5 protein-coding genes (1 of these 5 cut by a window edge) are annotated in these 57,671 nt (G+C 74.2%); all 5 read left to right on the forward strand.

Features of this window, described 5'->3' with window-relative positions; all coding sequences use genetic code 11:
- The first annotated feature begins 14 nt into the window (after nucleotides 1-14).
- Tightly spaced (at most 2 nt apart), the 5 genes in view from ACZ3YO_RS22860 to ACZ3YO_RS22880 form a layout consistent with a single transcriptional unit that may run on beyond the window.
- A complete protein-coding gene (locus ACZ3YO_RS22860) occupies nucleotides 15-17,654 on the forward strand; it encodes an SDR family NAD(P)-dependent oxidoreductase (protein WP_465572192.1) in 17,640 nt (5,879 codons plus the stop codon).
- Nucleotides 17,655-17,656: 2 nt separating this feature from the next.
- Complete coding sequence (locus ACZ3YO_RS22865; protein WP_465572195.1) at nucleotides 17,657-31,579, forward strand: SDR family NAD(P)-dependent oxidoreductase; 13,923 nt, start codon at nucleotides 17,657-17,659, stop codon at nucleotides 31,577-31,579.
- Nucleotides 31,576-40,218: an SDR family NAD(P)-dependent oxidoreductase gene (locus ACZ3YO_RS22870; protein WP_465572197.1), complete on the forward strand. Its 8,643-nt coding sequence runs from the start codon at nucleotides 31,576-31,578 to the stop codon at nucleotides 40,216-40,218. Before ACZ3YO_RS22865 ends, ACZ3YO_RS22870 begins: the two co-directional genes overlap by 4 nt.
- Nucleotides 40,211-49,723 (forward strand): SDR family NAD(P)-dependent oxidoreductase, encoded by a 9,513-nt coding sequence (locus ACZ3YO_RS22875; RefSeq protein ID WP_465572200.1) that lies wholly within the window; start codon nucleotides 40,211-40,213, stop codon nucleotides 49,721-49,723. Before ACZ3YO_RS22870 ends, ACZ3YO_RS22875 begins: the two co-directional genes overlap by 8 nt.
- Nucleotide 49,724: 1 nt before the next feature.
- Nucleotides 49,725-57,671, forward strand: the 5' portion of a protein-coding gene (locus tag ACZ3YO_RS22880; RefSeq protein WP_465572202.1) for an SDR family NAD(P)-dependent oxidoreductase. Its footprint extends 1,446 nt past the window's final position; the window shows 7,947 of its 9,393 coding nt (coding positions 1-7,947); the start codon lies at nucleotides 49,725-49,727; the stop codon falls past the right edge of the window.

The following is a 57,671-nucleotide window of genomic DNA, read 5'->3' on the forward strand; positions in this document are numbered from 1 at the left end:
CGATCCCGGGGACGTTGTTCTTCGAGTACCGGACGATCGACGAGTTGGCGGGGTACTTCTCGGAGAACCAGGCGGAGCGGCTGCGCGAGCTGCTGGGCCTCGGGGAGTCCGCCGCCGCGGCGCCGGCCGCCCCGGTGGTCTCCGCGCAGCCGGTGCCGGCCGTGCCGGAGCCGGTGGTGGTTGCGGGTGGTGGTTCGGAGGAGTTGCTGGGGCGGACGGTCGAGTATCTGAAGGACCGGTTGTCGCAGGTGTTCCGGATTCCTAAGGGGCGGATCGACGCTGCTGCGGAGTTGGGTGAGTACGGGATCGAGTCGATCCAGATCATGGAGTTGATGCGGCTTCTGGGGAAGGACTTCGAGTCGATCCCGGGGACGTTGTTCTTCGAGTACCGGACGATCGACGAGTTGGCGGGGTACTTCTCGGAGAACCAGGCGGAGCGGCTGCGCGAGCTGCTGGACATCGGGCAGACCGCCGCGGCCCCGGCCGCCCCCGCTCAGCCGCTCCGGACCCAGCCGGCTCCGGCCGTCTCCGTCACCCCGGCGGCCACCGCCGCGCCGGCCGTGCAGGAGCGCCCGCAGGCCGCCGGACGGTCGCGCGACGTGGCGATCATCGGCGTCAGCGGCCGCTACCCGAAGGCCTGGGACCTCGACGAGTTCTGGAAGGTCCTGGAGCGCGGCGAGGACTGCATCGAGGAGATCCCGCCGCACCGCTGGGACAAGGACGAGCACTACGCCGCCGAGAAGACGCCCGGCAAGAGCAGCAGCAAGTGGGGCGGGTTCATCGACGGCGCCGAGAACTTCGACGCCCTGTTCTTCAACATGTCGCCGAACCAGGCCGCGCTGACCGACCCGCAGAGCCGGCTGTTCCTCCAGTCCGCCTGGGAGGCGATGGAGGACGCCGGGTACACGCGCAAGACCCTGAGCCCCGACAAGGCGCGCAAGGTCGGCGTCTACCTCGGCATGATGTGGAACGAGTACCAGCTGCTCAGCGGCCAGGAGGTGGTCCTCTCCGACCGTGCCGCGGCCTCCAACGCCGTCTCCTACTTCTTCAACCTGCACGGGCAGAGCCTGACCGTCGACACCGCCTGCTCGTCCTCGCTCTACGCGATCGCCATGGCCGTCGAGAGCATCCGCAACGGCACCGCCTCGCTGGCGTTCGCCGGCGGGGCCAACCTCTCGCTGCACCCCAACAAGTACGTGTCGCTCAGCCAGATGAACTTCTTCGCCAAGGACGGGCGCTGCCGCTCCTTCGGCGACGGCGGCACCGGCTACGTGCCCGGCGAGGGCGTGGGCTGCGTCCTGCTCAAGCCGCTGGACCAGGCCGTCGCCGACGGCGATCACATCCACGGCGTGATCCGCGGCGTCGCCACCGTCCACGGCGGCAAGACCAACGGGATGACGGTGCCCAACCCGCTGGCCCAGGCGGAGATGGTCACGGCCGCCCTGGCCGACGCCGGCCTCTCGGCGGAGGACATCAGCTACATCGAGGGCCACGGGACGGGCACCTCGCTCGGCGACCCGATCGAGATCACCGGTCTGACCCGGGCCTTCCGCAAGCACACCGCGAAGAAGCAGTACTGCCCGATCGGGTCGGTCAAGTCGAACATCGGCCACCTGGAGGGCGCGGCCGGCGTCGTCGCCGTCACCAAGGTGCTGCTGCAGATGCGGCACGGGATGCTCGCGCCGTCCCTGCACTCCGAGAAGCTGAACCCCTACATCGACTTCGCGAACACGCCGTTCTACGTTCAGCAGGAGCTGGAGCCGTGGACCCGCCCCACGCGGACGGTCGACGGCGTGACGCGCGAGCTGCCCCGGATCGCCGGCGTCTCCTCCTTCGGTGCCCACGGCGCCATCGCCCACGTGATCATCGAGGAGTACGTCCCCGCGGAGGAGCCGCGCACCGGGCGCACCGCGCAGCCGCAGATCATCGCCCTCTCCGCCAAGGACGGCGACCGCCTGCGGGAGAAGGCCCGGGCGCTCCTGGCGTGGCTGTCGGAGCAGGGCCGCGACGCCGTTCTGCCGGACATCGCGTACACGCTCCAGGTCGGCCGGGAGGCCATGGAGGAGCGGCTCGCCCTGGTGGTCGACGGCCACGACGCGCTGCGCGAGAAGCTCCGGGCCTTCCTGGACGGCGGGCAGGACGTCGAGGACGTCTTCCACGCCGGCGTGCGGCAGCACAAGGACACCGTCGCCCTCCTGGAGGCCGACGAGGAGATGCAGGAGGTGGTGGCGCGGTGGCTGGAGCGGGGCCGGGGCGAGAAGCTGGCCGAGCTCTGGGTCAAGGGCCTGGCCCTCGACTGGGACGCCCTCGCCCGAGGCGCCGAGGTGCGCCGCATCCCGCTGCCCACGTACCCGTTCGCGCAGGAGCGGCACTGGCTGGACGCGCCCAGGCCGCTGTCCCTCGGCCGGGCACCGGCCGGGCCGGTCGCCGCTGAGCCGGCCGCCGTCGCGCCGGTTGCCGTGGCGCCGGCCGTTGCGGCGTCGACCGTCGCCGCCCCGGCCCCCGTGTCCGGGGAGCGGACCAGGCCGCTCGCCTTCGTGGAGGGCTGGGAGCCGCAGGCCCTGGACGGGGCGGCGGCGCGCAAGGTCGGCGGGATCGTCTTCCTCTGCACCGGCGCGGAGCGCCAGGCCGAGATCGCCCGGGCCGTGCGGGCGCTCGACCCCACCCTGCCGGTCGCCTTCGTCGGCTTCGGCGACACCTGCCGCAAGGTCTCGCCGGACTCCCACGACGTCAGGCGCGGTGAGCCCGAGGACTACCGGGAGGCGTTCCGCGACCTCGCGGCGAACCGGCCCGGCATCGACGCGGTCGTCGACCTCCGGGCGCTGGAGCCCGGTTCGGACCCGGAGGACTTCGGCGACGTCGTCCTGACCCTCCAGGCCGTGGCCGCGGCCAAGCTCCCCGCGCGGCGCCTCGTGCTCGCGGGGGAGTACCGCGACGGCGTCGAGCGCGCCCTGCTGGAGGCGAACCTCGGCTTCGAGCGCTCGCTGGGCCTCGTGATGCCGCAGCTGTCCGTCGCGGCCGTGCTCCAGGACGCCGCCGACCCGCAGCGGCCCGCCACCGCGGCCGCGTGGACGGAGCGGCTGCTCGCCGAACTGCGCACGGAGAAGGCCGTCAGCGCGCTCTACCGCGCGGGCGGACGCTTCGTCAGCCGGGTCCGGCCCGTCGCCCTCGCCGAGCGCCCCGGCGTCCTGCGGCACGGCGGCACCTACCTGGTCACCGGCGGGGCCGGAGGCCTCGGCATGATCGTGGCCCGCCACCTCGCCGAGAACTACGCGGCGAACCTCGTGCTGACCGGCCGTTCCGCACTGGACGCGGCGCGGCAGGAGAAGCTCGACGGCCTGACCTCCGCCGGGGCCCGGGCCGTGTACGTGCAGGCGGACGTGGCCGACGCGCAGGACATGAAGCGCGTCGTGGCGCAGGCCCGCGAGCGCTTCGGAGCGCTGAACGGCGTCGTCCACGCGGCCGGCGTCCAGGGCGAGGGCAGCGTCCTCCAGAAGGAGCTGAGCGCCTTCGAGGGGATCCTGGAGCCCAAGATCCGCGGCACGCTGGCGCTGGACGAGGCGCTGGCGGGCGAGGACGTCGACTTCGTCTGCTACTTCTCCTCGACCTCGGCCGTCATCGGCGACTTCGGCACCTGCGACTACGCGGTCGGCAACCGCTTCCAGATGGCCTACGCCGCCCACCGCGACGCGCGGGTGAGGGCCGGGCAGCTCTCCGGGCGGACGGTGGTCGTCAACTGGCCGCTGTGGCGCGAGGGAGGGATGGGCTTCGACCAGGACACCACCACGATGCTGCTGCGGTCGAGCGGCCAGGACTTCCTGGAGACGCGGGACGGCATCGCGCTGTTCGAGCAGCTGCTGGCCCAGGACGCCTCCCAGCACATGATCCTGGTGGGCCGGCCGAGCCGGGTGGTCCGCTTCCTCGGCCTGACGCAGCCGCAGCCGGCCGCCGCCCCGACCCGGCCGGCCGTACCCGCCGCGCCGGCGGTGAGCCCCGAGGAGGGTCTGGACCGGGACCTCAGGGAGATCATCAGCGGGGCCGTCAACATCGCCCTCGACAAGATCTACGAGGACGACAACCTCTCCGACTACGGCTTCGACTCGGTCAGCCTGGCCGAGCTGGCGGCCCGGCTCGGCGCGCACTACGGCGTCGAGGTCTCGCCCTCGCTCTTCTACAGCCACTCCACGCTGCGCAAGCTCAGGGGCTGGTACGCGGCCGAGCACAAGGAAGTCCTCGCCGCGTTCTACGGCGGCGGCGCGGGCGACGCCGCGCCCGTCGTCGAGGTGGCCGAGCCCGACTGGTTCCGGGAGGCGCTGGACCAGGCCGCACCCGAGGCCGCCCCGGACCGGCCCGCTGCCGTCGCCACCGTCGCCACCGGTGAGGCGGCCGAGGCCATCGCCGCCGTCGAGGCCGCCACGGGCCAGTCCCCGTACGGCGGGCAGCGGACGGCCGGCACCCTGCCGGAGCCCGCCGCCCGGGCACCGTTCGGGCGGGGCGGGGACGACGACGCCATCGCCGTCATCGGCATGAGCGGCCGGTTCCCCGGCGCCGACGACGTCGACCGGCTCTGGTCCGTCCTCGCCGAGGGCCGCGACACCGTGACCCCGGTCGGCCGCGAGCGCCTCGCCCTCTGGGGCGAGCCCGAGGACAGCCCGTTCGGCGCCTTCCGGGTCGGCCAGCTGTCCGGGCCGGACGAGTTCGACCCGCTCTTCTTCGAGCTCTCCCCCAAGGAGGCGCAGAGCCTCGACCCGCGCCAGCGGCTGCTCCTCCAGGAGTCGTGGCGGGCGCTGGAGGACGCGGGCTGGAAGCCGGCGGCCACCCGCCGGGTCGGCATGTTCGTCGGCGTCGAGCAGGGCGACTACGGCGACCTCGCCCGCGGCACCGACAGCATCACCGCCAACCACGACGGCATCCTCGCCGCACGGCTCTCCTACTTCCTGGACCTCAACGGCCCGGTGATGGCCCTCAACACGGCCTGCTCATCCGGCCTCGTGGCGGCCCACCAGGCCTGTGCGAGCATCCGCAACGGCGAGTGCGAGACCGCCCTCGCCGCCGGGGTCAGCCTGATCACGACCCCGCAGCTGCTGACCGGCACCCAGCAGGCCGGCATGCTCTCGGAGGACGGCGTCTGCCACGCCTTCGACAAGCGCGCCAACGGCATGGTGCTCAGCGAGGCCGTCGCCGTCGTCGTCCTGAAGAAGCTCTCCGCGGCCGTCGCCGACGGGGACCGGATCCACGCCGTCATCCGCGCCAGCGGAATCAACTACGACGGCCGGTCGAACGGCATCACCGCCCCCAACGGGGACGCCCAGACCGAGCTGCTGCGCTCCACCTACCGGCAGTACGGGGTCGACCCGGCGGACATCGAGTACGTCGTCGCGCACGGGACGGGCACCCGGCTCGGGGACCCGGTCGAGATCAACGCGCTCAACGACGCCTTCAAGGGGTTCACCGACAAGCAGCAGTACTGCGCCCTGACCTCGGTCAAGTCGAACGTCGGGCACACGCTCGCGGCCTCCGGCCTCGTCAGCCTCATCGGGCTCGTCCAGGCCATGCGCCACGAGACGATCCCGGCGAGCCTGCACTGCGAGCAGGAGAGCGAGTACATCGCCTGGAAGGACAGCCCGTTCTTCGTCAACAAGGCGAACCGGGCCTGGCCCGAGCGCCCCGGGCGCAGGCGCGTCGCGGCCGTCAGCTCGTTCGGGATGAGCGGGACCAACGCACACATGGTTGTGGAGAGTTATCCGGTGCAGAACGACGACGAGGCCGCGACGATGCCCGCCCACCTGCTGGCCCTGTCGGCCAAGTCCGAGGAGTCGCTGCGCCAGCGGGTCGCCGACCTGATCGACTTCCTGGAGGACGCCACCCGCCCGCAGGGCCTGCGCGAGGTCGGCGCGACCCTGCTCGACGGCCGGCCGCACTTCCGGCACCGCTGCGCCGTGGTGGCCCGCGACGCCGCCGAGGCCGTGCGCCTGCTGCGGCGGTGGAGCCGGGACGGGCAGGCGCCGGACGTCTTCACCGCACGGGTGCCCAAGGGCTTCGCGCCGAAGGAGGAGGTGCGCGAGGCCGGTAACCGGCTGCTGGAGCAGGCGGCCCTGCTGCACCACGACGCCGCGCTGCACACCGACGCGCTGCGCGCCGCCGCCAAGGCCTACTGCCAGGGGAACGACCTCGAATGGCTGCGGCTGTTCGGCGGCCGCCGCCCGGCCCCGGTCTCGCTGCCCGGCTACCCCTTCGCCCGGAAGCAGCTGTGGCAGGACGTCGCGCCGCAGGCGCCGGGCGTGCCCGGCCACCCGCTGCTGCGCGCCGCCGAGCCCGGCCGGCCGGCCGGCACGACCCTCACCGGCCGGGAGTTCTTCCTGCGCGACCACGTCGTGGCCGGGGAGAAGGTCCTCCCCGGTGTGGCCCACCTGGAGCTGGCCCGGGCCGCCCACGCCGCCGACCGGGCGGACGGGGGCGGGCGGACCGGCGGCGTCTCGATCCGGGACGTCGTCTGGATGCGGCCGGTCAAGGTCGGTGACACCCCGTCGGACGTGCGGGTCGAGCTCGAACCGGACGCCGCGGGCGTGCGCTACCGGATCCTCGCCCCGGTCGCCGGCGCGCAGCCGGCCGTGCACAGCCAGGGCCGCATCGTCGTCGCCGACACCCCGCGCCCGGACCCGCTGGACCTGGCCCGGTTGCGGGCCGAGTGCGGATCCTTCGAGATCGCCGCCGCCGAGGCCTACGCCTCGTACCGGCGCAGGGGGATCGCCTACGGGCCGGCCTTCCAGGGCCTGGTGCGGATCCTCGTCGGTGAGGGGCAGGCGCTCGCCGAGCTGGCGCTGCCGCAGGAGGCGGAGCACGGCCTCGACCGCCTCGTGCTGCACCCCAGCCTGCTCGACGCCGCGCTGCAGGCCTCCGTCGGCCTGCTGGACGCCACCGACGGCGCCCACCTGCCCTACGCGCTGGAGGAGTTGGAGATCCTCGGGCCCTGCACGCCGACCATGTGGGCCTGGCTGCGGCGCAGCGGCCGGCCGGCCGCGCAGGGCGGCGACAAGCTCGACATCGACCTGTGCGACGCGCAGGGCAACGTGAGCGTGCGGATCAGGGCGTTCAGCACCCGCCCCGTCAGGCGCGACACCCAGGCGGTGCCCGCCGAGGCCCCGGCCGCGGGGCGGCTGACGCTGCTCAAGCCGGGCTGGGAGCAGGCCGAGCCGCCGTTCCCGCCGGCCGCGCAGCGTGGCCCCGGCGGCCGGATCCTGCTCGTCGGCGACCAGCCGGACGCGCTGGGCTCGGTCCTCACCGGGCACGAGGGCGTCGAGGTCCTGCTGCTGCGGGCCGGCGACACCGTCGAGGGCCTGCGGGCCCGCCTGGCACGCGGCGGCGCGGCCTACGACCAGGTGGTCTGGGTGGCCGGCGGCGGCACGCCGGTGGGGCCGGAGAGCGACGCCCTGGTCGAGCGGCAGGAGGAGGGCGCGTACGCCGGCTTCCGGCTCGCCAAGGCACTGCTGGCGCTCGGTTACGAGAAGCGGGCCCTGGAGTGGACCGCCGTGACCGTCCGCAGCCAGTTCGTCGACGACGCCGACGAGGTCGACCCGACCCACGCCGGCGTCCACGGCCTGCTGGGCTCGCTGGCGAAGGAGAACCCGCGGTGGCGGGTGCGCCTCGCCGACGTCGAGGAGCTGCGCGAGTCCGTCCTGCGCGAGGCGCTCGACCTCCCGGCCGAACCGGTGGCCGCCACCTGGGCGCACCGCGGCGGGCGGTGGTTCCGCCAGACCCTGGTACCCGTGCCGGCCGACGCGGCCGCCCGGGAGGACGCCACGGCGTACAAGCACGGCGGCGTCTACGTGGTCATCGGCGGCGCCGGCGGCCTCGGGGCGGCCTGGACCGAGCACGTCGTGCGCGACTACCGGGCGCAGGTGGTCTGGATCGGCCGCCGCCCCGAGGACGAGGCGATCCGGGCCCGGATCGCCGAGCTGGGCCGGCTCGGCCCCGCGCCCTGGTACCTCCAGGCCGACGCCACCGACCGGGACTCCCTCGCGGCCGCCGTCGCCCGGGTCAAGGCGCGCTTCCCGCAGATCAACGGCGTCGTCCACTCCGCCATCGCCCTGCTCGACCAGAGCGTGGCGCGGATGACCGAGGACCGGTTCCGGGCCGCCGTGCAGGCCAAGGTGGACGTCAGCGTCCGGATGGCCCAGGTGTTCGCCGGAGAGCCGCTGGACTTCGTGCTGTTCTTCTCCTCGCTCAACTCCTTCCAGCGCTCCGCCGGGCAGAGCAACTACGTCTGCGGCTGCGTCTTCAAGGACGCCTTCGCCCGGCTCCTTCAGCAGACCTGGCCCGCCACCGTGAAGGTGATGAACTGGGGCTACTGGGGCAGCGTCGGCGTCGTCGCCGCCGACGCCTACCAGCGGCGGATGGAGCTGGACGGCATCGGCTCCATCGAGCCCGCCGAGGGCATGGCGGCCCTGGACGTCCTGCTCTCGGGCCCGTTCGACCAGCTCGCCGTCGAGAAGACCACGACCCCGAAGCGGGCCGGGCACCGGGCGGCCGGTACCGCCGGCACGGTGCGGACCGCGGACGAGCGCCGGCTGCAGCGCGTCCTCGCCGACTCCGGCAGCGCCCGGGGCTTCGACGACGAGCTGCTCTGCGAGCTCCTCTTCACGCAGCTGCGGGCCCTGGGGCTGAAGGCGGCGGGCGGCAGCGTCGCCGAGCTCCGGGCCGCCCTGAAGCCGGGCGGCGGCTACGACCGCTGGCTCGACGAGAGCCTGCGCATCCTGGCCGGCCACGGCTACCTGGCGTACGACGGGCACGGCGCCGGGCACTACACGCCGACCGCCAAGGCACCGGCCGACGGTGACGCCGTGTGGCGGCGCTGGGAGGCGCTGTGCCGGGAGAGCAACGGCGCCAGCGCCTACGTCAACCTGCTGGACCCGGCGCTGCGCGCGTTCCCGGAGGTCCTCACCGGCCGCCGGCCCGCGACCGACGTCATCTTCCCCGCCTCGTCCATGGCGCTGGTCGAGGGCGTCTACCGGCACTGCGACAGTGCCGACGCCCTGAACGAGATCATGGCGGACGAGGTGGCGGCCCGGGTCGCGGCCCTGCTCGACCGGGACCCGGCCCGCAAGGTGCGGATCTTCGAGATCGGCTCCGGCACCGGCGGCACCAGCGAGAAGGTGCTGCGCCGGCTCGCCCCGTACCGCGACGGCGTCGCCGAGTACCGCTACACCGACCTCTCCCGGTACTTCCTGCTCAAGGGGCAGAAGGAGTTCGGCGCCGAGCACCCCTACATGCGGTTCGACCTTTTCGACGTGGAGCGCGAGCCCGCGGCGCAGGGCGTGACCGAGGGCGGTTACGACATCGTCCTCGCCACCAACGTCCTGCACGCCACCCGCGACGTGCGGGCGGCCGTCCGGCACGCCAAGGCGCTGCTGGGCGCCGACGGCGAGCTCGTGCTCAACGAGATGGCCGCGCGCACGCTGTTCCTGCACCTGACCTTCGGTCTGCTCGACGGCTGGTGGCTCTACCAGGACGCCGAGCTGCGGATCGAGGGCTGCCCCGGCCTGGCGCCCGCGACCTGGCGGACGGTGCTGGAGGAGGAGGGGTTCGGCCCCGTCGCGTTCCCGGCCGCCGCGGTGCACGACGCCGGGCACCAGATCGTCGTGGCCCGGGCCGGTGCCGTCGCGGCCGTGCAGGCCGGGGCCGCCTTCGTGGCCGGTTCTGCCGACCTGGTCGGGCCCGCTGCCGCGGCCGCCGCGGTGACCGCCGGCGTGCCGGTCACGGTGACCGCCGCCGTGCCGGGCGAGGGCGAGGTGCGGGCGCAGGTGCAGCGCACGATCGTCGACCGGATCCAGACCTCCCTCGGGCTGGCCGCGAGCGAGATCCACGAGGAGGACGCGTTCGCCGACTACGGCGTGGACTCCATCCTCGGCGTGCAGCTGATCCAGGACCTCAACGAGGTGCTGGGCGGCGTGCTGGTGACCACCGACCTCTTCGACCACGGCTCGGTGCGCCGGCTGGCGGCGTACGTCGCCGACACCTTCCCGGAGCAGGCGCGGGCGCTGGTGGCCCCGGTGGCGGCCCCGGCCGAAGCTCCGGCGGTGGTTCCGGCCGAGGTCCCGGCCGTGATCCCGGCCGTGATCCCGGCCGTGATCCCGGCCGTTGCGGCCGCCGTTCCGGCCGGGGCCCGGGAGGCCGGTGCCTTCGACGCCGCGGCTGCCGAGGCACGCGTCCGGGAGGTGATCGTCACGCAGATCGAGCACTCCCTCGGCCTGGACCGCCGGGAGATCTCCGAGGAGGACGCGTTCGCCGACTACGGCGTCGACTCCATCCTCGGGGTCGGGCTGACGCAGGATCTGAACACCGCCCTCGGCATCACGCTGGCGGCCACCGACCTGTTCGACCACAGCTCGGTGCGGGCGCTGGCGCGCTACGTGGTGGAGTACCACCGCGACGAGCCGGCCGCCGCCTTCGTCGGGGAGCCCGCGCCGGCCGTGCCGGCCGCCTCGACCCGCGCCGCCGTCGCCCCGGCGCCGGTCGTCGCCACCGCCGTCCTTCCCGCGCCGGTGCCCTCGGCCACAGTCGCCCCCGTCACCGCCCCCGCGCCGGAAGCCCCCGTGGCCGTCGCTCCCGCCGCTGCGGCGGACCCGTCCACCGAGCCGATCGCGATCATCGGCCTGAGCGGCAGGTTCGGTACCGCCAAGGACGTCCACCAGCTCTGGCGGCACCTCGCCGAGGGCCGCAGTCTGGTCGGCGAGATCGACCGCTGGGACCTCTCGACCTACGTGTCCCCCGGCGCCGGCCACCCCCGGTACGCCTCGCTCATGGACGACATCGACCTCTTCGACCCGATGTTCTTCCAGATATCCGGCCTTGAGGCCACCTACATGGACCCGCAGCAGCGCCTCACGCTGGAGGAGTCCTGGAAGGCCCTGGAGGACGCCGGCTACGCCGGTGAGGCGGTCCGCGGCCGGGCCTGCGGGGTCTACATCGGCACCCAGGTCAGCGACTACCTGACCGCGCCCGCCGAGGACGCCCCGGCCCAGGCCATGTGGGGCAACGCCGAGGCGATCATCCCGGCGCGGATCTCCTACTACCTCGACCTCCAGGGCCCCGCCATCGCCGTCGACACGGCGTGCTCCGGCTCGCTGGTCGCCATCCACCTCGCGTGCCAGGCGCTGCGCGCCGGTGAGGTGGAGCTGGCGCTGGCCGGCGGGGTCTCGGTGCAGTGCGCACCCGACTACTACCTGGCGGCCCACAAGGCCGGCATGCTCTCCGACACCGGGCAGTGCCACACCTTCGACGAGCGGGCGGACGGCTTCGTCCCCGGCGAGGGCGTCGGCATGGTCGTGCTCAAGCGCCTGCGGGACGCCCTCGCCGACGGCGACCACATCCACGGGGTGGTGCGCGCCTCCGGCCTGAACCAGGACGGCACCTCCAACGGCATCACCGCGCCGAGCGCCAGGTCGCAGGAGCGGCTGGAGCGTACGGTCTACGACACCTTCGGGATCGACCCGGCCGGCATCCAGCTGGTCGAGGCCCACGGCACCGGCACCAAGCTCGGCGACCCGATCGAGTTCCAGGCGTTGAGCCGGGCGTTCCGCCACTACACCGAGAAGCAGGAGTACTGCGCGATCGGCTCGGTGAAGACCAACATCGGGCACGCGGCACCGGCCAGCGGCGTCGCCGGCCTCGCCAAGATCCTGCTCGCCATGCACCACCGCGAGCTGCCGCGCTCCCTCCACTTCGAGCAGGGCAACGCCCACATCGCCTTCCGGGGCAGCCCGTTCTACGTGAACACCGTCCACCGCGACTGGACGGCCGGGCCGGGCCGCCCGCGGCTGGCCGCGCTCAGCTCGTTCGGCTTCAGCGGCACCAACGCGCACCTGGTGATCGAGGAGGCCCCCGAGCGGCCGCGCACCGTGCCGGCCGCCGCAGGCCAGCTGGTGGTGCTCTCCGCGCTCTCGCGCGACCAACTGCGCACCCAGGCAGCGCAGTTGCTGGACCACCTGGACGGCAACCCGGGCGTCGGGCTGGGCGACATCGCCCTGACCCTGCTCCTGGGCCGGCGGCACTGCCCGGTCCGCCTGGCCTGCGTCGCCCGGGACACCGCCGAGCTGGTGGCGCGGCTGCGCGAGTGGCTCGCGGACGGCCGCGAGGAGCACGTGCGCGTCGCCGACCTCGCGGACCACGCGCCGCGCCCGCAGACCTCCCTGGAGCAGTTCGGCAACAGCTGCATCCGCCAGTGCGCCGAGGGCGCGGCCGGGACGGCCCGGACGGAGCAGCTGGAGGCCGTGCGCGACCTGTACCTCCAGGGCTACGAGCTGGAGTACGCGCGGCTCTTCGCCACCGGCGCGCACCTGCGCGTCCCGCTGCCGACCTACCCCTTCCTGCGGCAGCGCTACTGGCTGCCCGAGGAGGCCCGGACGCAGCGTCCGGCCCTGCCCGCCGCCCCTGCTGTCGCCGCCCCCGCAGCGGCCCTGCCCGCTGCCCGCACGGCCGGCCCGGAGGACGGCGACCACCTGTCGCTGGCGCCGCTCTGGGTCCGCGAGCCGGCCCCCGAGCCGGCCGCCGGCCCGGCCACCGTCCCGGCCCTGGACGGCAACGTCGTGGTCGTCGGGGGAGACGCCGCGGAGCACGCCGCCATCGCCGCCCTCTGTGCCACGCCGCACTTCCTCACCACCGGCGACACGCAGAGCATCGAGGCGCTCACCGCGGCGCTGCGGCGCGTCGGCACCGTCCGGCACCTCGTCTGGATCTCGCCGGCCGACGGCAGCGCCGAGGCCACCGCGCTGCTGCGGCGCACCGACGCCGGCGTGGTGACGTTCTTCCGCCTGACCAAGGCCCTGTTCGCACTGGGCTACGGCAGCGAGGAGCTGAGCTGGACGGTGGTGACCCGGCAGACGCAGTCCGTGCTGCAGGGCGAGACGGTCCACCCCGCCGACGCGGCCGTGCTCGGCCTGGCCGGCGTGATGGCCAGGGAGCTGCCCGACTGGGGCGTGAAGTCCTTCGACCTCGGCGCGACCGAGCCGGCCCCCATGGCCGCCCTGCTCGGCGCTCCCGCGCGGACGGTGCGGGCGCTGCGTGGCGGGCAGTGGTTCCGCCGCAGCCTGGCCCGGGTGGAGCTCCCGGCGCCGGCCCGGACCCCGTACAAGGAGGGCGGCGTCTACGTCGTCCTCGGCGGGGCCGGCGGGATCGGCGAACTCTGGAGCGAGGACGTCATCCGGCGCTTCGGCGCCCAGGTGGTCTGGATCGGCCGCCGGGAGAAGGACGACGCCATCCAGCAGAAGATCGACCGGCTGGCGGCCCTGGGCCGCGCGCCCTGGTACGTCCCGGCGGACGCGGCCGACCCGGAGTCGCTGCGGGCCGCGTACGCGAAGGTCAGGGAGCGGTTCGGCACCGTCCACGGCGTGGTCCAGTCGGTCTTCGGCCTGGTGGACCAGAGCCTGCCCAACACCAGCGAGGAGCAGTTCCGCCGGGGCCTGAGCGCCAAGGTCGACGCCAGCGTGCGGATGGCGGAGGTGTTCGACGCCGAGGGCCTCGACTTCCTGCTGTACTTCTCCTCGATCGCGTCGATCAACCAGACCATGGGCTACTGCAGTTACGTGGCCGGCAACGCCTTCGAGGACGCCCTCGCCGACCGCCTGTCGGCCGGGCGCGGCTACGCCGTCAAGGTCGTCAACTGGGGCTACTGGGGCGCCGTCGGGAGCGGGCTCGACGTCCCGCAGCACGTCCGGGAGCGGATCTACCAGCAGGAGGGCCTGGGCGACATCGACCCGGCGCTCGCCATGGACGCGGTCGAGCGGCTGCTGGCCGCCCCGCTCGGCCAGCTGGTCTACGTCAACACCCGCAAGCCGGAGCGGTTCGAGGCCTACGCGGACCACGAGTCCGTCCGGGTGCTGAGCCCGGCGGCCGCCCAGGCCGGCCCGATCACTCCCGAACTCCCGTCGCGACAGGGCGCGTTGCGGACGGTGGAGACGCAGGCGAAGGACAAGCTCCGGGAGCTGGACGCGCTGCTGGCCAAGCTGCTCTGGTGCGAGCTGCACGGCCGTGGCTGGTTCGCCGGCGGGGCCTTCGACGCGGCCGCCTTCCAGCGGGCCAACGGGATCACCGGCAAGTACGACCGCTGGCTCCAGGAGACCCTCGAACTCTTCGTGCGGCAGGGCTGGCTCGTGGAGACCGGCGCCGGCTACCGCGCCGGCGCCGTGAGCCCGCTCGACCCGGCCGCCACCGCGGCCGAGTGGGAGCGCAACAAGCGGGCGTGGCTCGCCGACCCGGAGCTGCGCGCCTCGGTGGACCTGGTGGACAAGACCCTCCGGGCACTGACCGCCATCCTCACCGGGGAGACCTCCGCGGTCGACGTCATCTTCCCCGGATCCTCCCTGGACCTCGTGGAGGGCATCTACAAGCGGAACATGATCGCCGACTACTTCAACGACGTCGTCGGCGACTGCACCGTCGCCCTGGTCGAGCGCCGGCTGGCGGAGGACCCGGGTGCGAAGTTCCGCATCCTGGAGGTCGGCGCCGGCACCGGCGGCACCACCGCCACGATCATGCGCCGGCTGCGCCCGTACGCGGAGCACATCGGGGAGTACTGCTACACCGACCTCTCCCGGGCCTTCCTCATCCACGGCAGGCAGCAGTGGGGAGCGGAGAACCCGTTCCTGCGCTGCGAGCTCTACGACGCCGGCCGCCCAGTGGCGGAGCAGGGGTTCGAGGAGGGCGGGTACGACCTCGTCATCGCGACCAACGTGCTCCACGCGACCAAGGACATCCGCGTGTCGCTGCGCAACAGCAAGGCCCTGCTGCGGCCCGGCGGCGCCGTCGTCGTGAACGAGATCGACGGCTACACCGTGTTCGGCATGCTGACCTTCGCGCTCCTGGACGGCTGGTGGCTGTACGACGACCCGGAGCTGCGGGACGCCGGCGGCCCGGGGCTGGAGCCCCGGATGTGGCAGTCCGTCCTGGAGTGGGAGGGCTTCGCGGCCGTCGAGTTCCCGGCGCGGGACGCGCACCCGCTCGGCCAGCAGGTCGTCGTCGCCTTCAGCGACGGCGTGATCCGCCAGGCCGACGGCGGCCGGCCGCCGGTGGTGGCACCCGCCGTGGCGCAGCCTGCGCCCCAGCCGGTCGCGCCGCAGTCCGTCGCGCCGCAGCCCGTGCCGGCCGTCGCGCCGCAGCCCGTGCAGGCGGACCCGGCGGCGTTCCAGGGCGCGATGCGGACCTACCTGACGGAGCTGGTCGCGCGCACCCTGCTCATCCCGGCGGAGTCCATCGACGCCCGGGAGGCGCTGTCCGCCTACGGCATCGACTCCATCCTCATCCTCCAGCTCCTCAACAACCTCAAGAAAGACCTGGGGGAGGTCAGCAGCACGCTCTTCTTCGAGTACCGCACGATCGAGGCGCTCACCGAGCACTTCGCCGGCCGTCAGGACGAGGCCCTGGAGCGGGCGGTCGGCCTCGCACCCGCCCCCGCCCCCGCGGCGGTGCCGGCGGCCCCGGCCGTGGTGACCGTCGAACCCGCGCAGGAGGCCCCGGCCGCCCCGGTGGTGCAGGCCGTCCGGACGGCCCCGGTGGTGGCGGCCGAGCCGTCGCGCCCCGCACCCGCCGCCGCGCCCGCCCGCACCGGTGACATCGCCATCGTCGGGATGAGCGCCCGGTTCCCGCAGGCCGAGACGCTGGACGCGTACTGGGAGAACCTGCGGTCCGGCCGGAACTCCGTCACCGAGATCCCCGCCGACCGGTGGCCTCTCGACGGGTTCTACGAGCCCGACAAGGAGAAGGCCGCCGCGGAGGGCAAGAGCTACAGCAAGTGGGGCGGCTTCCTCGACGGCTTCGCCGACTTCGACCCGCTGTTCTTCGAGATGACGCCCAACGAGGCTCTGGAGATCGACCCGCAGGAGCGGCTCTTCCTCCAGGAGACCTGGAAGGCCTTCGAGGACGCGGGCTACACGCGGGCGCGCATCGAGGAGGAGTTCGACGGCCGGGTCGGTGTCTTCGTGGGCATCACGCGCGCCGGGCACAACCTCTACGGGCCCGAGCGGTGGCGCCGCGGCGACACGGCCTACCCGTACACCTCCTTCGGGTCGGCGGCCAACCGCGTCTCGTTCAAGCTGAACCTGAACGGCCCGAGCATGCCCGTCGACACCCTCTGCTCGTCCTCGCTGACGGCACTTCACGAGGCGTGCGAGCACCTGCTCCGCGGCGACTGCGAGCTGGCCGTGACCGGCGGCGTGAACCTCTACCTGCACCCGTCGAGCTACCTCAACCTGTGCAACCTCCAGATGCTCTCGGACGAGGAGAAGTGCCGCAGCTTCGGGCTCGGCGGCAACGGCTTCGTCCCCGGAGAGGGCGTCGGCGCGATCGTGCTCAAGCGACTGGAGGACGCCGAGCGGGACGGTGACCACATCCACGCCGTCATCCGCGGCACCGGCATCAACCACGGCGGGACGACCAACGGTTACACCGTGCCGAACCCGGTGGCGCAGGGCAAGGTCGTGCGCCAGGCGCTCGACCGGGCCGGCGTCGACGCGCGCACCATCAGCTACGTCGAGGCCCACGGCACCGGGACGGCGCTCGGCGACCCGATCGAGATCAACGGCCTGACCAGGGCGTTCTCCGGCGACACCCGGGACGTCCGGTACTGCGCGATCGGCTCGGCCAAGAGCAACATCGGCCACGCCGAGGCCGCGGCGGGCATCGCGGGCGTGCTCAAGGTCGTGCTCCAGCTGCAGCACGGCGAGCTGGCTCCAAGCCTGCACGCCGAGGAGCTGAACCCGCACATCGACTTCGATTCCACGCCCTTCGTGGTCCAGCGGGACCAGGCGGAGTGGAAGCGCCCGGTCGTCACCGTGGACGGCGTCACCGCCGAGGTGCCGCGCCGCGCCGGTGTCTCCTCGTTCGGGGCGGGCGGCGCCAACGCCCATGTGGTGATCGAGGAGTACGTCCCGAAGGCGCCGGCCGCCATGGGCGCTCCGGCCGACGGGCCCGCCGTCGTCGTCCTCTCCGCCAAGGACGAGGACCGGCTGCGGGAGCAGGCCGCCGCCCTGCTGCGCTGGCTGCCGACCGGGGAGCGGCGCGGGGTGTCCGTCACCGACGTCGCCCACACGCTGCAACTCGGCCGCGAGGCCATGCCCGAGCGGCTGGGGACGGTCGTCGGTTCGCTCGGCGAGCTGCGGGAGCGGCTCCAGGGCTTCCTGAGCCACCCGGAGCGGACCGAGGGGCTGCACCGCGGCCGGGTGAAGCGCCACGACCGCGCGCTCTCCGCGCTCACCGCCGACGAGGACATGGGCGCGATCCTCGAAGTCTGGATCGCCAAGGGGAAGTTCGCGAAGGTGCTCGACCTCTGGGTGAACGGCTTCGAGCTCGACTGGCGCAGCCTCCACCCGGGGCGCACGGCCCGGGTCGTCCCGCTGCCCACCTACCCCTTCGCCCGCGAGCGGTACTGGATAGCGGAGAAGCCGATCGACGGTGCCGGGACGGGCGATCCCGGGACGGACGCCGCGGGGACGGGCGGTCCCGAGGGTGCGACCGGCGCGGCCGAGGCCGGCCTGCCGGGGGCGCTGCTCGACGACGTCCTCGACAGCTACCTGAACGACTCCCTCGGCATGGAAGCCGCCGCAGAGCACATCCGCCGGTCGTTCGACGACGCCGGCCGCACCACGGACAACGGGGGTCGCTGACCATGGACAGGCAACTCGAGCAGCTGCTGCTGGATCTCAAGGCCGAGCGCGTCTCCAAGGAGTACGTCAAGGAGTTCCTGAGGCGCCGCCAGGAGGAGGCCGGCCAGGACCAGGCGGTCCACGGCCAGGCGGTCCGGGAGCAGGCGGCCCAGGACCAGGCGGTCCGGGAGCAGCCGGTCCGGGAGCAGGCGGGCGCGGAGCTGGTCCGGTTCCACCCGGTCTGGCAGCCGGCGGACGGCACCCCGGCGACCGGGCGCGAGCCCGGCCACCTCGTGCTGCTCGCCGGCCCGCGCGGCCTGGCAACGGCCCTGGAGGAGTCGGACACCACCGCCGTGGTGCGCCTCCTGGAGAGCCCCGCCACCGGCGTCGCGGAGCGTTACACCGACCTCGCGGGCCAGGTGCTCGACGCCCTCCGCCGGCTCCTCGCCCTCCCGTCGCTGCCCCGGACGCTGGTGCAGCTCGTCTGTCCGTGGAACGGCGAGGACGCCCTCGGCGCCGGCCTGCTGGGCCTGCTGAAGAGCGCGGCCCTGGAGAACCCCCGGCTCGTGCCCCAGCTCGTCCTGGTCGACGCCGCCGCGCCGGCCGCCGCCACCGCCGCGCAGCTCCTCGCCGTCCGGGACCGCCCGGACGAGCGCGCCGTGCGGCTGCACGACGGCGGCCGCTCCGTCCTGGCCTGGCAGGAGCTGCCGGCCCCGGAGCGGCCCGCGCTGCCCTGGAAGGAGGGCGGCACCTACGTCATCACCGGCGGCCTCGGCGGCCTCGGGCTGATCTTCGCCCGGGACGTCCTGCGTTCCGTCCGCAGTGCCACCGTCCACCTCACCGGCCGCTCCCCGCTCGACGCGGGCCGGCGGCAGCTGCTGGAGTCGCTGCGGCGCCCGCGGGCACAGGTGCACTACACCCCGCTCGACGCCGCCGACGCCGCGGGCGTGGAGGCGTTCCTGGCCGGGGTGCGGCAGGAGCACGGCGCGATCAACGGCATCATCCACAGTGCCGGCGTCCTGCGGGACGGCTTCGTCCTCCGCAAGAGCGAGGACGACCTGCGCGCCGTTCTCGCCCCGAAGGTGGCCGGGACGGTCAACCTCGACGCGGCCAGCCAGGGCGACGCGCTGGACTTCTTCGCCCTGTTCTCCTCCGCGGCCGCCGTCACCGGCAACGTCGGCCAGGCCGACTACGCGGCCGCCAACGCCTTCCTGGACGCCTTCGCCCGGCACCGCGCCGGGCTGGTCGCCGAGGGCCTGCGCTCGGGCCGCAGCGTCTCGCTCAACTGGCCGCTGTGGGCCGAGGGCGGCATGGCGCCGGACGCGGAGACGGAGCGCGCCCTGCTGGAACAGGTCGGCATGTATCCGCTGCGGACCGAGTCCGGTGTGCTGGTCCTGCACGAGAGCCTCTCCCTGACGCACCACCAGGTGATGGCGGTCGAGGGTGACGGGGCGCGCATCCGCGGGGCCCTGTTGGGGCAGCCGACGGCCTCGCCGGCGGCCGGCCCCGCCCCGGCCGCCGCCGAACCCGCAGGCGCGCCCACGGCCGCACCGGTGACCGTCGCGGCCGTCGACGAGGGGGCGCTGCGCGACAAGGTCGTGCAGCGGCTCCGGCAGGTGCTCGGCGGCGTGATCGGCCTCCCGGCGGCGAAGATCGACGCCGAGGCCCCGCTGGAGAGCTACGGGATCGACTCCATCGTCGTCACCCGGCTCAACCGGAAGTTCGCCGAGACCTTCGCGGGGCTCCCGAAGACGGTCCTCTACGAGTTCAACTCGCTGGACGCCCTCGCGGACTACTTCCTCCGCGAGCACCGGGGGACGTGCCTCACCTGGACCGGGCTCGCCGCACCGGCGGCCGCCGCAAAGCCGGCCGCGGCCGCAGAGGCCGCCGCCGCCGCAAAGCCCGCCGCGGCCCCGGCCGTCGCCGCGGAGCCCGTCGCTGTCGCGCAGCCCGCCCCCGTGCCCGAGGCCCCGTCCGCCGCCGCGCCCGAAGCCCCGTCCGCCCCCGCGCCCGAGGCCCCGGCCACCGCCGACGCCATCGCGATCGTCGGCATGAGCGGCCGCTTCCCGCAGGCGGCGAACCTGGACGAGTACTGGCAGAACCTCGCCGCCGGGCGGGACTGCGTCACGGAGATCCCCGCCGACCGCTGGGGGCTGGAGGGCTTCTACCACCCCGACCGCGACGAGGCGGTCGCGCTCGGCCGCAGCTACAGCAAGTGGGGCGGCTTCCTCGACGGCTTCGCCGACTTCGACCCGCTCTTCTTCGGCATCTCGCCGCAGGAAGCCATGAACACGGACCCGCAGGAGCGCCTGTTCCTCCAGGAGTCCTGGAACGCGCTGGAGGACGCCGGCTACACCCGCCGTCGCCTGGCCGACGCGCACCGCGGGCGGGTCGGCGTCTTCGCCGGCGTCTCCAAGACCGGGTTCGACCTCTACGGGCCCGCGCTCCGGGAGCAGAACGAGAACCTCCACCCGCTGACCTCGTTCGCCTCCGTCGCCAACCGCGTCTCCTACCTGCTCGACCTCCGGGGCCCGAGCCTGCCCGTCGACACCATGTGCTCGTCCTCGCTGAGCGCCGTCCACGAGGCGATGGAGCATCTGCGGCGCGGCGAGTGCGACCTGGCGCTCGCGGGCGGGGTCAACCTCTACCTGCACCCGTCGAACTACACCCTGATGTCCGGCAAGCGGATGCTGTCGCACGACGGGAAGTGCCGCAGCTTCGGCGCCGGCGGCAACGGCTTCGTGCCCGGCGAGGGCGCGGCCGTGGTGCTGCTCAAGCGGCTGGCGGACGCCGAGCGGGACGGTGACGTCATCCACGCCGTGCTGCGCGGCAGCAGCATCAACCACGGCGGCCGGACCAACGGCTACACCGTGCCCAACCCGGGCGCGCAGGCCGAGGTGGTGCGTGAGGCGCTGGACCGCGCCGGGGTCTCGGCCGGCGACGTCAGCTACGTGGAGGCGCACGGCACCGGGACGGAGCTCGGCGACCCGATCGAACTCGACGGGCTCACCCGGGCGTTCGCGAAGGACACCGACGCCCGGCAGTACTGCGCCGTCGGCTCGGCCAAGAGCAACATCGGCCACCTGGAGGCCGCGGCCGGCATCGCCGGGCTGCTGAAGATCGTCCTGCAGATGCGGCACGGCCGGCTCGCTCCCAGCCTGCACGCGCAGGAGCCCAACCCCAACATCGACTTCACCCGGACGCCCTTCCGGCTCCAGCAGGAGCCCGCCGACTGGCAGCGCCCCGCCGGCGCCGACGGCACGGCGGAGCGGACCCGGATCGCCGGCGTCTCCTCCTTCGGCGCGGGCGGCTCCAACGCGCACGTCGTCGTGGAGGAGTACCGCCGCGCCGGCACCGCCGGCGCCACCGCGGACGCGAGTACCCCGCGGCTGATCGTGCTCTCGGCCAAGGACGGCGAGCGGCTGCGCGAGCGGGCGCAGGCCCTGCTGGACTGGATCGCCCGCCAGGGCGAGGCCGGCCCGGACCTCGACGCCGTCGCCCACACCCTGCAGTCCGGCCGTGAGGCGATGGAGACCCGGCTCGCGCTGCCCGTCACCTCGGCCGTCGAACTCACCGCCAAGCTCACCGCGTTCGTCGCGGGCGACGACACCGTCGAGGACCTGCACCTGGGCAACGTCAAGGACCACCGGGACACCCTGGCCGTCTTCGCCACCGACACCGACATGGCGTCGACCGTCGACGCGTGGATCGAGAAGGGCAAGTTCGACAAGCTGCTCGACCTCTGGGTCAAGGGCCTGGCCGTCGACTGGAGCCGCCTCCACCGCGGGCGGCGCCCCCGGATGCTCCCGCTGCCGGGCTACCCCTTCGCCCGCGAGCGCTACTGGGTGGGCGACCTCACGACCGGCCGGGCCACTGCCGCCCCCGGCGCCGTCCGGCTCCACCCGCTCGTCCACGCCAACACCTCCAGCCTGGACGCCCAGCGCTTCGGCTCGGTGTTCTCGGGCGAGGAGTTCTTCCTGACCGACCACGTCGTCCGCGGCCGCAAGGTCCTGCCCGGCGCCGCGTACCTGGAGATGGCGCGGGCGGCCGTGGAGGCCTCGCTCGACGCCCGCCCGCAGGGCGTGACGCTGCGCAACGTGGTGTGGGCCCGCCCCGTCACGGTGGACGGGCAGCCCGTGCACGTGCGGACCACACTCGCGGTCGAGGAGGGCGGGGAGGTCGCCTTCGAGATCGCGAGCCTGCCGGACGGCGACGCCGGGGCCGAGCCCGTCGTGCACAGCCAGGGCGTGGCCGTCCCCGTCGCGGCCGCACCGGCCGCTCCGGTGGACGTGGCCGCGCTGCTGGCCGCCTGCTCCACCGCACGGCTGGACGCCGAGGAGTGCTACCGGACGTACCGGGCCATGGGCCTCGACTACGGGCCGGCGCACCGCGGCGTCGAGAGCATCGCGATCGGCGACGGCCAGGCGCTGGCGCGCCTGGTGCTGCCCGCCGTGGCGCGGGAGGCCCTCGACGCGTTCGTGCTGCACCCGGGCCTGCTGGACTCCGCCTTCCAGGCCTCCGTCGGCCTGTTCGGCCGGGCCGACGGCACGGTGCTCCACCTCCCCTTCGCCCTGGACGAGTTGGAGGTCTTCGGGCCGCTCGCCCCGGAGCTGTGGGCGTGGGTGCGGTACAGCGCGGACGACCGGCCGGCCCTCGGGGTCCGCAAGCTGGACATCGACCTCCTCGACGACGCCGGCGCCGTCCGCTGCCGGCTGCGGGGGTTCACCTCCCGGGCCTACGACGCGGACGCGGCCCCGGACGCCGCCCCGGCACCGGTGGAGCGCACCGGGCCCGAGCCGGCGCGGGACACCGAGCCGCCGCAGCCCGCCACCACGCAGGCGGAGCGGGCCGGACGCTACCTGGTCGGCCTGCTGGCCTCCCAGCTGCGCCTGCCGGCCGACCGGATCGATGTGAACGATGCCCTGGAGCACTACGGCATCGACTCCATCATGACGATGAACCTGACCAACAAGCTGGAGCAGGTCTTCGGTTCGCTGCCCAAGACCCTGTTCTTCGAGTACCAGAGCATCCGGGCGCTGACCGAGTACTTCCTCGACGCCCACGGGGAGCGGCTGGCCGCGCTCCTGGGCTCGGACGACCAGGAGCCCGCCGCCACCACCCCCGCCGCGATCCCCGCCACCGCCGGTGCGGCCGCCGCCCCGGCCCGCACCGCCGCCCCGGGCCGCACCGCCGGCCGCCGCGGGCGGAGCGTACGGCGCGGCGTGGCCCGCCGTACCGAATCGGCCTCCGGGGGCCCGGAGATCGCCGTCATCGGGCTGGCCGGGCGCTACCCGCAGGCCCGCAACGTCCGGGAGTTCTGGCGGAACCTGGCCGAGGGGCGGGACTGCATCACCGAGATCCCGGCCGACCGCTGGGACCACAGCGCCTACTTCGACCCGGACGGCAACGTGCCGGGCCGCACCTACACCAAGTGGGGCGGCTTCCTGGACCGGGCGGACCACTTCGACCCGCTGTTCTTCAACATCTCGCCGCGCGAGGCCGCGTTCATGGACCCCCAGGAGCGGCTGTTCCTGGAGTGCGTGCACGAGACGCTGGAGGACGCCGGCCACACCCGCGAGACGCTGAGCCGCTACGGCGACCGCGGGCTCGCCGGGAACGTCGGTGTCTTCGTCGGCGTGATGTACGAGGAGTACCAGCTCTACGGCGCCCAGGAGCAGGCGAAGGGACGCAACGTCACGCTGTCCGGCAGCGCCTCGTCCATCGCCAACCGGGTCTCCTACGTCTTCGACCTGCACGGCCCGAGCCTGGCCGTCGACACCATGTGCTCGTCCTCGCTGACCGCCCTGCACCTGGCCTGCCAGAGCCTGCGGACCGGCGGCTGCGAGCTCGCCGTCGCCGGCGGCGTCAACCTGTCGCTCCACCCGAACAAGTACCTGATGCTCGGGAACGGCAAGTACGCGTCCAGCAAGGGGCTCTGCGAGAGCTTCGGCGAGGGCGGCGACGGCTACGTGCCCGGCGAGGGCGTCGGCGCGGTGCTGCTGAAGCCGCTGGACCGGGCGATCGCGGACGGCGACACCATCCACGGCGTCATCCGGGGGACGGCCCTCAACCACGGCGGCCGCACCAACGGGTACTCCGTCCCCAATCCCCGTGCGCAGCACAACGTGATCGGCCACGCGCTGCGCGAGGCGGGCGTCGACGCGCGCTCGGTGAGCTACGTCGAGGCGCACGGCACCGGGACGGCGCTCGGCGACCCGATCGAGGTGGCGGGCCTGACGAAGGCGTTCCGGGAGTACTCGGACGACCGGCAGTTCTGTGCGATCGGCTCGGTGAAGAGCAACATCGGGCACGCCGAGAGCGCGGCCGGCATCTCGGCGCTGACCAAGGTGCTGCTGCAGCTGAAGCACGGCAAGCTGGCGCCCTCGCTCCACTCCGAGGTGCTCAACCCGCACATCGACTTCGCGAACAGCCCGTTCTACGTGCAGCGCGAGCTGTCGCCGTGGCAGCGCCCGGTCGCCGCCGACGGCACCGAGACGCCGCGGATCGCCGGCATCTCGTCCTTCGGCGCGGGCGGCTCCAACGCGCACGTCATCGTCGAGGAGTACGTCCCGGCGCGGGCCGCCGAGGCCGACGCGCCCACCGACGGCCGGCCCGCCGCCGTGGTGCTCTCGGCGCGGACGGGGGACGGTCTGCGGGCCCAGGCGGAGCAGCTGCTGCGCTGGACGACCGAGGAGGAGGGCGCCGGTGTCGCGCTCGCCGACCTCGCCCACACCCTCCAGGCCGGCCGGGAGGCGTACGAGGAGCGGCTCGGCCTCGTCGCGGGCACGACCGGCGAACTCGCCGCCAAGCTGCGGGCGTTCCTCGCCGGCGAGGCGGGCGTCGCCGAGCTCCACCGGGGGCGGGTCGAGCGCCGGCAGGGCGCACTCGCCGTCTTCGCCGCCGACGAGGACCTGGCCCGGGCGCTGGACGCCTCGATCGCCGAGCGCGAGTACGGCAGGCTGCTGGAGCTCTGGGTCACCGGCCTGGTGGTGGACTGGGCGAAGCTGCAGGACGGCACCGCCCGCCGGGTGCCGATGCCGACCTACCCCTTCCAGGGCGAGCGCTACTGGCTCTCCCCGGGGCCCGGCGCCGACCGGCAGCCGGCCACCGGCGCCGGGCGGCTCCACCCCCTGCTCCACGCCAACACCTCCAGCCTGAACGAGCAGCGCTTCACCTCGGTCTTCACGGGCGAGGAGTTCTTCCTGAAGGACCACCAGGTCCAGGGCGAGCGCGTGCTCTCCGGCGCGGCCTGCCTGGAACTGGCGCGGGCCGCCGTGGCGGCCTCGCTGGACGAGCCGCACGGCTCCCTGCGGATCCGCAACGTCGTCTGGTCGCGGCCCGTCACGGTGGAGGGACGGGCCCGGACCGTCCAGGTCCGCCTGCTGCCGAAGGGCCGGGACGAGGTCGGCTTCGAGATCTACAGCACCGGCGACGAGGACGCTCCGGCGGCGCAGCCGGTGATCCACAGCGAGGGCCTCGTCCGGGTGGCCCCGGAGGCCGGCCCGGCCGCCGCCACCGTCCTCGACCTGCCGCAGCTGCAGGCCGCCTGCCGGGGCGCCGAGTTGGACGCGGACGAGGCCTACGAGGCGTTCCGCGCCCGGGGCATCTCCTACGGCCCCGGCCACCGCGGGCTGGACCGCCTCTGGACCGGTGACGGCCAGGTGCTCGCCCGGCTCGTCCTGCCCGCCGCGGTGCGGGGGACGCTGGACAGCTACGGCCTGCACCCGGCCCTGCTGGACTCCGCCCTCCAGGCCTGTGCGGGCCTGCTGCCCCCGGCCGGCGAGGGCGGGCCGCTCCTGCTGCCCTTCGCGGTGGACGAGGTGGAGACCGGCGGCCCGTGCACCCCCACGATGTGGGCCTGGGTGCGCGAGGGCGGCGGCCGGGCGGGCGACGCCGTCCGCCGGCTCGACGTCGACCTCTGCGACGACGAGGGGCGGGTGTGCGTCCGGCTCAAGGGCGTCTCCCTGCGCGCCTACACGGCGCAGGCCACCGGTGAGCCGCCCGCCGCCGGCGGGCAGCCGGCCGTCGGCGAGCTGCTGGCCGCGCCGTGCTGGGTCCCCGCGGAGCGTGCGGAGCGTACCGGGCCGACCGAGGCCGGCCTGGTGCTGGTCGCCGGGCTGCCCGAGGTCGCCGCGGCGCTGGAGTCGCAGGGCACGGCCCGCGTCGTGCGCCTGGACTCCGCGGCGCCGGGCGTCGACGCCCGCTACACCGAGGACGCGCTGACCGTCCTCGCCGCCGTCAAGGAGGTGCTGGGCGAGCGCGGGCAGCGGAGCGTCCCCGTCCAGCTGGTCGCCTCGACGGCCCACGAGCCGTCCCTGTGGGCGGGGCTGGCCGCCGTGCTCAGGTCGGCCCGACTGGAGAACCCGAAGGTGCTCGGCCAGCTCGTCCTGGTCGACCCGCAGGACGGCCCGGAGCAGGCGGCGGCCCACGTCGCCGCCGACCGCGCCGCGCTGTCCGACACCGCCGTCCGCCACCACGGCGGCACGCGCGAGGTGCTGCGGTGGCGCGAGGAGGAGGACGGCCCCGCGGCCGAGCCGGCCTGGAAGGACGGCGGCGTCTACCTGGTCACGGGTGGCGCCGGCGGGCTGGGCGCCGTTTTCGCCCGGGACATCGCCGCCCGGGTGCGCGAGCCCCGGATCGTCCTCGCCGGCCGGGCGCCTCGCGACGGGCAGAAGGACGCGCTCCTCGCAGAGCTGACGCGGCTCGGCGCCCACGCGGCCTACGAGCGGGCCGACGTCGCCGTGCGGGAGGACGCCGAGGCGCTCGTCCGAAGGGTCCGTGAGGCGCACGGCCGGATCGACGGCATCCTGCACAGCGCGGGGTTCATCAAGGACGCGTTCATCCTGCGCAAGGACGCGGACGACTTCGCCCGCGTCCTGGCACCGAAGGTCGCCGGGCTGGTGAACCTGGACGAGGCCACCCGCGAGGACGGACTCGACTTCCTGGTCGCGTTCTCCTCCGTCGCCGGGGCCCTCGGCAACGTCGGCCAGTGCGACTACGCGGCCGCCAACGCCTTCATGGACGCCTACGCGCACCACCGCAACGCCCTCGTGGCGGCGGGGGAGCGGCAGGGGCGGACGGTGTCGCTCGGCTGGCCCCTGTGGGCCGACGGCGGCATGCACGTCGACGCGGGCACCGAGCAGTCGCTGCGCGAGCGGTTCGGCCTCGTCCCGCTGCGGACGGAGACCGGCGTCCGCGCCCTCCACCGGGCGCTGGCCTCGCCGCACAGCCAGGTGCTGGTGCTGGAGGGCGACCGGCCCCGGCTGCGGGAGACCCTGCTCGCCGACCTCCTCGCCGACCGGGCCACCGCCGCCCCGGCCCCGGTCGTGGCCCCGGGCCCGGTCGCGAGCCGTCCGGCGGCACCGGAGGCGGCCGCGGGCGGGACCGACCCGGACGAGGGCACCGCCCGGAAGGCCACGGCGTACTTCAGGAAGCTCCTGGCCTCGGTCATCGACCTGCCCGCCGCCAAGATCGACGCGGAGGCGCCGCTGGAGGACTACGGCGTCGACTCCGTGATGACGATGGACATGACGCGGACCCTGGAGACGGTCTTCGGCTCGCTGCCGAAGACGCTGTTCTTCGAGCACCGGACCATCGCGGCGCTCACACGGCACTTCCTGGAGACCGAGCCGGACCGGATGCGCGAGCTGCTGCCCACCACGGGCACCCGCCCGCAGCCCTCCCCGGCCGCCCCGGAGCGGACGGCGTCCGCGCCCGGGCGCACCTGGCGCACCCTGGCCCCGGCCCGGGCCGGGGCCGCCCCGGCCGGGGACGCCGCCGCCGGCAGCGGCGACGTCGCGATCATCGGCCTGGCCGGGCGCTACCCGCAGGCCGCCGACGTCCGGGAGTTCTGGCAGAACCTCGCCGCCGGCAGGGACTGCGTCACCGAGGTGCCGGCCGACCGCTGGGACGTCGGCGCCGTGTTCGACCCCGCCCCGGGCACCCCCGGCAGGACGTACAGCAAGTGGGGCGGATTCCTCGACGGCGCCTACGACTTCGACCCGATGTTCTTCAACGTCTCCCCCCGCGAGGCGGAGATCATGGACCCGCAGGAGCGGCTCTTCCTCCAGTGCGTCCACGACACCCTGGAGGACGCCGGCTACACCCGGGCGTCGGCGAAGGGCCGGACGGGCAACGTGCTCGACGGCCGGGTGGGCGTCTTCGTCGGCGTCATGTACGAGGAGTACCAGCTCCTCGGCGCCCAGGCGCAGCTCGGCGGCACGCCGCTGGCGGTGGCCGGCAACCCCGCGTCCATCGCGAACCGGGTGTCGTACTACTTCGACCTCCGGGGCCCGAGCATGAGCGTCGACTCGATGTGCTCGTCGTCGCTGTCGGCCGTCCACCTGGCCTGCCAGAGCCTGAAGTGGGGCGACTGCGAGGTGGCGGTCGCCGGCGGGGTGAACCTCTCGCTGCACCCGAACAAGTACCTGCTGCTCAGCCAGGGCAGGTTCGTGTCGACCAACGGCCGCTGCGAGAGCTTCGGAGCGGGCGGCGACGGATACGTGCCGGGCGAGGGTGTGGGCGCCGTCCTGCTCAAGCCGCTGGCGAAGGCCGTCGCGGACGGCGACCGGATCTACGGCGTCATCAAGGGCACGGCCGTCAACCACGGCGGCAAGACCAACGGCTACTCGGTACCGAACCCGCAGGCCCAGTCCGACGTCGTCGGCCGGGCCCTGGCGACGGCGGGCGTGGACGCGCGCGCCGTCGGCTACATCGAGGCGCACGGCACGGGGACGGCCCTGGGCGACCCGATCGAGATCGCCGGGCTGGCGAAGGCGTTCGGCGAGCACACCGACGACCGGCAGTTCTGCGCGATCGGCTCGGTGAAGAGCAACATCGGGCACGCGGAGAGCGCGGCCGGCATCGCCGGGATCACCAAGGTCCTGCTCCAGCTCCAGCACGGCAAGCTCGCCCCCTCGCTGCACGCGACGACGCTCAACCCGCACATCGACTTCGCGCAGACACCGTTCGTCGTGCAGCGGGAGCTGGCCGACTGGCCGAGCCCCGGGCCGGCCGACGGCACGGGCACCGCGGCCCCGCGGGTCGCCGGCGTCTCGTCCTTCGGCGCCGGGGGCTCCAACGCCCACATCGTCATCGCCGAGTACCTGCCCGAGACGGCGGAACCGGCCCCGGCCGGCGACGAGCAGCCCGCCGTCGTCCCGCTCTCGGCGCGGACGCCGGAGCAGCTGCGGGCGCAGGTCCGCAACCTGCTGGACTGGCTTGAGCGCCCGGAGCACACGGGGCTCGCCCTCGCGGACGTCGCCCACACCCTGCAGGTGGGCCGCGAGGCGATGGAGGAGCGCCTCGGCGTCCTCGCGACGTCGGTGCCCGACCTGGTCGCGAAGCTGCGGGACTTCCTCGACGGCGGCGCCGGCGGCGAGGAGGTCGTCCGGAGCACCGCCACCCGCGACGGCGGCGTGCTCTCGCTGTTCGTCCCCGACACCGACCTCGACGCGATGATCGCGGCCTGGGCCGCCAAGGGGAAGTACGAGAAGCTGCTCGAACTGTGGTCCAACGGCGTGCCGCTGGACTGGCGGCTGCTGCACGGCGCCGGCGCCCCCCGGCGGATCGCGCTGCCGACCTACCCGTTCGCCCGCGAGCGCTGCTTCCCGTTCGACGGCGCGCCCGTCGTGGCGCGGGCCCCGCAGGCCCCGGACCGGCTGCACCCGCTGGTGCAGGCCAACACCTCGGACTTCGCGGAGCAGCGGTTCAGTTCGGTCTTCAGCGGCCAGGAGTTCTTCCTGCGCGACCACGTCGTGCAGGGCTCCCGGACGATGCCCGGCACGGCGTTCCTGGAGATGGCCGTCGCCGCCGCCTGCCTCACCTGCCGTACGGCCGTCGGGCCGTCCGCGCCGGTGGCGCTGCGCAACATCGTGCTGGCGCAGCCGCTGCGGGTCGGCGACCGGCCGCAGGAGCTGCACGTCGGCCTCCACCCCGAGGCCGACGGCGACATCCGGTTCCGGGCCTACAGCTCCCCGGAGGGGGCGGAGCCCGTCGTGCACAGCGAGGGGGCCCTCTACTTCGTGGAGGGAGTCGAGGAGACCGTGCTCGACCTGGAGGCCCTGCGGGAGGCCTGCGACCTCCCCGGGCTCTCCGCCGACGAGTGCTACGAGCTCTACCGGGCGGCCGGCATCGCCTACGGGCCCGCGCACCGGGGCGTCCGGCACATCCGGACCGGGCCGGGGCAGGCGCTGGCCGAGCTCGCGCTGCCGGACGTCCTCCGGGGCACCGAGGGCGACTTCACCCTGCACCCGAGCCTGCTCGACGCGGCGCTCCAGGCCTGCGTCGGCGTCCTCGGCCGGCCGGGCGCCGAGGGGGCGGCGGCGGACGGCTCCGGCCTCGCCGTGCCGTTCGCCGTGGACGACGTCCTCGTCCTCGACGCCTGCACGGACGCGATGTGGGCGTGGGTGCGTCCGAGCGCGGACCAGGGCGGCGACGCGGCCACCCGCAAGCTCGACGTGGACTTGGCCGACCAGCACGGATGCGTCCGTGTACGCATCGGAGGGCTGTCGTTCCGCACGCTGGACCTGACGAAAAATCATGATCCGATTTCCATCCCGGAGTCGACTGGTGATCATGTAACGTCTCCTCAAGTGACGTTGCCTCATATTCCGGTCGGTCCCGCGGGGATCCCCGGCGCAGCGGCACTCTCCTACCCGTCGTGGCAGGCGAGGCCCGCGCAGGACGGGCCCTCCACCGTGGACGGCGCGCGGCGGACGGTGCTCCTGGGCGGACTGCCCGAGGCGGCGGAGCTGCTCCGCGGCAGCGACGACAGCGAGGTCGTCGTCCTGACCCCCGAGGGCGGGACCCTCGACGGCCGGTACGCCGGCTACGCGGTGCAGCTCCTGGAGCGGCTGAAGTCCGAGGTGCGCGGTACGGCCGGCAAGGCCCACCTCCAGCTGGCGTTCGCCGGTGGCCCGGACGCACTCCCGTTCTCCGGCCTCGCCGCAATGCTCCGTACGGCCGGGCTGGAGAACCCGAACGTCACCGGCCAGCTGCTTCTCCTCGACCCGGCCGACACCCCGGCGACGGCCGTCGGACGGATCCTGGAGAACCGCGCCCACCCGGAGGACACTCTCGTGCGCTACCGCGACGGCCGGCGCGAGGTGCAGGTCTGGGCCGAGGACGCCACGGCGTCCGCCACTCCGCTCCCCTGGAAGGAGAACGGGGTGTACCTGGTCACCGGCGGCATGGGGGCGCTCGGCCTCGTGTTCGCCCGGGAGATCGCCGCGCAGACCGGGAACGCCACCCTGGTCCTGACCGGGCGCTCCCCGTCCGACCGGGGAAAGCGCCGCACGCTCGACGAGCTGGTGGCCCTCGGCGCCCGCGCCGCGTACTACGAGCAGGCCGACACGGCGAGCCGCGCCGACGCCGACGCGCTGGTCGCGCGGACGCTGGAGCGGTGCGGCCGGATCGACGGCGTGATCCACGGCGCCGGCGTGACGCACGACGGCTTCATCCTGCGCAAGCAGGCGGGGGAGTTGCGCGACGTCCTGGCACCCAAGGTGTCGGGGGTGGTGAACCTCGACGCCGCGACCCGCGCTCTCCCGCTCGACTTCTTCGTGACCTTCTCGTCCGTCTCCGGTGCCACCGGGAACGTCGGCCAGGTCGACTACGCGGCGGCCAACGCATTCCTCGACGCCTACGCCTGGTACCGGCAGGAGCTCGTCGTCCGCGGCGAGCGCGCCGGGCACAGCCAGTCCGTCAACTGGCCGCTCTGGGCCGACGGCGGCATGCACGTCGCGGCGGAGACGGAGGCCCTGCTGCGCTCGCGCCACGGCGTCGTCCCGCTGGGGACGGCCGAAGGGGTCACGGCGTTCCACCGCATCCTCAACTCCCCGCACAGTCAGGTGATGGTCACCGCGGCCGACCCGTCCGGACCACCTGGAACACCTGCCTCGCACCAGACCCTCCCTGTCACCTCTGCCGTCGGGACGAATCCGTGACGCACAACGACAACGACGAGCTCGAAGCGAAGGCGACCGCGTACCTCAAGGGCCTGCTCTCCCAGGCCACCAAGGTGCCGGTCGGCCGGGTCGACGCCCACCGGGCGTTCGAGAGCTTCGGCATCGACTCGGTCATGGCGATGACCATGACGGCAGAGCTCGAAGCCGTCCTCGGGTCGCTGCCGAAGACCCTCTTCTTCGAGTTCCGCGACCTCCACGGGCTGGCCCGGCACCTCCTCGCCACCCACCGGCCGTCGCTGCTGCGCCTCCTCGGCGGTGCCGAGGAGGAGACGCCGGCCTCGGCCGGCCGGCCGCGCAAGGCGGTGCCGGGCGGTGCCGTGCGGGCCGACGCGGTGCCGGGCGGCGCCGTGCCGCGCAAGCCCCTGGCGTCGAGCCGGTGGGCGACGCGGTTCGAGGCACCCGCGCCGGCCGGCCGGCCCGGGCCGGCCCGCGCGCCCGAGCCGGCGCCGGTGGCCGGGCCGGACGCGTCGCGGGGGCTCGACATCGCGATCATCGGCCTCTCCGGGCGCTACCCGCAGGCCCGCACGCTGGACGAGTTCTGGGCCAACCTGGCCGCCGGCCGCGACAGCGTCACCGAGATCCCGGCGGACCGCTGGGACCACCGCGCCTACTTCGACCCGGACAAGGACGCGCCCGGCAAGACGTACAGCAAGTGGGGCGGATTCGTCGACGGCGTCGCCGAGTTCGATCCGCTGTTCTTCCATATCGCGCCCTCCGAGGCAGAGTTGATGGACCCTCAGGAGCGGCTCTTCCTGCAGTGCGCCTACGAGACCGTCGAGGACGCCGGCTACACCCCGGCCGGCCTGAACGCGCCCTCGGAGAACGGCGCGGTGCCCAACATCGGCGTCTACGTCGGCGTGATGTACGAGGAGTACCAGCTCTACGGCGCCCAGGAGCAGGCCCTCGGGCGCCCGGTGGCGCTCTCCGGCAACCCCTCGGCCGTCGCCAACCGGGTCTCCTACTACTTCGACTTCCGCGGCCCGAGCATGAGCGTCGACACGATGTGCTCCTCCTCGCTCAGCGCCATCCAGCTCGCCTGCCAGAGCATCCGGTCCGGTGTGTGCGAGGTGGCGCTCGCCGGCGGCGTCAACCTGTCGGTGCACCCCAACAAGTACCTGATGCTCGGCCAGGGCAAGTTCGTCTCCAGCAAGGGCCGGTGCGAGAGCTTCGGCAAGGGCGGCGACGGCTACGTGCCGGGCGAGGGCGTGGGCGCCGTCCTGCTCAAGCCGCTGGCCAGGGCCGTCGCGGACGGCGACCGCATCCACGGCGTCATCCGCGGCATCGCCGTCAACCACGGCGGGCGGACCAACGGCTACGCCGTCCCCAGCCCGCTGGCGCAGGCCCGCTCGATCACCGACGCCTGGCAGCAGGCCGGGGTCGACCCGCGCGCGGTCAGCTACATCGAGGCGCACGGCACCGGCACCGCGCTCGGGGACCCGATCGAGATCTCCGGGCTCACCAAGGCGTTCCGGCAGCACACCCAGGACGACCGGTTCTGCGCGATCGGCTCGGTCAAGAGCAACATCGGGCACTGTGAGAGCGCGGCGGGCATCTCCGGCCTGACCAAGGTCCTGCTGCAGATGCGGCACGGCAAGCTCGCCCCCTCGCTGCACTCCGCCGAGCTCAACCCGCACATCGACTTCGACGGCACGCCCTTCACCGTCCAGCAGACCCTGGCCGACTGGCAGCGGCCCGTCATGACGGTCGACGGCGCCGAGCGGGAGCTGCCCCGGATCGCCGGCATCTCCTCCTTCGGCGCCGGCGGGTCCAACGCCCACCTGGTCGTCGAGGAGTACCGGGCGGAGCCCGCGGCCGTGGCAGAGGCCGGTTCCGGAGCGCCCGTCCTGGTCGTGCTCTCCGCCCGCAGCGCCGACCGCCTGGCCGAGAAGGCGCGCCGACTCGCCGACTGGATCGAGGCGAAGGGCCTCACCGACGCCGACCTGCCCTCGCTCGCCCGGACGCTGCAGGTGGGGCGCGAGGCCATGCGGGAGCGGCTCGGCGTCGTGGTGGACTCCCTGCCGGGCCTGGTCGCGCGGCTCACGGCCTTCGCCGCCGGCGAGGAGGCCGAGGGCCTGGTCCGCGGCCGGGCGAGCGGGGACTCCGAGGCCCTCGCGCGGCTCGCCGCCGACGAGCGGCTGGACGACGCGCTCACCGGCCGGGACCTCGCCAGGCTGCTGGACCTGTGGGTCAGGGGCGTCACCGTCGACTGGACCGGGCTGCACGACGGCGAGGCGCCGGCGCGTATCGCCCTGCCCACCTACCCGTTCAGCCGGGACCGCTACTGGATCGACACCTCGCGCACCGCCGCGGCGGTGGCCGGCACCCCGGTGGAACAGGCCCCGTCCGCGCTGGTGTTCACGGAGTCCTGGGAGCCCGAGGCACTGCCCCCCGGCCCGGCCGCGGCGCCGCGCACCCTGGTCTGCCTCTGCGCGGACCGCGCCGTCCAGGAGGAGCTCGCGCGCGCCGCCCGCAGCCTGGACCCGGCCACCACGCTGGTGTTCGTGACCAGGGGCGAGGCCTTCCGGAAGACCTCCGACCACTCCTACGAGGTCGACGCCCGGGAGGCGGGCGACTGCGTCCGCGCCTTCGAGGAGATCGGGGCGCAGTACGGCCCGGTCGACGCCCTGCTCAACCTGTGGGCGCCGGCGGACGGCGCCGGTCCGGCCGCCTACCCCGCCACCGTCCACCTCCTCCGGGCCGTGGCCGCGGCCGGGCTGACGGTCCGGCGGATCCTTCAGGCCGGGGAGTTCCGTGACGGGACGGAGGAGGCGTACCTGGAGTCCTGGCTCGGCTTCGAGCGCTCCCTCGGCCGGGTGCTTCCGGGCGTCGGGTTCACCGCCGTCCTGGAGGACGTCGAGAACCCCCGGGACGCCCGGGACGCCCGGGACGCCCGGGACGCCCAGGACGCCGGGGGTGCCCGGGGTGCCCGTGACGGCGACGGCCGGACGGCGCCCGGGGACTGGTTCGCCCGTCTCCTGGACGAACTGACCGCCGCCGAGCCGGCGAGCGCCCTCTACCGCGGCGGCGTCCGCCACGTCAGCAAGGTCCGGCCGAGCACCCCCGGCGCCGGGAAGGACCTCCTCAAGCAGCGCGGCACCTACCTCGTCACCGGCGGCCTGGGCGGCCTGGGCCTGCTCTTCGCCGAGCACCTCGCCCGGACCCGCTCCGCCCGCCTGGTGCTGACCGGCCGCTCGCCGCTCGACGCCCGCCGGGAGCAGCTGATCGCCCGGATCGAGGCGCTCGGCGGCGAAGTCCTGTACGGCCGGGCCGACGTCGCCGACCGGGAGGCCGTGCGCGCCGTCGTGACCGCGGCCCACGAGCGCTTCGGGGCGCTCGACGGCGTCATCCACGCCGCCGGCGTCGCCGGGCAGGGCAGCCTGCTCACCAGCGACGCCCGGGAGTTCCGGGACCGGCTCGCCTCCAAGGTGGACGGCACCCTCGTCCTGGACGACGTCCTCGCCGGTGAACCCCTCGACTTCGTCTGCTACTTCTCGTCCACCTCGGCCGTCCTCGGTGACTTCGGCAGCTGCGACTACGCCGTCGGCAACCGCTTCCAGACGGCCTACGCCCGGCACCGCGACCAGCTGGTGCGGCAGGGGTCGCTCTCCGGCGCGACCGTCGCCGTCAACTGGCCGCTGTGGCGCGACGGCGGCATGGGGTTCGCCGACGCGCAGGGCGCCGAGCTGTACCTCGCCTCCAGCGGGCTGCGCCTGCTCGACCGGGAGGAGGGCATCGCGCTCTTCGAACGGCTGCTGGGGCAGGGCTCGACCCAACAGCTCGTCCTGGCCGGGGAACCGGACCGCGTCCGGCGGCTGCTCGGCGTGGACCGGACGCCCGCCGGCCGCGAACGGCCCGCCCCACCCGCTGTACCCGCCACGCCCGCTGTACCCGCCACGCCCGCTGTACCCGCGGCACCGGCCGCACCTGCCACCACCACCGCGCACACCGCGCTTGTCCCGGGATCGGAGCACGTGGACCTCGACGCCCTTGTCCTGTCGGACCTGGAAACGATGATCGGTGAGACGCTCCGGGTACCCCGCGAGCAGATCCACGCCGACGAGAACCTCTCGCACCTCGGATTCGACTCCGTCAACCTGGCGAAGCTCGCCGGGGCCATGAGCCGGCACTTCGGCTTCGAGGTGCTGCCCTCGGTCTTCTTCTCCCACCCCACCCCTCAGCGGCTGGTGGCACACCTGGTGGCGGAGCAGCAGGAGGCCCTGCGGGCCCGCTACACGACGCGGCCCGAGCGACCGGCCGCCGCGGCCCCCGAGGTCACGGCGGCCCCCGAGGCCGAGCGCGCGGACCGGCCCGCGCCGGCCCGGCGGCGCAGCGAGCATGACGGCCCGGAGGCGATCGCCGTCATCGGCATGAGCGGCCGCTTTCCCGCCGCCCGGTCGGTGGACGAGCTCTGGAGCATCCTGGAGCAGGGCCGGGACGTGCTGTCGCCCGTCCCCGAGGACCGCCGCGCCGACTGGAGCGACCCGCAGGCCCAGGATCCGGAGCGGACCAGGGTCGGATTCGTCCCCGGCATCGCCGAGTTCGACCCCGCGTTCTTCGAGATCTCGCCGCGCGAGGCGCAGAGCATGGACCCGCGCCAGCGGCTGCTGCTCCAGGAGGCCTGGCGGGCCCTGGAGGACGCCGGCTACGGCGAGCGCCGGCTCCGTGACGAGCAGATCGGCATGTTCGTCGGCGCCGAGCAGGGCGACTACCTGCACCTGACCCAGGGCGAGGGCAGCATCACGGCCCAGCACGAGGCGATCATGGCCTCGCGCCTGGCCTACCTGCTCGACTTCTCCGGGCCCGTGCTCGCCATCAACACCGCCTGCTCCTCGGGCCTGGCCGCCGCCCACCAGGCGTGCGCGAGCCTGCGCAGCGGCGAGTGCGACGCCGCGGTGGTGGCCGGGGTCAACCTGGCGACCACCTCCAGGGTGTTCGCCGAGACGAGCAAGGCCGGCATGCTCTCCGAGAGCGGCGTCTGCCACGCCTTCGACACGCGGGCCGACGGCATGGTGCTCGGCGAGGCCGTCGCGGTCGTCGTCCTGAAGCGCCTCTCGCAGGCCGAGGCCGACGGCGACAACGTCCTCGCCGTCATCCGCGGCAGCGGCATGAACTACGACGGCCGCACCAACGGCATCACCGCGCCGAACGGCGCCGCCCAGGCCAACCTCTACCGCAGCGTCTACCGCCGGCACGGGATCGACGCCGGGCGCATCGAGCACATCGTCGCCCACGGCACCGGCACCAGGCTCGGCGACCCGGTGGAGGTCAACGCGCTCAACGAGGTCTTCAAGGAGCGCACCGGCCGGGCCGGGTACTGCGCGCTGACCTCGACCAAGACCAACGTCGGCCACACCCTGGCCGCCTCCGGCGTGGTCAGCCTGATCGCCCTCGTCCAGTCGCTGCGCCACGGCGTCATCCCCGCCAGCCTGCACTGCGAGCAGGACAGCGACTACATCGCCTGGAAGGAAAGCCCCTTCTACGTCAACAAGGCGGCCAAGGCCTGGCCGGCCGGCGCGGAGGGCACCCGGCTCGGCGCGGTGAGCTCGTTCGGCATGAGCGGGACCAACGTCCACATGGTCGTGGAGAGTCACCGGGCCGCCGTGCGCCCCGCGCCGACCGCGGAGGCCCCGGCCCGGCTGCTCGTCCTGTCCGCCAAGACCCCCGAGTCGCTGGACGAGCGGATCCGGGAGCTGCGGGAGGCCCTGCGGGCGGGTGACTTCGACGCCACCCACCTCGGCGACGCCGCGTACACCCTGCTGGAGGGCAGGCAGCACTTCGCCCACCGCTGCGCGCTCGTCGCCGGCGACGCCGGCGAGGCCCTCGCCGCGCTGGACGCGGCGGCGCGCGGCGAGGAACTGCCGACGGTCCGTCGCGGCGAGGTGCCGCGCGACCGCAAGGACCGCTCGCTGCTCGACATCCAGGCGCAGGCACTCCTCACCGAGCTCGCGGCGGCCGGAATTCCGGCGGCCAGGCACCGCGACGTGCTCGCCGCCCTCGGCGCCCTCTACTGCCAGGGCGCCACGCCGGACTGGCAGAAGCTCTTCGCGGGCGAGCGGCCGCACCTGACGGCGCTGCCCGGCTACCCGTTCTCGCGCAAGCGGTACTGGGCCACGCAGCAGCGTCCCGCGGCGGCGGAGCCGGTGGCCCCGGTGGCCCCGCTGGCGTTGACTCCCGTGGAGCCGGCTCCCGTTGCTCCCGCTGCACCTGTTGCTCCCGCCGCACCCGCTGTGCCTGTGAAGGCGGGCATCGCCGGACGGGCGAAGATCGTGCTGCAGAGCCCGGGCGCGAAGGCGGCCGCGCCCACCTCGCCCGTCGCCAAGCCGCGCAACGTCCGGCTGGGCGAGCTGGGCCGCCCGGGCGGGCGGCCCGCGCCGGTCGCGAGCCCGGTGGTGGCGAGTCCGGCGGTCGCGAGTCCGGCGGCTGTGAGCCCGGTTGCCGCGGGCTCCGCCGTTGCGGTGCAGCCCCCGGCCTCGCCGGTGCGGTCCACGAGCGTCCTGCGGCAGGAGCTGCGGGCCGGCCTCGCGGAGGCGCTGTACCTGCCGGAGAGCGACATCGACCTCAACCGCAACTTCATCGAGCTGGGCCTGGACTCCATCGTGGGGGTCGAGTGGATCAAGACCCTCAACAAGAAGTACGGCACCGCGTTGACGGCCGCGCGGCTCTACGACTACCCGACGGTGCGGGAGTTCGCGGACTTCCTGAACGGTGAGATGGCGGCCTCCGCGCCGGTGCCGGCACCGGAGGCCGCCCCGGTGCCGGTGGCCGCGCACGCGCCCGTGGCGGAGCCCGCCCCCGTCGTGGCCGAGCCGGCGCCCGAGGCCGCGGCACAGCCCGCGCCCGTCGTGGCCCGGCCGGTGCGCCCGAAGTCCGTCCTCATCGACGAGTTGAGGAGCAGCCTCGCCGAGGCCCTGTTCCTGGAGTCGGGAGAGATCGACGCCGGCCGCAACTTCGTGGAGCTCGGCATGGACTCCATCATCGGCGTCGAGTGGGTGAAGACGATCAACCGGATGTACGGCACGTCGCTGACGGCGACGCGGCTGTACGACTACGCGACGCTGCGCGAGCTGGCCGGCCACCTGGAGACGCAGATCCCGGCCCCGGCCGAGCCCGCCGCCGTCAAGCCGGCCCCGGCGCCCGCTCCGGTCTCGCCCGCTGCGCCCGCCGCTCCGGCGGAGCCCGCGCCGGTCGTCCCGGTCACCCCCGCCGTCCCGGTCACCCCCGTCGCCCCCGTGCCCGTCGCCCCCGCGCCCGCCGTGTCGACCCCCGCCGTGTCCACGCCCGCCCCGGCCCCGGCCGCGCGCGAGGCCGCACCGCCCGCCGTCCGAACCGGGGACCGGGCCGCCGTCATCGGCATGTCCGGGCGCTACCCCGGGGCGGAGAACCTCCGCCAGTACTGGGACAACCTCAGCCACGGCCGCAACTCCGTCCGCGAGGTGCCGCCGTCCCGCTGGGACGTCGCGCAGTACTACGACCCGCGCCCCGGCCAGAAGGGCAGGACCACCTGCAAGTGGCTGGGCTACCTGGAGGACGCGGACTGCTTCGACCCGCTGTTCTTCAACATCTCGCCGCTGGAGGCGGAGGGGCTGGACCCGCAGCAGCGGCTGTTCCTCCAGGAGGCCTACCGGGCGTTCGAGGACGCCGGCTACGACCCGCAGTCCCTCAGCCGCAAGAAGTGCGGCGTCTTCCTGGGCATCAGCGGCAACGAGTACAGCTTCCTGGTGTTCCGCAACGGCGCGGAGACCAACGCCGCGACCAGCAGCAGCAACGCCATCGCCGCCTCGCGCATCGCCTACTTCCTCAACCTCAAGGGCCCGGCGATCGCGATCGACACCGCCTGCTCCTCCTCGCTGGTGGCGCTGCACCTCGCCCAGCAGGCGCTGGCGAGCCACGAGATCGACATCGCACTGGTCGGCGGCGTCTCGCTCTACCTGCTGCCGGACACCTACGTCGGGATGTCCGAGGCGGGCATGCTCTCGCCGCACGGGCAGTGCCGGTCCTTCGACAACGACGCCGACGGCTTCGTGCCGGGCGAGGGCGTCGGCGCCCTGGTGCTGAAGCGCCTGGGCGACGCCGAAGCCGACCACGACCACGTCTACGGCGTCGTCGCGGCCTCGGGCACCAACCAGGACGGCAAGACCAACGGCATCACCGCGCCCAGCGCCAACAGCCAGATGGAGCTGGTCCGTTCGGTCTACGACCGGCACGGCATCGACGCGGCGTCCATCGGCTACGTCGAGATGCACGGCACGGGCACCAAGCTCGGCGACCCGATCGAGCTCGACGCGCTGGGCACCGTCTACCGCGAGCGGGGCGTGCCCACCAACTCCTGCGCGATCGGCTCGGTGAAGAGCAACATCGGGCACACCTCGGCGGCCGCCGGGGTGGCCGGGGTGCACAAGGCGCTGCTGAGCATGCGTCACGGCCTGCTCGTGCCGTCGCTGAACTTCGAGACGCCCAACGAGCACTTCGACTTCGCCCATTCCCCTTTCCGTGTCAACACCCGCCTCGAGCCCTGGGAGCCCCAGGCCGGCCGGGCGCCGAGGCGCGCTGCCGTGAGCTCGTTCGGATTCAGCGGAACGAACGCCCACGTCGTGCTGGAGGAGTATCGCAATGCGTGACAGCAGTGTGCGGACCGCTTCGGCGGCCGTCGTCGTCACCCTGTCGGCCAAGACCGAGGCGCAGTTGGACAGCGCGGCGGAGAACCTGCTCGCCTTCCTGGCGGACGAGCCCGGGCTCGACCTGACCGACCTGGCCTTCTCGCTCCAGGTGGGCCGGGAGGCGATGGACCACCGGCTGGCCTTCGTGGCCGACTCCACCACCGCGGTCGCGCGGGGCCTGCGGACCCACCTGGGGCGGGGCGGCGACACCGCCCTCTTCCGGGGCCGGGCCCCCGAGCGGCTGACCTGGGACGAGGAGGACGAGGACCGCAAGGCGCTCGTCCGCTCCTGGATCGCGGCCGGGGACCACGCCGCCGTCGCGCAGGCCTGGGCCGGCGGCTGCGCCGTCGACTGGCCGCTGCTGTACGCGCCCGACCGGCCGTTCCGGATCCCGCTGCCCACCTACCCCTTCGCCAAGGAGCGGTACTGGGTCGAGGCGCAGCCGGGCGCGCAGGCCGGCGCCGGGGCGGCCGCTCCGGCGGCGCCGCACCCGCTGGTGCACCGTGACACCTCCCAGTTCGGGCGGCAGCGCTACACCTCGACGTTCACCGGCGAGGAGGCGTTCCTCGGCGACCACCGGATCCGCGGCGAGCGGATCCTGCCCGGCGTCGCCCACCTGGAGATGGCGCTGGCGGCCGCGGCCGGCGGGCGGACGCCGTCGGCGGGTACGGCCCTCACCGACGTGGTCTGGGCCCGCCCGTTCCGGGTGGGCGGGAGCCCGCGCGAGCTCCACGTCGCGCTGCGGCCCGACGAGGCGCAGGGCGTCCGGTTCGAGGTCTTCGCCGCGGACGAGGACGCGGCCGGGCCGGCCACGGCCCAGGTCCTGCACAGCACCGGCACGGTCGTGCCCGGCGGCGGCACGCCCGGCCGGGTCGACCTGGCACGGCTGCGGGCCGAGTGCGGCGCGCGCCGGCTCGACGCCGACGAGGTCTACGCGGCGTTCGCGGCGGCCGGGATCGAGTACGGCCCGTCGTTCCGCGGCATCGACCACCTGCTGGTCGGCGCGGACCAGGTGCTGGCCCGCCTCGTGCTCCCCGCCGCCGCGCAGCCGGGCTGGGACTCCACCCGTCTGCACCCGGGCCTGACGGATGCGGCACTCCAGGCCTGCCTGGGGATGCCGGCCGCCGACCCGGACGCCCCGCAGCAGACCCTGCTGCCCTTCGCCGTCGACCGGGTCGAGGTGTTCGGCGCCCTCACGCCCGGTCTCTGGGTCTGGATCCGCCCGAGCGCGGCGGGCCCGCAGGAGACCTCCGTCCGCCGCTTCGACCTCGACCTGTGCGACGACGCGGGAGAGGTCCGGGTGCGCCTGACCGGCTTCGCCGTCCGGGCTGTGCCGTCCGAGCCCGCGGCGGGCAGCGTCCTGGCCTTCCCGCAGTGGCGCGAGCGGGCGCTGCCCGCGCCGGCGACCGTGGGGGCGCGGCGCACCCTGGTCTTCGCCGAGGCGGGCGCCCTCGCGGACGCGATCGCCGCGGACAGCGGCTGCGAGGTGGAGGTGCTCACCTCCCCGGCGGCCGGCCTCGGCGGGCGCTACACCGACTACGCGCTCCAGGTGTTCGAGCGGACGAAGGCGGTCCTGACCGACGGCACGCGGTCCGAGCTGCTCGTCCAGGTCCTGCTGGCGGACGGGCCACAGGCACCGGCCCTCTCCGGGCTGGGCGCACTGCTGCGGACGGCCCGCCTGGAGAACCCGCGGATCACCGGTCAGGTCGTCCTCGTGGACGCCGCCACGGGAGCGGAGGCCCTGCGCGCGCTGCTCGCGGCCGAGCGCCGCACCCCGGCCGGCACCGGCGACGGCACCGCCGAGGACCACGCCGCCGGCACGGCCGTCCGGTACCGCGACGGCCGGCGCGAGGTGCTGACCTGGGCCGAGGATCCCGCGGCGGACCGCCCCGGGCCGCCCTGGCGGGCCGGCGGCGTCTACCTGGTCACCGGCGGTCTCGGCGGCCTCGGGCGGATCTTCGCCGAGGAGATCGCCGGCCAGGTGAAGGACGCCACGCTCGTCCTCGCCGGCCGCTCGCCGGAGAGCGCGCGGACACGGCGGATCGTGGAGCGGCTGCGGGCTTCGGGGGCTGACGTCTCCTACGCCCGGCTCGACGTCACCGACCGGGACGCCGTCGTGGCCCTGGTGGACCGGATCGTGCGCACCGCCGGGAACCTCCACGGCGTCATCCACAGCGCCGGCGTGATCGAGGACAACTTCATCCTGAAGAAGCCCGTCCGCGAGTTCCGCGCCGTCCTGGCGCCGAAGGTCGGCGGCCTGGTGAACCTGGACGAGGCCACCAAGGACGCGGACCTCGACTTCTTCGTCGCGTTCTCCTCCGGCGCCGCCGTCACCGGCAACGCCGGCCAGGCCGACTACGCGGCGGCCAACGCCTTCATGGACGGCTTCGCCGAGTACCGGCAGAGCCTGGTCGCGGCCGGACTGCGGCGCGGCCGCACGCTCTCCGTCGACTGGCCGCTCTGGGCGGACGGCGGCATGCGCCCGGACGCCGCCACGGAGGCGGTGCTCCGCGACCGCTTCGGGATCTCCCTGCTGGAGCGCGCGGCCGGGATCGAGGCCCTCTCCCGCAGCCTCCAGACGAACCACCACCAAGTGCTCGTCGCCGCAGGCGACGTGGCCCGGATCAGGCAGGCGCTGACGATGCAGCAGGCCGGTGAGGACACAGGACCAGTGAGCACCGACATCCCCGTCGCGGAACCGGAGCGGCAGGACGACGGCCTGGAGGACAGGGCCGTCGGGTACGTCACCTCGCTGCTGGCGGGCGCGCTCAAGGTGCCCGCGCACCGCATCGAGGCCGACCTGCCGCTTGAGCGGTACGGCATCGACTCGGTGATGGCGATGAACCTGACCGCCAAGCTGGAGGAGGTCTTCGGCCGGCTGCCGAAGACGCTCTTCTTCGAGTACCGCGACATCAAGCAGCTCACCGGCTACCTGGTCGACGCGCACCGGGAGCGGCTGGCGGAGCTGCTGGGCGTGCCGGCCGCGGCTCCCGCGCCCGCGGCGGTGCCCGCCCCTGTGTCCGTGCCTGTCGCGGCGCCCGCCGCCGTGGCCGAGGCCCCGGCGGCTCCGGCGCCCGCCGTCGTGTCCGAGCCCCGTGCGGCGGTCGCACCGCGCAGCGCCGACATCGCCGTCATCGGCCTCGGCGGCCGCTACCCGCAGGCCCGCGACCTCCGCGAGTTCTGGCGCAACCTGGCCGAGGGCCGGGACAGCATCACCGAGGTGCCCGCGGACCGCTGGGACCACCGCGCCCACTCCGCCGAGGACACGGCCGAGCCGGGTACGACCTCGCACAGGTGGGGCGGGTTCCTGGACGACGTCGACCGGTTCGACCCGCTGTTCTTCAACATGTCGCCCCGCGAGGCCGAGTTCACCGACCCGCAGGAGCGCCTGTTCCTGGAGTGCGTCTACGAGACGCTGGAGGACGCCGGGTACACGCGGCAGGACCTCCTCCGGCACCGCTCGAACGGCGTCGAGGGCAACGTCGGCGTCTTCGTCGGTGCGATGTACGACGAGTACCAGCTGTACGGTGCGACCGAGCAGGCGATGGCCGAGGGCCGGGTGATCCCGGGCAACGCGGCGAACATCGCCAACCGGGTCTCGTACTTCTGTAACTGGCAGGGCCCGAGCATCACGCTCAAGACCATGTGCTCCTCCTCCCTGACGGCGATCCACCTCGCCTGCCAGAGCCTGCAGCTCGGCGACTGCGAGGTCGCCGTCGCCGGCGGCGTCAACCTGTCGCTCCACCCGAACAAGTACCTGCTGCTCGGGCAGACCGGCTTCGCGTCGAGCAAGGGCCGGTGCGAGAGCTTCGGCGAGGGCGGCGACGGCTACGTGCCCGGCGAGGGCGTCGGCGCAGTGCTGCTGAAGCCGCTGGACCGGGCGATCGCCGACGGCGACCGGATCCACGGCGTCATCAAGGCCACCGCGGTCAACCACGGCGGCCGGACCAACGGCTACACGGTGCCCAACCCGACCGCCCAGAGCGGCGTGATCGCGCACGCCCTGGACAAGGCGGGCGTCGACGCGCGCACCGTCAGCTACGTCGAGGCGCACGGCACCGGGACGTCGCTCGGCGACCCGATCGAGATCGCCGGCCTCACCAAGGCCTTCTCCCGCCACACCGACGACCGGCAGTTCTGCGCGATCGGCTCGGTGAAGAGCAACATCGGGCACGCCGAGAGCGCCGCCGGCATATCGGCGCTGACCAAGGTGCTGCTGCAGCTGAAGCACGGCAAGCTGGCCCCCTCGCTCCACTCCGAGGTGCTCAACCCGCACATCGACTTCGAGGGGACGCCCTTCCGCGTCCAGCGGGAACTCGGGGACTGGGAGCGGCCGGTGATCGACACCGCCGACGGCCCCCGCGAGTACCCGCGCATCGCCGGTGTCTCCTCCTTCGGCGCCGGCGGCTCCAACGCGCACGTCGTCGTCGAGGAGTACGTCCCGGCCGCCCGCCCGGCGGAGACCGACCCGGCCGGGCAGCCGCTGGCGTCCGTCGTCGTGCTCACCGCGCGCACCGCCGAACAGCTGCGGGAGCAGGCGCAGCGGCTCCTCGACTGGGCGCAGGAGGAGCGGATCGGCGACGCCGACGTGCCCGGGATCGCCTTCACGCTCCAGACCGGGCGCGAGCACCTGGACGAGCGGCTGGCCTTCCTGGCCGGCTCCGCCGAGGAGCTGCTCGCCCGGCTGCGGGACCACCTGGACGGCAAGGACGCCGTCGGCGAGATGTACCGGGGCCGCGTGAAGCGCGCGAAGGACGCCGTGTCCTTCCTCGCCGAGGACGAGGACATGGCGCACACCATCGAGGCCTGGGTGCGGAAGCGGAAGTTCGGCAAGCTGCTCGAACTCTGGGTCAACGGGCTGGGCCTGGACTGGCGGAGCTTCTACCCGGCGCCGCTGCCGGGCCGGGTCTCGCTGCCGACCTACCCGTTCGCCCGCAAGCGGTTCTGGGCCCCGGCGTCCGCGCCGGCCGCCCCGGCCGTGACCGCGCCCGCCGTCTCCGCTGCCGGGCCCGCCGCCGTGGTCCCGGCCGCCGCCGCGGTGGCCGAGCCCGTCGCGCTGAAGCCGGTCGCGCCGGTGCGGCGCGCCGTCACCGCCACCGCGCCCCTTCCGTCGGGCGGCGCCCGTGCCGTCGCGAAGCCGCGGGGGATCGGCCTCGCCCCGCTCGGCGGCGAGCCGGCCACTGCGTCCGGTACGGCGCCCGTGCGGCGTCCCGCCCCGGCGGTGACCCTCGCGCCGGTGGGCGCGGCCGCCGCCGCCCCGGCGCCCGCGCCGGCCGCCGCCCCGGCTCCGGCTCCGCTTGAGGCGCCCGCCCCGGTGGCCGCGGCGTTCGCCGGCCCGGACGAGGAGACCCTCGTCGACGAGCTGGCGGTAAGCCTCGCCCAGGCCCTGTACATGGCGGAGGAGGACGTCGACACCGACACCAACTTCACCGACCTCGGGCTGGACTCCATCGTCGGGGTCGAGTGGATCAAGGCGATCAACAAGCAGTACGGGCTCGACCTGGCCGCGACCAGGCTCTACGACACGCCCACCGTCCGCCAGTTGGCGGCCTACCTGCACAACCTGCTGCGCACCGCGGCGCCCGCCCCGGCGGCGCCCCCGGCCGCGCCGGTTGCCGTCGTCGCGCCCGTGGCCGCCGCGCCCGTGGCCGCCGCGCCCGTCGTGCCGGCGGAGCAGCCGCAGCCGGCCCTCTCGGAGGAGGACGTCCAGGCGGACCTGCTGAGCAGCCTGGCCGCCGCCCTGTACGTGTCGGAGGACGAGCTCGACCTCGACCGGAGCTTCACCGACTTCGGCCTCGACTCCATCATCGGCGTGGAGTGGATCAAGGCGATCAACAAGCAGTACGGGTTGGACCTGCCCGCCACCAGGCTCTACGACCACCCGACCATCCAGGAGTTGACGGCCTGCATCCTCCGGGAGCTGGAGAAGGGAGGCGCCCCTCAGGGGCGTCCCTTTCGCGGGCTGACCGCCCCCGCCGGGACCGCCTCCGCCGGGACGGCCCCCGCCGCCGCACCGGCCCCCGTGGCCACACCCGCCGTCCTGCCGACCCCCACGCCGAAGCCCGTGCCCGCCGCCGAGTCCGTGCCGGCTCCTGTGGCGGTGCAGCCGGCCGTGCAGCAGGCCGCTTCCGCCCCCGCCCCCGCCCGGGCCGAGGCGCGCGCCGCCGACCCGCGCCGCGGTGACGCGATCGCGATCGTCGGCATGGCCGGCCGCTACCCGCGCTCCGAGAACCTGGCGGAGTACTGGGACAACCTGGCCAACGGGCGCGACTGCGTCCGGGAGATCCCCAAGTCCCGCTGGGACGTGGACGAGTACTACGACCCGCGCCCGAGCCAGAAGGGCAAGGTCTACTGCCGGTCGATGGGTGTCCTCGACGACATCGAGGTCTTCGACCCGCTGTTCTTCAACATCCCGCCGGCCGAGGCCGAGGCGATGGACCCGCAGCAGCGGATCTTCCTCCAGGAGGCGTACCACGCCTTCGAGGACGCGGGCTACGACCCGCGGGCGCTGAGCGGGGAGAAGTGCGGCGTCTACCTGGGGATCATGAGCAACGAGTACAGCATGCTCATGCAGAAGCAGGGTGCGGACGCGAGTTCGGCCACCAGCAACAGCAACGCCATCACGGCCGGCCGGATCGCCTACTTCCTGAACCTCAAGGGCCCGGCCATCGCCCTGGACACGGCCTGCTCCTCCTCGCTCGTCGCGACCCACCTGGCCTCGCAGGCGCTCAAGAGCGGCGAGATCGACATGGCCCTGGTCGGCGGCGTCACCCTCTACCTGAGCCCCGAGGCGTACATCAGCATGTGCGGCGCGGGGATGCTCTCGCCGGACGGCCGCTGCAAGACCTTCGACAACGGCGCCGACGGCTTCGTGCCGGGCGAGGGCGTGGGCGCGCTCGTGCTGAAGCGGCTCGACGACGCGGTGCGCGACCGCGACCACGTCCACGGCGTCATCCTCGGCTCGGGCATCAACCAGGACGGGAAGACCAACGGCATCACCGCGCCGAGCGTGGTGAGCCAGATGGAGCTGGAGCGCGACGTCTACGGGCGCCACGGCATCGACCCGGCCGGCATCGGCTACGTCGAGATGCACGGCACCGGCACCAAGCTGGGCGACCCGATCGAGCTGGAGGCGCTGGCCACCGTCTACCGCGAGCAGACCGACAAGGTCGGGTACTGCGCCATCGGCTCGGTGAAGAGCAACCTCGGGCACACCTCCGCGGCCGCGGGCATCGCCTCGATCCAGAAGGCCGTGCTCTGCATGCAGCAGAAGCACCTGGTGCCGACGCTGAACTTCGAGCGCCACAACGAGCACTTCGACTTCGAGCGCTCGCCGTTCTACGTCAACACCGGGCTGACGCCGTGGAAGACGGAGGCCGGCACCGCGCGGCGTGCGGCCGTGAGCTCGTTCGGCTTCAGCGGCACCAACGCCCACCTCGTCCTGGAGGAGTACGAGGAGGCCGCCGGGGACACGGCGCCGGAGCCGCGGCACGCCCCCCGCCTCTTCGTCCTGTCGGCGAGGAGCGAGGAGCAGCTCAGGACGGCCGCCGCCCGCCTCGGCGACCACGTCCGGTCGCACCCGTCGCTGGACCCGAAGGACCTGGCGTACTCGCTCCAGCTGGGCCGCGAGGCCATGACGCAGCGTCTGGCGCTGGTCGCCGCCACCCTCGGGGAGCTGGCGGAGAAGCTGAGCCGGTTCGCCGAGGGCGGCCGGGCCGGCGGTGTCCACACCGGTCAGGCCAGGAAGGTCCGGGGGAGGGGCGCCGTGCACGTCCCCCCGCCCGCCCCGGGCGGCACCCCGTCCGCGGCGGAGTGCGAGCGGCTGGCCGAGCTCTGGGTGACCGGGACGGCCGTCGACTGGGCACAGCTGTACGCGGACGGGCGGCCCCGCCGCGTCCCGCTGCCCACGTACCCCTTCGCCCGTGGGAGCTACTGGTTCACGCCCGCCGAGGACGGCACCGACGCTCCCGCCGCAGCCGTTCCCGCGCCCGCAGTGGCCGTGCCCGCCGCACCCGTGCCCGCCGCGCCCGCGCCCGCGGCCGTGGCACCCGCCCGGGCCCCGTCGGCCGGGGCACCCGCCTCCGCCCCGGCGGCCGCGGCGAACATCCTGCTGAAGCCGGTCTGGGACGTCGTCCCGAAGCCCGCCCTGCAGACCCCCGCCGCGCCGAACGGCCGCGTCCTCGTGGCCGGCGGCACGGAGGAGCACTGGGAGCGGATCCGCACCGTCCACCCGACCGCCGAGCGCCTGCCCGTCGGCCCCGCGGACACCGTGGAGACGATCGCCGCCCGGCTCGACGGGGCCGGCGGCCCGCTCGCCCACCTGGTCTGGCTGGCCCCCCAGCAGACGTCGCCGGGCGTCACCGACGACGCGCTGGTCGACGCGCAGGAGGGCGGCCTCTACGCCTGCTTCCGCACGCTGAAGGCGCTGCTGAGCCTCGGTTACGGCCGCCGCACGCTCGACCTGACCGTCGTCACCGAGCAGAGCCTGCCTGTTCGGCGCAGCGACACCGTGGACCCGACCCACGCCGGCCTGCACGGTCTGCTGGGCTCGGTGGCCAAGGAGTACCCGGGCTGGACCGTGCGCCTGGCCGACCTCGACAAGGGGTACGACTGGCCGCTCGCGGAGCTGTTCGCGCTGCCCTGCGAGGAGCGGGGCAGCGTCTGGGCGTACCGCCGCAAGCGCTGGTACCAGCAGGCGCTCCTCCCGATCCGGGAGAGCGTCGCGGCCGACAACTCCGCGCCAGGCGCCCACCCGGTGTACCGGCAAGGCGGCACGTACGTGGTGATCGGCGGCGCGGGCGGCATCGGCGAGGCGTGGACCGAGCACATGATCCGCAGCTACGGGGCGCAGGTCGTCTGGATCGGCCGCCGGGCCGAGGACGCGGCGATCCGCGAGAAGCTGGAGCGCCTGGGCCGGCTGGGCCCGGAGCCCCGGTACGTACAGGCCGACGCCGCCGACCGGGAGTCACTGCAGGGCGCGTACGAGCGCATCAAGCAGAGCCACCCGGTCGTCCACGGCGTGATCCACTCGGCGATCGTCCTGCTCGACCAGAGCCTGGAGCGGATGGACGAGGGGCGTTTCCGCGCCGCCGTCACCGCCAAGGTCGACGTCAGCGTGCGCCTCGTCCAGGTCTTCCGGACCGAGCCGCTGGACTTCGTCCTCTTCTTCTCCTCGATGAACTCGTTCCTCAAGGCGCCCGGGCAGTGCAACTACGTGGCCGGCTCCGTGTTCAAGGACGCCTACGCCCACCGGCTCGGCTCCGCTCTCTCCGCCCCGGTGAAGACCATGAACTGGGGCTACTGGGGCAGCGTCGGCATCGTCGCCTCGCAGGAGTACCAGGAGCGGATGAGCAGGGCCGGCGCGGCCTCGATCGAGCCCGCCGACGGCATGGCGGCCCTCGACGTCCTTCTTTCCGGCACGTTCGACCAGCTCGGCCTGGTCAAGGCTCAGGGGGGTAACCCGTAACATGCAGCACATCATCCGGCGCGAAGCCATCACCACGGCCCTCAGGGGCACACGGGTTCCCCTGGCCCGCCTCTGCCGGGAGATCGCGGACGGCACGTCGGCCCCGGCCGTCGACGGCACCGACCGCGACGCGGACGCCCTGGTCGACGACGACCTGCTGAGCCGCCTGCTGCTCAGCCAGCTGCAGAGCGTGGGCCTGTTCTCGGACGCCGCTCCCCGTCTGCCGCTCGGCGACGAGCTGCGGCGCTGGCTGGACGAGTCCGTCCGCCAGCTGCTGGACCGCGGCTACCTGCACGGCGACGACGCGCACCCCCGCCCGGTGCACGCGGTGAGCAGCCGCGACGTCTGGGCGGAGTGGGAGGAGCGCAGCGCGCAGTGGTCGCGCAACGCCGACCTGCGCGCGCAGGTCCTGCTCCTGGACGCCATGCTGCGCGCCCTGCCGAGGATCCTGACCGGCGAGGTGCTCGCCACCGACGTCATGTTCCCCAACTCCTCGATGGAGCTGGTCGAGGGGATCTACAAGAACAACCCCGTCACCGACACCTTCAACGGCGTCATGGCCGACGCGGTGGCCGGCATCGTGCGCGAGATCCTGCGCAGCGATCCGTCGGCGCGGATCCGCCTCCTGGAGATCGGCGCGGGCACCGGCGGCGGGAGCGTGAAGGTCTTCGAGAAGCTCGAACCCTTCGCCGCCCACGTCGAGACGTACTGCTACACCGACCTGTCCAAGTCCTTCCTGATGTACGCGGAGAAGGAGTACGGCCCCAGGTACCCGTACCTCGACTACCGGATCTTCAACGTCGAGGAGCCGCTCGCCGGCCAGGACGTGGAGCCCGGCTCGTACGACATCGTGCTCGCCACCAACGTGCTGCACGCCACCAAGGACATCCGCCGGACGCTGCGCAACGCCAAGGGGGCGCTGAAGGAGAACGGCGTCCTGCTCGCCAACGAGCTCTCCGCGCACTCGCTCTTCACGCACCTGACGTTCGGTCTGCTCGAAGGCTGGTGGCTGTACGAGGACACCGAGCTGCGCATCCCCGGCTGCCCGGGCCTGACCCCCGAGTCCTGGGAGGAGGTGCTCGACGAGGAGGGCTTCGGCGCGGTCTCGTTCCCCGCGCAGCGGCTGCACGAGCTGGGCCACCAGGTGATCGCGGCCGACAGCGACGGGCTGATCCGGCAGGAGCTCGCGGGCGCCCCCGCCGCCGGGGGCGCCGCCCCCGCGCAAGCCGCCCGCGCGCAGGAGACGCCGGCCCGGCCCGAGGCCCAGGGACACCGCCCCGCGCGGGCCGGGGCGCGGACGCCGTCGGTCACCGACGAGATGCTGGAACAGCACGTCAAGGACGTCATCTTCGAGCAGCTGAAGCTCTCCCTGAAGGTCGACCGGACGCAGATCGCCGCCGACGACGCCTTCATGGACTACGGCATCGACTCGATCATCGGCGTGCAGCTGATCCAGGAGATCAACCGGAAGATCGGCATCGACCTGGCCACCACCGACCTGTTCGACCACGGTTCGGTGAACCGACTGGCCCGGTACATCGCCGGCGCCCACCGGGCGGAGGCCACCGCCTCGCTGCCCGCCGAGCTGCGGGCCCCGGCCGCCGGGCCCGCGCCGCTCCCGGCGGCGCAGACGGCGGCCCCGGACCAGGCCGCCGCGCCGCAGGCCCGGCAGGCTCCGGCGCGGGCACCGCACGAGCCGGCCGGCGTGCTGCGCAAGGAGCCGATCGCCATCGTCGGCATGAGCGGCCGGTTCGGCGGCTCGCCCGGCGTCGAGCAGCTCTGGGACCACCTGGCGCAGGGGCACGACCTGATCGAGAAGATCTCGCGCTGGGACATGTCGGGCTACCACCCCGAGGGCGCGCCGCGCTGCGACCACGGCAGCTTCATCGACGACATCGACCGCTTCGACCCGACGTTCTTCAACATCTCGGGCATCGAGGCGACCTACATGGACCCCCAGCAGCGGGTGTTCCTGGAGGAGTCCTGGAAGGCGTTGGAGGACGCCGGGTACGCCGGCTCCGGCACCCAGGGCCGCAAGGTCGGCGTCTACGTCGGCTGCCAGGAGAGCGGCTACGCGCAGCTGTTCGGCGGCGAGGCGCCGCCGCAGTCGATGTGGGGTAACGCGCTGTCGGCGATGCCGGCGCGCATCTCCTACCACCTCGACCTCCAGGGCCCGGCGATCTCCGTCGACACGGCCTGCTCCAGCTCGCTGGTGGCGATCCACCTCGCCTGCCAGGGCCTGTGGGGCGGTGAGACCGAGATGGCCATCGCCGGCGGTGTCGCCATCCAGACCACGCCCAAGTTCTGGGTGATCGCCGGTCAGGCCGGCATGCTCTCGCCGAGCGGCCGCTGCCACACCTTCGACGACCGGGCCGACGGCTTCGTCCCCGGCGAGGGCGCGGGCGTCGTCGTCCTCAAGCGGCTCGCCGACGCGCTCGCCGACGGGGACCACATCCACGGCGTGATCAGCGGCTCCGGCATCAACCAGGACGGCGCGTCGAACGGGATCACCGCGCCGAGCGCCAAGTCCCAGGAGCGGCTGGAGACTTCCGTCTACGACGCGTTCGGGATCAACCCTGAGCACATCCAGCTGATGGAGGCCCACGGCACCGGCACCAAGCTCGGCGACCCGATCGAGTACCACGCGCTCAAGCGGGCCTTCCGCCGCTACACCCAGCAGCGGGACTACTGCGCGCTGGGCTCGATCAAGTCCAACCTCGGACACACCATCACCGCCGCCGGCGTCGCCGGCGTCATCAAGGTGCTGCTCTCGCTCCGGCACCGGCGCATCCCGCCCTCGATCAACTTCGAGCGGGGCAACGCACACATCGACTTCACCGACAGCCCGTTCTACGTGAACACCGTGGACCGCCCCTGGGAGGCCGGGGGAGACGGCACCCGCCGCGCCGCCGTCAGCTCCTTCGGCGTCAGCGGGACCAACGCCCACCTGGTGATCGAGGAGGCCCCGTACCGGGCCCACCGCACCGGCGGGCCGTCCGCCCACCTTGTCACCCTCTCCGCCGGCACCGCCGAGCAGCTGGCCGAGCAGGCCGAACGGCTCCTCGCCCACTGCGAGCAGCAGCCCGGCCTCGACCCGGGCGACATCGGCTTCACCCTGCTCGTCGGCCGCAAGCACCTGCCGCACCGGCTGGCCTGCGTCGTGCGCGACCAGGCCGAGCTGGTGGAGAGCCTGCGCCAGTGGACCGCCCAGGGGCAGAGCCCGCGCGTCTGCGTCGGCGAGGTCCCCGCGCAGGGCCACCAGGAGCGCGCCGCGCTGCGCAACTTCGGCAACGAGTGCATCCGGCAGGCCGCGGCGGGCACCGACCCCGGCTCGCTCGCCGAGCTGCTCGCCACCGTCGCGGACCTCTACGTCCAGGGCTACGGCCTGGACTACGCCGCGCTCTTCGCCGACGGGCAGTACACCCGCGTCCCGCTGCCGACCTACCCGTTCGCCCGCGAGCGGTACTGGGTGCCGCAGGCGCCGGAGCAGCGCCCGGCGCTCCCGGCCGGCCCGCACGGCGGTACCCGGGCCGGCACGCACCCGCTGCTGCACTCCGAGGCCTCGGACTTCCGCTCCCGGCGCTACCGGTCGGAGTTCACCGGCGAGGAGTTCTTCCTCCGGGACCACGTGGTGAAGGGCCGGAAGGTCCTCCCCGGCGTGGCCTGCCTGGAGATGGCCCGGGCCGCCGCCGCCCTCACCCTCGGCGGGCCGGCCCAGGACGGCCCCGGCCTGGCCCTGCGCAACGTCGTCTGGGCGCGCCCGGTGACCGCCGGCGCGGAACCCGTCACCCTCACCACCTCACTGGTGCCCAGGGGCCACGACGAGGCCGAGTACGAGATCTCCGGCACCTCCGGCGACACCCCCGGCGCCGCCCCGGTGGTGCACAGCCAGGGGCAGGTGGTCCTCAAGGACGTCGCCCCGGCCGTGCTCGACCTCCCGCGCATCCGGGCCGCGTGCGGCCGGACCGAGGTCGCCGCCGACCGGCTCTACCCGGCGTACGAGGCCATCGGCTTCGGCTACGGCGACGCGCACCGCGGCATCGAGCGGCTGCACATCGGCCGTGACCAGGTCCTGGTGCAGCTCGCGCTGCCCGCCTCGGTGCGCGCCACCCGGGACGACTACGTACTGCACCCCGCCCTCCTCGACGCGACGCTCCAGGCCTCGCTCGGCATGGGGCTGGCGGCCGGCGACGCGGACACCCTCGACGTGTCCGGCATGAAGCCCTCGCTGCCGTTCGCCCTGGACGAGCTGGAGGTACTCGGCTCCTGCACCGACGCCATGTGGGCCTGGATCCGCTACAGCGCGGGCGTCGAGCGGGGCGGCAAGGTCTTCAAGCTCGACATCGACCTCTGCGACGAGCAGGGCGGGGTGCGCGCCCGGATCAGGGGCATGTCCTACCGCGTCCTGGACGGCGAGGTGGGCGCGGCCGCCGAGACGTCCGCGGCAGGGACCGCCGAGGTGTCGTCGGTCGCCTTCCTGCCCGCCTGGCGGGAGCCCGCGCCGGGCGCCGCGGCCATCGAGCCGCGGCAGCACGTCGTGCTGCTGCCCGACCTGCCCGCCCTCGCCGACGCGCTGGCCGGACAGGATCCGGCGGTGCGGGTGCTGCCGCTGACCTCCGCCGCGACGGGGATCGCCGAGCGGTTCACCGAGTACACCGAGCAGGCCCTCGCCCACGTCCGTGACCTCCTGGACGACCGGGCGCAGGAGCGGGTGCTGGTGCAGCTGGTCGTCCCCGACCGGGAGGGCCTGGCGACCGTTCAGGGCCTGCTCGGCCTCCTGAAGTCGGCCCAGGCGGAGGACCCGCGGCTGCTGGCCCAGGCCGTCCTCGTCGACCCGGCGGAGCCCGCCGGGCAGCTGGTCGCCCGGGTCGCCGCCGGGCGGCGCCACCCCGGCGAGTCCTGCCTGCGCTTCCGCGGCGGCCGCACCGAGGCGCTGACCTGGGCCGAGGGCGACAACCGCCCCGAGACCCGGGTGCCCTGGCGGACCGGCGGGGTCTACCTCGTCACCGGCGGGCTCGGCGGCGTCGCCACCCTGTTCGCCCGGGACATGGCCGCGGTGCGCGACATCACCCTCGTGCTGGCCGGCCGGTCGCCGCTGCGCCCCGCGCAGGAGGCCGTCCTGGACGGGTGGCGCGCGCAGGGGGCGGACGTCCGCTACGAGCGGGTGGACGTCGCCCGGGCGGACGAGGTGCGGGAGCTGGTCGACGGGATCCTGCGGGACCACGGCGCCCTGCACGGCATCATCCACAGCGCCGGCGTCCTGCGGGACGGACTCCTGCGGCGCAAGACCGCCGGGGAGTGCCGCGAGGTCCTCGCACCGAAGGTCGCGGGCCTGGTCAACCTGGACGAGGCCAGCAAGGACGTCCCGCTGGACTTCCTGGCCGTCTGTGCCGGCGCGGCCGGGGTGTTCGGCAACGCCGGGCAGGCCGACTACGCCGCCGCCAACGCCTTCCAGGACGCCTACACGCACCACCGCCAGGAGCTGGTGGCCCGAGGGCAGCGCTCCGGTGCCTCCGTCTCCGTCGACTGGCCCCTCTGGGCCGAGGGCGGGATGCGGGTGGACGGCGCCACCGAGACGGTGATGCGCGAGCGGCTGGGCATGGTGCCGATGCCGACCGCCACGGGGCTCGCGGCGCTGTACGCCGCGCTCGACGCGCCGCGGACCCAGGTCCTGGTGATCGCCGGGGACGCCGCGAAGATCCGGGAGACCGTGCTGCACCGGGCCCCGCAGCCCGAGCCGGCCGCCGTACAGCCGGCCGCCGTACAGCCGGCCGCCGTCCGGTCGGCCGTCCGGCCGGCCGGGGACCGGCCCGCCGCGGGCGCCGCGGGTGCCGGCCGGAAGGCCGTGCGCGCCGAGCTGGTCACGTACCTCAGGAACACGCTCGCCGAGGTGATCCGGGTACCGGCGCACCGGATCGACCCGGGCGCTCCCTTCGAGCGGTTCGGCATCGACTCGGTGCTGGCGCTCGCCGTCACCAACCGGCTGGAGACCGACTTCGGCTCGCTGTCGAAGACGCTCTTCTTCGAGCACCAGAGCATCGACGCACTCAGCGGCTACTTCCTCGACGCCCACGCGGGTGCGCTGGAGACGGTGCTGGGCCTCCCCGCCTCGTCACCGGAGCCCGCCGGCGCGCCCGCCGCGCCCGTGCTGCCCGCCGCGCCCGTGGCGGCCCCGGTACCCGTGGCGGCCGTCGCACCGCAGCGGCGGTCCGAGCCGGCCGGGCCGCAGGAGGACGCCGTCGCGGTCGTCGGCCTCGCCGGCCGCTACCCCGGTGCCAACGACCTCGACGAGCTCTGGGAGAACCTGCTCGCGGGCCGCGACTGCGTCACCGAGGTCCCCGAGGACCGCTGGGACCACAGCCTCTACTACGACCCGGAGCCGAACCGGCCCGGCCGGACCCCCACCAGGTGGGGCGGGTTCATCGACGGCGTCGCGGACTTCGACTCGCTGTTCTTCAACGTCTCGCCCCGCGAGGCGGCGATCACGGACCCGCAGACGCGCCTGTTCCTGGAGTGCGTCTGGAACCTCCTGGAGGGCTCCGGCTACACCCGGGACCGCCTGCGCACCGCGTACGGCAGCCGGGTCGGGGTCTACGTCGGCGCGATGTACCAGCAGTACCAGCTGCTCTCCTCCGACATCGTCCACGAGTCCATCACCTCGGTGATGTCCTACAGCGCCATCGCCAACCGGGTGTCGCACTTCTTCGACCTCCAGGGGCCGAGCCTCGCCGTCGACACGACGTGCTCCTCCTCGCTGGTCGCCATCCACATGGCCTGCGAGGAACTGCGCCGGGGCAACTGCGAAATGATGATCGCCGGCGGCGTCAACCTCACCCTGCACCCGAAGAAGTTCCTCGGGCTGAGCCTGACCGGCCTCACCGGCAGCGACCCGGGCAGCCGGGCCTTCCTCGACGGGGACGGCTTCCTGCCCGCCGAGGGTGTCGGCGCCGTCCTGCTGAAGCCGCTCTCCCGGGCCGTCGCGGACGGGGACGAGATCCTCGCCGTCATCCGGTCCAGCGCCACCAACCACAAGGGCCGCACCAACGGCCCGATGGTTCCCAGCCCCGACCGGCAGGCCGAGCTGATCGAGGAGAACCTGGAGCGGGCCGGCGTCCACCCGCGCACGGTCGGCTACGTCGAGGCGTCGGCGAACGGCTCCCAGCTGGGCGACGCCATCGAGTTCGCGGCGCTGCGCAAGGTGTTCGGCAAGCACACGCGGGACGAGGGGTTCTGCGCCCTGGGCACGGTCAAGTCCACCTTCGGCAACGCCGAGGCGGCCTCCGGCATCGCCCAGCTCAGCAAGGTCGCCCTCCAGCTCAAGCACCGCCGGCTCGTCCCGTTCGTCGGCCAGGGCGGGCTCAACGACCAGGACGGCCAGGACGGGCAGCACAGGCTCAACCCCGGGGTGGCGCTGGACGGGACGGCGTTCTACCTCCCGCGGGAGGCGCAGCCCTGGCACCGGCCGGTGGTGGACGTCGACGGCCGGGAACGCGAGTACCCGAGGCGCGCGACCATCAGCGCCGTCGGCGCCGGCGGCTCCAACGCCCACCTGGTCGTCGAGGAGTACATCCCCGTCCGGCACGCAGCCGAGGAGTACGCGGACGACGGCGCACCGCAGGTCGTGGTCCTCTCCGCGCGCAACGAGGACCGCCTCAGGGCCGTGGCCGGGCGCCTGCTGGACTTCGTGACCGCACAGCCGGAGCTCTCCCTCGCGGACCTCGCCCACACGCTGCAGAGCGGGCGCGAGGCCATGGACGCCCGTCTGGCCCTGGTGGCGGGCAGCACCGGCGAGCTCCTCGCAGGCCTCGGCCACTACCTGGACGGCACCGCCGGGCAGGCCCCGGTGCCGCTCTTCACGGGCGACGCCCGGCGCGACGACTCGGACCTCGGCGCCCTGCTGAGCGGGCGGGTCGGGGACGCGGTGGTCCGCGAGCTGCTCGCGGAGAAC

It is taken from the genome of Kitasatospora sp. NPDC022785 (genome assembly GCF_055561295.1).

What these genes read in the sequence shown, in the direction of transcription:
- ACZ3YO_RS22865 (WP_465572195.1), top strand. Translation starts at nt 17,657, where the DNA reads ATGGACAGGCAACTCGAGCAGCTGCTGCTGGATCTCAAGGCCGAGCGC.
- ACZ3YO_RS22875 (WP_465572200.1), top strand. Translation starts at nt 40,211, where the DNA reads ATGCGTGACAGCAGTGTGCGGACCGCTTCGGCGGCCGTCGTCGTCACC.